This is a genomic window from Paeniglutamicibacter sulfureus, assembly GCF_039535115.1.
Classification (GTDB): Bacteria; Actinomycetota; Actinomycetes; order Actinomycetales; family Micrococcaceae; genus Paeniglutamicibacter; species Paeniglutamicibacter sulfureus.
Genome location: NZ_BAAAWO010000001.1, coordinates 4,286,175 through 4,343,845, shown reverse-complemented (window position 1 = coordinate 4,343,845; position 57,671 = coordinate 4,286,175). Strand labels below are relative to the sequence as shown.

The following is a 57,671-nucleotide window of genomic DNA, read 5'->3' as shown; positions in this document are numbered from 1 at the left end:
CTCAAATGCGACAGCGTCAAGACCTGGGCGACATCGGCATCGGCGATGATGTAAGCGATCCGGTCGGCGGGATAACCGGCATCCAGGGGCACATACGCAGCGTGGATCTTCAACACCGCGAGCATCCCCACCAGGGAACGAACCGGATCGTCGAAAAGCAACGCTATCCTGTCCCCGGGATTGCACCCGTGGGCGATCAAGTACCGGGCCAGTTGGTTGGCCTTGGCGTCCAACTGATCATAGGTGAGCCTGACCGCACCCGTGTCCACAGCCAGATGCAATCCTTTCCCGGTCTTGCGCAACAGATCGCACTGTCCCTCAAAGAGGTGATCCAGGCGTTCCCCCGGGACCCATCCGGCTGTCTGGTCCACCTCCACGGAGTGCAATACAGGCCCGTGCATGAGGCTAAGTGCCCTGTGTCTTCCCGGATAGGCAAGGTTTTCCCGCGTATCAACTTGCTTGCTCAAAGCGACCTCTCTGGTCATGTGTGTTCCAACCAATCGAGCCGGGTGATTACGGCGCGGGCACATCGAGCATCGATGCCAACCGATCGATGCAATCGACCAGGATGTGACAAGCGGTCTCCATGACTTCCGCGGTGATATTGAGCGGAGGCAGCAGGCGCACGACGCTGCTGTCGCGGCCGCCGAGTTCCAGGATCAGCCCCCGGTTCAAGGCCTCGCTCTGCACTTCGGCGGCTAAATCTCCCGCCGGCATTTCGGTTCGTGGATCCATGAGCTCGACGCCCACAAGCAATCCCTTCCCGCGGATTTCCCGAACCCACGGATGCTGCTGCAGCGGCGCCAGAAGGCCAAAACATTGTTCGCTGCGGCGCCGGACGTTGCCCAGGATGTCGTCGCGTTGGAATATTTTCACTGCTTCGACACCGGTGGCGAAGGCGAGCTGGTTGCCACGGAAGGTACCGATGTGTGCGCCGGGCTCCCAGACATCCATCGCCTTGTCGTACATGATCAGCGCGATGGGCAGACCCATGCCGCTGAGTGCCTTCGAGGCAACGATGACATCTGGTTCGATTCCGTACTGCTCAAACGAGAACCAGGTACCGGTACGTCCGCAGCCCGTTTGCACTTCGTCGACGATCAGCGGGATCCCCAGTTCTCGGGTCACTGCACGCACTCGCTGGGCGAACTCGATTGTGGCGGGAATTGATCCGCCCTCGCCTTGAACGAGCTCAAGAATTACGGCGGCGGGCAGCGGAATTCCGCTGAGATCGTCCTTCAGCGAATGCTCCAGGAAAGTCGCGCAGTTCGTGGAACAGGTGGCGGGGCTCATGCCGAGAGGGCATTGCGAACAGTATGAATAGGGAAAGAAGTGGACCCCTGGCATGCCATTTTGCACGTGACTTTTTGGTGCCACCAGTCCGGTGAGGGCCATTGCCGCGGCAGTGCTCCCATGGAATCCTCCCTGAAAGCTGATGATCTCTCCGCGACGGGTAGCCGTCTTGCACAGCTTTATCGCAGCCTCTACGGCATTGGCGCCGGTGGGTCCGCAGAAGTGGATCTTCATCCGGTCCTGCATATCCACGGGAAGCATTGAGAGCTGGGTATCGATGAAGGCGTCCTTTACCGGCGTCGGGAAATCCAGGCCGTGGGTTTCAACCAGCATTTGGTCGGCGGCAACACGTACCAATTCCGGATGGTTGTGCCCGAACGGGAGCACCCCTGCCCCGTTGAGGAAGTCTATGAACACATTTCCGTCAACATCCCGAACGAAACTCCCTGCGGCTTCGGCGATCGCAATCGGCAAATGGCGTGGGTAAGTCCGGGCGTTGGATTCCCGGGCTTCTTGACGCGCCAAAAAGGCGGCGGACTGTGGCCCCGGTATCGGGCCTGACACGAGCGGACCCGTCCAGTCCGCGAGTTCCGTTTTATTTGTCATTGAAATCTCCATTCATCAAAGAAATAGAGGCAGGCAATCTGGAATCGGGGAAATTGTTTAGAGGAGATTCGGAACCGAAAAATATCGTCGATATTGGCCAAAATCCGGCGCTTTCCCAAGCAATCGACGGCATTAGCACGGATGCCCCTGCAGGCCGACGTCTCCGGTGGGCTCGTAAATTGCACAGATGTACCCTCGGCCGATCAAAATGCCCCAAGCCCCAAGTCCCCTGATTCCATCGCTACTTCACATAAACTGTCTGCCCAAGCTGGAATTAATCGGCTATTTCTTGATCGTAATCAAGATTCCTAGCCTTTGTGATTGACGGATTGATTCATATGTTTTGCCCTATACCCTTTCCCCAAGTCATCGGATAAGTTGAACGCTTCGCGCATTGCCCGGACCCCAAGCCCCAGCATCTCTAGGTCCGTTACGGCGCATAGGCAAACCGAAGAGTCGGAAAATAGCCGAATCTTGATGCCGGCATCGGAAAGCACACCCAAGAACCGGCAGAGCACATCAGGCTCCAGACGCATGCCGAAACCCGACAGCGAAAGTTTGCCCACTTCTTCGCATTTCAACCACTGGAAGCCAATGGTCTCCTGAGCCTTCGAGACAGCAGCCACCACAGGGGGGATTTGGTCGGCGGGCAAGATGAATGAAATGTCCGTAGACCCGTCCACCACGTCATTTTTATGAGTGATCATGTCCGGGCAAACACCTAAAGCCGCGGTGACACCGAACAGCTGCGCCGGGCCTGGCCCCATGGGGACACCGGCCACGGTGACTTGGATCTGGGTCCGGTCTTGGATGACGCCCATGATCAGCGGTTCTTCCAAGGTCGCCGAATGCTCGGCGCCGGGCTCGTCCTCGAGCCCGGAAACGACCCTCGTCCCCTCATCCGGATTAAACGGTGAACGCACATGGATCGTTACTCCAAGGCGGCGCGCATATTCAATGCACCGCCGCGGCAGAACCTTGGCTCCTGCAGCGGCCAGTTCCATCATTTGCACGCTTGTAATCGTTTGGACCTTGCGAGCTGCCGGAACGATGCGTGGATCTGCCGTGTACAGGCCGTCAAAGTCGGAATAGATTTCACAAACCAATGCATTCAAGGAGGCGGCGAGAGCAACCGCCATCAGGTCCGATCCATCTCGTCCCATGGTCGTGACCATATTGGCCTCGCGGTTTGTTCCCTGGAAGCCGGCCACGATGGGGATCTCCCTGCGAGCAAGGGAAGCCGCCACGGCCAGTGGATCCACGCCAACTATGTGTGCTTTGCCGTGGATGCCATCCGTGATCAGCCCTGCTTCTCCGCCCGTAAACACATGGGAGGCTGCACCAAGCTTGGAAATGGCCATTTCCAGCGAAGGCTCGAAGATCTGCTTACGCCGACCCACCGCAAGGTCCAACCCACCTGATTCACCCGACGGGGCGAGTCCAGCTGGATGGGTCGCTAATTCATTCGTGGCACTTTCCATCTCGGGTAGCACCACCACCACCGAAAATCCCGCGCGTTGCGTATCCACGATCCTTCGCGCAACCCGCTGAATTCCTCTGTGGTCTGCTACAGAGGAACTACTGTATTTTTGGATGATCAGGCTTTCACGAAGCCTCCAAGCAGGCCAAGTGTCCGATTGCATGGGAATTTCCTGTCACTAGAATTACTAGTTTTTCCCGGCCCCAAGATTCTTGCAAATGACAAGTCATGGCCGTGATTCGGCTCCCCAGCCGAATGAGACGATTCATTCAATTCAAGCGAATACGGTATCACTGGCCGGTAGTCCCCCCGGAACCGGCCGCGACTTCTCCATATGGAGTCGCATCATTGGGTCAGTCTTACACCGCGTACGGGGAGATGCAAGGCAATGGCAAGTCGCGCGAAAGAAATCTCCGCAAGAAAGGGAACATCGCAGCAGACGAATCTTCCGCGCGTAAATATTGGCGATGTGCGTATCGTTGCTCCCGGTTGGGAGCGGAATCGGAAAACCCGTCAGGCAAGGGCGCCGTCGATGACCAGGCGCGATCGGAGGCCCATCGCCATGGGCAGGCTCTGCCTCTATGGGCGCCGCACCCGTTGGAAATCCAGGACATTACCGACACAGGTCTCCCTCCGAGGGCTGATTGATCAGCTGATTTTCGAGGGCTACTCACGGAAATGGACGGCGCACGGGGTCAGCAAAACTGGCCTTTAGCGCTCTGACCCGAGGGCAACCTGAAGAGAGGGATTGACCCACCGCGGCGGCCCGGAGCATGGCGCACATGTGGAGCTCGCCGATGCCTGGTCTGAGCCCCGGAAAGACGTGGTGTCTGTAAGGCGCACAGCGCATTACAGACACCATCGCCCGCGAAAGTGGCTGTCCGGGGCAAAACGGGGACCCTTCTAAACGGCTGGAAACAACACGTCGTAGCCCAGCTTGAGGATCAGCGCGCCCACCACGGCAAGGAAGACAATGCGGATGAACTTGCTGCCCTTGGACACAGCCATGCGCGCGCCGAGGTAGCCGCCAACCATGTTCGCCGCCCCCAGCACCAGGCCGATCCCCCACAACAGGTGCCCGGAAGGCAGGAAGAACGCCAGTGCGCCCAGGTTGGTCGCCATGTTCACGATCTTGGCCTTGGCGCTGGCGGCCAGGAAGTTGTAGCCCATGAAGGCGACCATCGCGATGATCAGGAACGATCCGGTGCCCGGGCCGATCAGCCCGTCGTAGCCGCCGATGACCAGCCCGATCACGCCTGCCACCGCATAGTGGCGGGAGCCCGTGTGGCGCAGGTTCGTCAGCTCCCCTGCCGTGGGCTTGAAGAGCGTGAACAGGCCCACCGCGATGAGTGCGGCAATGATGACGGGTTTGATGACTTCTTCGGGCAGCAGCGTGGCCAGGATCGCCCCGCCGAAGGAGCCCGCCAGCGCCACCGTGGCCATCGGGATCGCGGTCTTCAGATCCGGATGGGCACGGCGGTAGTAGGTCACCGCACTGGTGGTGGTGCCGAAGACGGATCCCAGCTTGTTGGTGGCAAGCGCCTGCACCGGGGAGATCCCCGGGACCAACAGCAGGGCGGGGAGCTGGAGCAGTCCCCCGCCGCCGACCACCGCATCGACCCAGCCCGCGGCGAATCCTGCGAGCACGATCAAGGCGATGGTTCCGGGCTCCATTCCCTGCAGCCCGGAACCATCAAGCAGGGTCGCCGCCTCGATCATCCCTAGCCCTTGGCGAGGGCGATCAGCTGCGCGACAACCTCGTCGACGGAGACGTCGGTGCGTTCCCCGGTGGCGCGGTCCTTGACCTCGACCACTCCGTCGGCCAGGCCGCGGCCGATGACCACGATCGTGGGCACGCCGATGAGCTCCGCGTCGGAGAACTTCACGCCTGCCGAGACCTTGGGACGGTCATCGTAGATGACCTCGACACCGGCTTCGTGCAGCTCGTCGGCGATCTTCTGTGCCGCCTCGAAGAGTTCTGCCTGCTTGCCGGTGACCACCAGGTGCACGTCGGCCGGGGCCACGTTGCGGGGCCAGACCAAGCCGTTCTCATCGTGGTTGGACTCGGCCAGGGCGGCGACGGCACGGGTGACACCCACGCCGTAGGAGCCCATGGTGACGACCTTGAGCTTGCCGTTCTGGTCCAGCACCTTCAGGTCCAGGGCCTCGGCGTACTTGCGGCCGAGCTGGAAGATGTGTCCCATTTCGATGCCGCGGGCGGTTTCCAGCGGGCCGGATCCGTCCGGGGCCGGGTCCCCGGCGAGCACCTCGACGCACTCGATGGTGCCGTCCCAGGTGAAGTCGCGTCCGGCGACCAGGCCGAAGACGTGCTTGCCGGCCTCGTTGGCGCCGGTGACCCAGCTGGTGCCGGCAACCACGCGCGGGTCAACCAGGTACAGGATCTTGGAAGCGCCTTCCAGGCCCAGGACCGCCGCATCAGTGCCCAGCGCCGGGCCGATGTAGCCCTTGATGAGCGTCGGGTGCTTCTTCAGGTCATCCTCGGTCGCGGCCTCGAGGCCGACCTCGCCGCCGGTTTCCAGGTGCGCGGAGATGTTTGCCTCGACGCGCTTAAGGTCCACGTTGCGGTCCCCGGGCAGGCCGATGGCCACCAGTTGGCGTTCGCCGGTGGGCAGCGTGGCGGCCAGCACGACGTTCTTCAGGGTGTCAATGGCGCTCCAGGCGCCGTTGGCGCGCGGGGCGATCTCGTTGGCGCAGGCCACCAGGGTATCGATGGTCGGGGTGTTCGGGGTGTCCAGGACCTCGAAGGCCGGGGCATCGGTGAAGTCGATGTCCTCGGGCACCACGGTGGTCACCGCCTCGACGTTGGCGTAGTAGCCTCCGGGAGAGCGGACGAAGGTGTCCTCGCCGACAGGAGTCGGGTGCAGGAATTCCTCGGACTTCGATCCGCCCATGGCTCCGGCCGTGGCGAAGACCGGAAGGATCTCCAGGCCCAGGCGGCCGAAGATCTTCAGGTACGCGGCGCGGTGGGCCTGGTAGGCCTCTTCCAGGCCCTCGTCGTCGATGTTGAAGGAATAGGAGTCCTTCATGATGAATTCGCGTCCGCGCAGCAGGCCCGCGCGGGGACGTGCCTCGTCGCGGTACTTGTTCTGGATCTGGTAGAGGTAGGCCGGCAGGTCCTTGTAGGAGTTGTACAGGTCCTTGACCAGGAGGGTGAACATCTCCTCATGGGTGGGGGCCAGCAGGTAGTCGGCGCCCTTGCGGTCCTTGAGGCGGAAGAGTCCGTCGCCGTACTCGGTCCAGCGGCCAGTCGTCTCATAGGGTTCGCGCGGCAGCAGCGCCGGGAAATGGACTTCCTGGGCGCCAATGGCGTTCATCTCCTCGCGGATGATGGCTTCCACCTTGCCCAGGACGCGCAGGCCCAGCGGCAGCCAGGTGTAGATCCCCGGTGCCGCGCGGCGGATGTACCCGGCGCGAACCAGCAGCTTGTGGCTGGCGACCTCGGCATCGACCGGATCTTCGCGCAGCGTGCGCAGGAACAGGGTGGAGAGCTTTAGGACCACGCTAACTTTCCATTTCCGCGGCCATATTCCAGGCCACAACATAGTGGTGGGGTGCAAATCTTTGGTGCCGCGGCTTTCGCCCCGGGCGGGCAGCCGGTTCCGTGCACGGGGTTCCGCGTCGGGGCATGGCGCCGCAAGGCACTTGTCCCATCCTACTTTGCCGACCCGGTGCCCCTTGGCATCGAGGGCAATGTGGCTTTGGCCGAGCGGCAATGACCAAGGCGTGTCCGAGGCCCCTTGCGAACTGATCGTATGACGCGGGATAAATTGCTGCTGTTGGACCCGGCCCGGCGTTTCTGGCCCCACTTCATGAATACTGCCTGCACGGAGCGGTGGCGACACTTCCGTCGGCCAGTTACTTGCAGCGCGCTCGGCCCCGGCGGCCATGGGCAACATGGCCTACCCATTGGAGTCAGCCGCGGGAGGAAGAATCCGCACGGAACCCGGCGGCCCCGAAACGCGGCACGGCCGGGCCGCCCGTGACGGGAGGCCCGGCCGTGCCGGTGGAGCATGCGGGGTGTTACTGCTTGGGCAGCTGCGGGTCCACGCCGTAGTGGTTCGCCAGTTCGGTGATCACCGCGTGGGCGCCCTGGATGCTGACCGAGGCCAGGAAGATGGAGTCGTCGACCGGAAGCTTGTCGCCCTCGAGGCGGTTCCAGAGCGGGTTGGACTCGTATTCGGCCTTCTGGGCGCGCGAGGCGTCGCCTTCGGCGCCCGGCGGGGTCCAGGCGCTGACCATGATCAGGCCGGCGTCGCCCTCGAGGATCTGCTCCGCACCCAGCGGGGCAAAGATCGAGTCGGTGGAGTCAAGTCCGCCTGCGGGGCGCGGGATCGCCATGTCGGCCATGATTTCGCCGATGAACGAGTCGGTCGCGTAGAGCCGGGCGGTGTCGCCGCCGGAGAAGCGGATCAGCGAGTAGGTCAGCTTCGGGTCCTTGGCCAGGATGGACTTGCCGACGGAGGCGGCGCGGTCCTCGTATTCCTTCACCAGGGTCTCGGCCTTGGTCTTCTCCCCCAGGGCCTCGCCGAGGAAGACGACGTTTTCCTTCCAGGTCGGGCCGGTGCTGTCGGAGAAGATGGTCGGCGCGATCTTGGAGAGCTGCGGGTAGAGCGCCTCGTGGCGCACCTTGGCCGAGACGATGAGGTCCGGCTGCAGTTCGAGGATCTTCTCGAGGTTCGGCTCGGCGAGCGTGCCCACGTTGACGGACTCGGCGGTCGCCTCCTTCACGTCGCCCAGGTAGGGGGCGAAGGGGTCCTTGGGGTCCTGGCGGTACTGGACGTAGCCGACCAACTCGGCGTCGAGCAGCAGGGCCGCGTCGATGTAGCTCGGGTCCAGGGCGACGACGCGCTTGGGCTGCGTCTCCAGGGTGGTCGAGCCCATGATGTGGTCCATGGTCAGGGGGTAGCCGGCGGCGTTGGCGGCCGGGGACGCCGCGGGGGCTTCGGTCGCGGGGGCGGCGCAAGCGGAGGTGGCGAGCAGGGCCATGCCGGCAAGGGCGGCGGCCACGCGGCGAACGGTCGACTTTTTCATGGGCGGGTACTTTCAGCGAGTGGGAAGTTACGCGGCAGGGGCACAAAAAGTTAGGGTTGCCTTGCCAAGGCAGTACACTAGCACAGTGCCGATACATAGGGCACGAAATTGTTTCGTAATCAAAAAGGGAGTCCTCGTGCCCGTCCTCGCCACCGCCGCGCAGGCGCCCGCTGCGGATCCGCGCACCGGCGGCCGTCCCGTCGGGCGGGCCCGCCGCCTGCGCCGCCTCGGGCTGGCCGCGGCGGCGCTGCTGCTGGCTGTGCTCGCCAGCATCTGCATCGGCGGCCAGCCCTCCTCGCTGGCCGAGGCCTGGCACGCCGTGGCCACCCCGTCCGGCACCGTCATGGACGTAACGATTCGCGAGCTGCGCTGGCCGCGCACGCTGACCGGGATCGTGGTGGGCGCCTGCCTTGGGCTGGCCGGCACGCTGGTCCAGGGACACACGCGCAACCCGATCGCCGATCCGGGGCTGCTGGGCATCAACCAGGGCGCGGCGCTGGCGATCGTTGCTGCCACCACGTTCTGGGGCCAGCAGACCGCCGGCGTCGAGGCCACCCTCGCCTTCACCGGCGCCCTGGCGGCCAGCATCCTGGTCTTCCTGCTCGGGTCCGCCAGTCGGCACGGGGCCACCCCCATCACCCTGGTGCTGGCCGGGGCGGCGGTGACGGCCCTGTGCCACGGCCTGGTTTCCGGGCTGGTGCTGCTCAACGAGGAGGCGCTGGACACGCTGCGCTTCTGGCAGATCGGCTCGCTGGCCGGGCGGGACGGCGGCCTGGACCTGGTGGCCCCCTTCATCCTCGCCGGCCTGCTGCTGGCGCTGGCAAACCTCGGCGCGCTGAACACCCTGGCCCTGGGCGAGGACACGGCCACCGCGCTGGGCACCGGCGTGTTGCGCTCGCGCATCGTCGGGATTGCCGCCATCGCGCTGCTCTCCGGCTCGGCGGTGACCCTGGCCGGCCCGATCGCCTTTGCCGGCCTGGTCATCCCGCACCTGGCGCGCGCCGCCATGGGCGGGGACCACCGCTGGCTGATGCCCTTCTCGCTGCTGGCCGGCGCCACCCTGGTGCTGCTGGCCGACACCGCCGGCCGAGTCGTGGCCCGGCCCGGCGAGCTCTCCGTCGGCGTCGTGCTGGCCGTGATCGGCGCGCCGCTCTTCGTGCACCTGGCCCGGCGCAAGCGGCTGGTGGCCCTGTGAGCGCCGGGACGACGGGGACCGGCACGCGCTTTGCCTCGGTGCGGGCGCTGCGCCTGGGGCCGGTGTCGCTGCGCACCGACCCGCGCACGCTGGCCGTGACGGCACTGCTGCTGCCGCTGGTGCTGGCCGGCGCGGCCCTGCACATCGCCTGCGGCGGCACCCCGCTGGCCTTCGGCGAGGTGGTGCGCGCCCTGCTGGGCGATGACTCCAATCCCCTGGTGCACCTGGCCGCCACCGAGTTCCGCGCCCCGCGCATGGCAGCCGCCGTGCTGGTGGGCGCCGCCCTGGCCGCGGCCGGGGCGCTGACCCAGACCGTGGCCCGCAACCCGCTGGCCAGCCCCGACGTGCTCGGGGTGACCTCCGGCGCCGCGGTGGGAGCGGTGGGCGTGCTGGTGCTGGCCGGCGGCGGGCATGCCGGGCTCAGCGGCGCCGCCGCGATGCTGGGCATGCCCGCGGCGGCCTTCGCGGCCGGGCTGCTGGCCGGAGGCGCGGTGTACCTGCTGGCCTACCGCCGCGGCCTCGACAGCCAGCGCCTGATCCTGGTCGGGCTGGGCGTCTCCGGCCTGGCCGCCAGCCTGACCACCTGGATGCTGACCCTGGGCGACGTCACCAGCGCGGGGCTGGCCCTGACCTGGATGATGGGCTCGCTCAACGGCAAGGAATGGACGCTGGTGGCACCGCTGGCCGTGGCCGCGGCGGTGCTGCTGCTCGCGGCGCTGGGCATGGGCCGCTGGCTGGCACTGTCCAGCCTGGGCGACGACGTCGCGGTCGCCCTGGGCTCGCGGATCGGGACGGTACGCACCGTGGCACTGCTGCTAGCGGTGCTGCTGGCCGCGGTCGCCACCGTGGTGGGCGGACCGATCGCCTTCGTGGCCCTCGCCGCCCCGCAAATCGCGCGGCTGCTCTGCGGCTCGGCGCTGCCCCCGGTGGGCGCCAGCGCCCTGGTCGGGGCGCTCTTCGTGCTGCTCTCCGACGTGGCGGCGGCGAACCTGCTGGCCATCCCGCTGCCGGTGGGCGTGGCCACCGCGGTGCTCGGCGCGCCGTTCCTGATGTACCTGATCCTCAAACACCAACGGAGAACCTCATGATCCCGGCCGCATCCCGCCTCTGTGTGGAAGAGGTCACCCTGGGCTACGACGGGGACGACATCGTGCACCAGCTCAGCCTGGCCGTGCCCGACGGCGCGGTGACCTCGATCATCGGCCCCAACGGCTGCGGCAAGTCCACCCTGTTGCGCGCCATGGCCCGGCTGATGGTGCCGCGCTCCGGACGCGTGCTGCTGGACGGGGAGCCGCTGCACCGCCAGCCGACCCGTTCGGTGGCTACCCGGCTGGGCATGCTGCCGCAGAACCCCACGGCCCCGGCCGGACTGACCGTGGCGGACCTGGTCTCGCGCGGACGCAACCCGCGCCAACGCTGGTACCAGCAGTTCTCCGTCGGCGACGAGCGCGTGGTCGCCGAGGCGCTGGAGGCCACCGGCATCGCCGCGCTGGCCGACGTGCCGATGGACGAGCTCTCCGGCGGGCAGCGCCAGCGCGCCTGGATCTCGATGGTGCTGGCCCAGGAGACAGACATCGTGCTGCTCGACGAGCCCACCAGCTTCCTGGACCTGGCCCACCAGGTCGAGCTCCTGGAACTGGTGCAGCGGCTGAATGCCGAGCACGGGCGCACCATCGTCATGGTGCTGCACGACATCTCGCTGGCCGCCCGCTACTCGGACCACATGGTCGCGATGCGCCAGGGCCGGATCCACTCGGCGGGCTCCCCCGCCGAGGTCGTCACCGAGCGCGGGCTGGCCGAGATCTTCGGGCTGAGCGCCCGCATCGTCACCGACCCGGTCGCCGGACGCCCCCATGTCATCCCGCTGGGCAACGGGCCGCTGCCCGAAGCGCTGGCCTCCTCCGCGGAACGGACCGCGGAGGCCGCGGCGAAAGCCTAGCGAAACCCCACGGGCATTTCCGCTGCGACCCGGGGTTCCCTGCGTGGCGTGGGGCCGCCCGGCCGGGTTACGGGGCGGGAGTGGCCGCGGGCGGTGCCGCGCGCAGGATCGCCAGCAGGCCCTCGGCATCCTTCAGCGCCTGCGCGGTGGCTGCTTCGGGGGTACTCTTCACGGCGCGGGTAGCCGTCAGCATCAGGCTGCCGTCAATGAGTCGGACCGACACCTGTTTGTTCTTCGCATCCCCGTTCACGCTTTCCAACATGGTGGCCGTGGTGAAGGGAGCGGAACTCGTGACCTCAAGCGGGGTCAGCTTGGAGGTGATCGTTTGGCCGCCCGCGGTGACAGCGTAGGTGCTGCAGGACTGGTCCAGGTGCTGCTGCGCCGCCACGTTGGCCACCAGGCCGGCACGGTCGCGGTAGGAGGCAATTGTCAGGTCGCCGCCGGCGTTTTGCGGCAGGACGGCTGCCGCCATGGCTGCCTGGTCCAGCTGGTCGGTCAGGCTGCCCACCCCGTAGAGTCCGCACTCGGCAGGAACCACTGTGACACCCTCAAGCCACTTTTGCGCCTCCGGCAGTTGCTTGCGCAGCGCTTCCTGGTCATTGACGACTGTTCCGGGGGTCGCTGCCGCCCATTGCTGCACAGCGCTTTTCAGTGCAACGGCATCCAGGTAACCCAGTTCGGCCCTGTCCGACGGACCAGCGGTCGGGCTGGCGGAGCCCGACTCGGTGACGGGCACCTCGACGGCGGTCGGCGATGATGCGCTCGGGCCCGGCACCGGGGCATCGGTGCAACCGGCAAGGGCCAGCAACAGGCCTGCTGCCGCCAGTGCGGTGGAGGTCCTGCGAATGGTTTCGTTGGTCCTTGGCATATGGGACGTCACGTCTAGCTTTCAGGTCGGCGGTCCTCAAGGGGCACGCTGTGGCCGTGGTGGATGGTTCCGGCACCCGCCGGAAGGTCAGAAGAGGATGGTGGCGAACTCGCCGACCTCTTCGAAACCGACCTTGCGATAGGTCGCAAGGGCCGGTGCGTTGTAGTCGTTGACATAGAGGCTGGTGGTGGGGGCAATTCGCAGGGCGTAGTCGGCGACTGCGGCCATGTAGCCGGCAGCCTTCCCGCCGCCGCGGTGCTCGGGGTTCATCCAGACCCCCTGGATCTGTGTGGCCCGGGTGGTGACGGTTCCCAGTTCGGCCTTGAACCGGATCGCGCCTTCAGTGTCCAGGGCGATCAGCGAATGTCCCGAATGGATCAGCGAGCGGACCCTCGAACGGTAGAACGACCCCCCATTGACCAGCGGGGAGTAACCCAGCTCTTCCTCGAACATCAGCGCGCAGGCCGGCAGCACCAGGTCGTACTCCCCCGCGTGGCTGGCCCGCAGGGAGGGCTCCGGCTCGATGGCGGGGGCCTTGGAGAGCGTCATAAAGGGCTGGTTGGGCCGCACGCTGAAGGCCTGCTGCGGCCCCTCGGCGAGGACCTTCCACATCCCCATGACGGCATCGGCCGGGCCGAAGCAGGAAGCAAAACTCCGGTTCAACGATTTCACCACGTGCCCGAATTCCTCGGCGTCCTCGGCGGTGACATTGATCGGAACGATATTTGCACCGATCCAGCAGGCCGAGACCAGCAGGGCCCCGTCGAACCGGCCCACGATGAGCGATCCGCCCAGACCCGGCCTGGCGGATCCGGTGACGGCCAGCTGCGCATCCATGAAGATGTTGGCGACCGGATCGGTGGAAACGAGGGCGCGGAGAGCCGCGGTATCGGCGTCATCGAGGACACGGATACTTGCGGAGAGCGACTCTCCGGCGCCCGGGTTGCGTCTAGCTGACGGTAACCACGGGGCCACCTTGGACAGGATTTTCTCCATCCACGTTCCCCATTTCCTCGGCGATGCGCATCGCCTCTTCAATCAGTGTCTCAACAATTTGGTCTTCGGGCACCGTCTTGATGACTTCGCCCTTCACAAAGATCTGCCCCTTGCCGTTGCCCGAGGCAACACCGAGGTCGGCTTCGCGTGCCTCGCCCGGGCCGTTGACGACACAGCCCATGACTGCCACGCGCAGCGGGACCTCAAGTCCCTCCAGCCCGGCGGTGACCTGGTCGGCCAGCGTGTAGACGTCGACCTGGGCGCGTCCACAGGACGGGCAGGAGACGATTTCCAGCTTGCGCGGGCGCAGGTTCAGGGATTGCAGGATCTGCGCTCCAACCTTGACCTCCTCGACCGGCGGGGCCGAGAGCGAGACGCGGATGGTGTCGCCGATGCCCTTGGAGAGCAGCGCGCCGAAGGCGGTGGCTGACTTGATGGTGCCCTGGAAGGCGGGTCCCGCCTCGGTGACGCCCAGGTGCAACGGCCAGTCGCCGCGTTCGGCCAACAGCTCGTAGGCACGGACCATGACGACGGGGTCGTTGTGCTTGACCGAGATCTTGAAGTCGTGGAAGTCGTGTTCCTCGAAGAGCGAGGCTTCCCAGACGGCGGATTCGACCAGCGCCTCGGGGGTCGCCTTGCCGTACTTCTCCATCAGGCGCGGGTCCAGCGAACCGGCGTTGACTCCGATGCGGATGGAGGTGCCGGCGGCCTTGGCGGCCTCGGCAATCTGCTTGACCTGGTCGTCGAACTTGCGGATGTTGCCCGGGTTGACGCGGACGGCGGCGCAGCCGGCGTCGATGGCGGCAAAGACGTACTTCGGCTGGAAGTGGATGTCGGCGATCACGGGGATCTGCGACTTCTTTGCGATGATCGGCAGCGCCAGCGCGTCGTCGGCCGACGGGCACGCAACACGCACGATGTCGCAGCCTGTGGCCGTGAGTTCGGCAATCTGCTGCAGCGTCGCGTTGATGTCGGTGGTCGGCGTCGTGGTCATCGACTGGATGCTGATGGGGCTGTCGGAACCCACACCGACGGAACCGACCTTGATCTGTCGGGTCTTGCGCCGCGGGGTGAGGACCGGGGGTGGCGTCGATGGCATGCCGAGACTGACCGGGATCGAGGTCAAGATTTCCTCCGAGGTGTAGAGAATGGAAGCTTTTTCCATTATCCCCCCGCAACCCGGCCCGCGGGGCCGTAATCTCGCAGGGCGAAGCCGGACGCGCGTCCGCGACATCAAAGTGCCGTGATCACGCGGGTTTGCTACCTAGGCGTGGTGACTGAGCTCACCCGTGACCGGGCTCCATTCGGTGATCCGCAGAGCTGCAATGGAGCCGCTGACCGCGAACGGGTCGTTCTTCAGGGTTTCGGCCAGTGCCGCCTGGCTCGGCGCCGACAACAGCAACAGGGCGCCGGATCCGTCCACGTAGGGGCCGGAGGCGACCAGCGAGATTTCGCCGGCCAATCCGGATAGGAACTCGCGGTGCCCGGGGCGGTGCTCATCACGGATGGCATCGGAACCGGCTGCGTATACATATTCGACTGCAAAAACACTCATGAGCTACAGCCTAATGCTTGCGAAAGCCAAACGGGTCACACCTCCATCGGAGGGCGCTGTCGGATCGCGCCACACGCCGAACCCTAACCTGCAGATGCCACACTCGCGCCCAGCGGGGCAGCCCGGGGCAGGAGCCGGAGTACGCGGATGTCCCCTATCGTGCCAACGGCGGCAAACTGCATCGCAGCATTGTCGAGGTATTGCGTGCATTATTCGTGCGACCGAAGATCAGCTAGATCAAACCAGACACCCCATATGTCTGGGCCACCTCGTGAGCGCTCACCGCAAGCGTCAGAGCCTAGAAGTCATCTCCTGGATCCACACCCTCCGGCAGTGTAAAGCAGGCAGACCCTGATGCAATGTGGATCGTTCCGGGCTCATATATGCCGAAGAGCTAGCTTTCCGCGCTGTCTCGTGAGCGTAATTGCACCCGATAGTCTCCGACGATGTCGAGATCGGTCTTGATGGCGAAGGGACCATCCCGGTAATGCGCCTCAATCGCCTTTAAGATTGCTTCTTCCTCGGTCCCCTTGGTTAAGGTGACATTGATTGACCCGCTCCAATTGTGTCGATTCCCGGAGCAACTAAACAGCAGGCCAGTCTCCCGCTGCTCGATCTTGGCCACCCTACCTTCGGGAATTAGGCCGGCGATTTCCAGCTCCATTGCCTGGGCTTTGGCCTTGGCGTCCTGCCAGGTCAACTCGGACTCCACGGGGGAATTCTTTTCGGCTTCGGTCGTGCCGGTCGCTGCCCCGGACGTGCACCCGGTAAGCGCCACCAACAGTATTAACAGGGCCGTAGCACAGCGTGCTCGGACCATTTTATTACCCACTTAAACATGTCGTAGCGATTCGCGATGACCGGGCCTGCCCTCGCGAATTCACCGCGGTCTTCAATCGGACCACCTTCACTGACAGGCCTGCATTTCAGGAGCACAACGCACGCAAGGGCACATAGCAAACAGAGCAATCCCGCCCACCCCTGCAGGTTATCACAAAAGACTTTACAAATACCTTTCACGGATCCTCAGCGTGCACGCCACATTCAACCCGAGTTGGAGGCCAGCGGTGTCTTCCGTGGTTGAGCCGAGTTCCCCGGCACGAAACAAACTCGGCCATCACTACTACGATCAAACGATGCTGAGATCCGCGAAAACATCGCCGAGGATCGCTTGCCAAACGATGGCGAGTACGGTGGGAGGCTGCTGCGGTGGGCAGCGGGCGTCACCGGCCACGTCGCCGATCGACTCCTCCAGTAGACGTACCTGATTCGACATCTGCTGGAGTCGTTGCTCGAACGCCTGACTCGGACCGATACACGATAATTTCTTACTTAAGGGCGAAATTCTCGTCGCCGCCTACGGCGTGCGTCCGCCCGCCCGCCAGGGATGCCAAAGCCGTCAGCGCCAATGTCACCGTCGAGCATCGTTCGTGCGACAAACGAGCTTAGGATTAATCGCGAGGATCTTTTGCGCCCTCACGCCGACGAAGTACCCGCCCAGTGAGTCCACTTGAGACCTTGTCCGTTGCGGATCGGGCCTTGCCTAATCCTTGATCCACCGATCCGCCCCCCGGTCGTCGTCTGCTGGCGACGGACGGGGGCGGTTTCGTTTTTGGGCACGGGAAGGGTGCCGGCCTCGCTGTCGGCGGGTGTTCCACGATGGTTTCCTGGTTGCGCCGCAGAGGGCTCGGTGAACGGTTCTAGGCGATTTGGGGTGGGGCGTGCGCGGAAGTGAAGAGCCGTTCCCACTCGGGTTGCCAGGGCCAATCCAGCGGAAGCCGGAGCCTGGTTTTCCTGGCGCTGCGCGCGATGCGCGCAGGAACCTGGATGAGCTTGCGCCGGACCGTTGCGCTCCTGGCGTTGGCGAAGGTGCCGCCGGCCAGGATCCCGGCGGCGCGGGTGAGGTTGTAGGCGATGGCCGCGGCCACCAGCCATGCACTATTGGCGCCGAAGTGCCCTGAGGGCATATGGGCCAGTGCGCTGTCCTTCAAATCCGCGTTGACTTGTTCGATGACCGCGTGTTGGCGGTGGGTCTTGTCCGCAGCGACAGTGTCCAGGACACCGGAATCCACGGTGGTGAAGAACGCGTGGAAACGGTGGGTGTCAAAGAGGGTGCCTTGCCCGGCGGCCTTCTTCGGGTTCAGTTCCGGGATCCGGCGCACCACCAGGCGCCCGGGAACCCGTTCGGCTTTCTTGCGGGAGGTGAACGCGGTGAAGCCGGTTTCGGCGACCTCGGCGCTGGAGACCAAGACCCCGGTGGATTCGTCAAGGATCGCATCGGTGTAGTGGATGGTCTCCCAGGCAGTCTCCGGGATCGTGGCGATCGCCCGCTTCACGGCCGGGTCCATGCGCACCGTCACCGAGACCTGCGCGCCCGCCTTCATGGCCGCCGATACCGGCCCGTGGCCGTAGTAGGCCGAGTCGAAACGGCACAACACCTTCGATCCGGGCTGGCAACGTGTGAGCGTGCCCAGTGCCTCGGTGACGAACTTCTTGGCTCCGCGGGCGGAGTTGGCTGCGCCCTTGCGCAGGCGTTGGGCGGCAATGAACGGCACCGCGTCCTTCGTGGATGCTGTGGCCAGCAAGGCGTTGAGCCCGCGCACCCCGGAATATCCGTAGCCCGAGCCCTGCTTCTGGTATCCGTGGACCTCGATGATGGTGTCATCGACGTCAAGGAAGATGAACTCGTTCTCCCCGGGGTTTCCCAGCAGCGGGGCCTTGCGGTTCAGGCCCACCAGGAACCGGGAGGCCACGGCATCGAGCTGGCGCACGTGCCCGAAGGTGAAGGATCGCAGGAAGGACCCCAGGGTGGAGGGGGCGTAGCAGGCGGTGAAGACCTTTTTCATGGCCCCGTGCCGCAACAGGGCCATATCTGTATGGACGGAGCTTTCGGTAACGCCTGTGGAACGAACCGGTAGCACTGGTGCGAGGACCCGGTAGTGCCCGAACCCTCGCACCAGCACCCCACCGCTTTAGCTTGCAGGCTCAGCTCCTTGATCGGCGTGGGCGCGCCGGCGCATATTCGGCCCGTCAAGCTGGATCAGTTCACTGCTGGAAACAATGCGGTTAAGGATTGACTCGGCGATCACCGCATCGTGCAGCGACTTGTACCAGTCCTCGGGATCGAACTGCGACGTCACCACCGTGGCGCCCCGGTGTTCACGTCCTGCGAGGATATTGAGCAGTTCGCTCGCAGTCTCCGGGCTGATCGGCGTGGTCAGGAAATCATCCAGGACCAGGACATCGCAGTCGTGCAGGTCTCCGAGGAACTTCAGCCGTTCGGAGTCCGCCCGATGATAGACCGCGAGCTTATTGGCCAGGTCATCAAGCCGGAAGTAGCGTGCCGTGTGGTCGTGCCGGCAAGCCGCGTTGACCAAGGCCTGGGCCAAATACGATTTGCCGACACTTGATTTCCCGAGGATCACCAGATTCGTCGTCTGCTCAATCCACTGGCACGACGCGAGCCGTGCCACGACCTCCCGGTTCAGCGTCCTATCGGGCAGATAGTGGATCTCTTCAATGCAAGCGGCCGGGTTGGGCGTTTTCGACTCCTTGAGCAGTTTCACCACCCGACGCTGGGCCCGGGCCGTGGTCTCCTGGTCCAAGGCGTGACGGACCTTGCGGGAGAACGTCCATTCGTCATAGGCCGGATCGTTGGCCATGTCGATGACAGCCTGGCCGAACGCGGTCATCCGCAACCTGGTAAACAGCCCCATGTCATCTTCCGTCAGGTGGTGGTCAAGCACGGCCTTCCCCCGTCGTCGGCTCGGTCAGGCTTGCGTTGGTCAGCGCCTCGAGACTGAACTGCGAGATCCCGTCCAGGTGGGCACGGCTGGTATCCCGGACGCCCACCGTTCTCCCCGTCGCAGCGGACGGCCCCGGGCCAGGAGCGAGAGTTGCAGGACGCCCGGCATGGTCCGCACGCAGGACGGCGATGCGATGCTTGACCGCGGTATAGCTGATCGGGTTCCTCGCGTCGTGCACGCAGAGGTCGTGGCAGGCCTGTTCCAACAGGCTGCGGTTGTTGCCTTTCCCCAGCTCGAGGATGTTCAAGCACGACCGGTAGCCCTGGGCTTCGATCTTCTTCCGCTCCAGCAACCGGGTCAAAGCCTGGACCGTGTAGGGGCCGACCTTGGTCGCTTGCCGGATGAAATAGGCCCGGGTCCATAGCAGTGAGGTGTCCTCATACCCGTGCGGCGCATGGTCGGCGTCGGTGACGTAGGAATGACGCCGCGCCCCACGCTGGTGCGAAGCGATCACTGCCCCGCCGGCAAGGATCGTGACCTGCTCACCGACCACCCGCACGTCCAGGGTCTGCCCGGCGTGCTGGTGCGGAACCGAGTATTTGATCGTGTCGACCTGCACGTGCCAGTCCCGCGAGACCTTCGCCTTGCGCCACTGAACTTCCCGCCACGGCTCATCCGGGAGGCCGATCAACTCGGGGCGCTCGGCTTCCTCGAACCACTCACGCCGGGAGCGGGGCTCACCGCGGAAGGGCGTCCGTTCGTTGATCATGTCCATCTGTTCGGCCACGGCCTCATTGAGCTCATCCAGGGTCGTGAAGCGCCGGTCGGCAAGATAGTGGATGATCCAGTTCGTCACGATCTTCACCCCGGCCTCGACGTGGCCTTTCTCTTGCGGCTTGTAGGATCCGGTCGGGACTGCCGCGCTCTGGTAATACTCCAGGAAAGCCTCATAGGACTGGTTCACGTCCCGGGCCTTTTCATAGCGGCTGATCTGGTTCGAGGCGGTCGAGGCATTGTCGGGAATGACCAGTTGGGTCACGCCTTGAAAATATTCAAAGGCCCTGCGGTGCATCTGGCACCACGCTGGAAGCTTCTCGTCCAGGGACCCGTACGCGAAGATCATGCCCGAATACGGCAACGACGCCACGAAGACCGAGACCTTCGTGGTTTCCCGGGTGATGGGGTCGGTCAGCTGCATCTTGGTCCCGGCCCAGTCGACCTGCATCGTGCGTCCGGGTTCGTGCGTAAGCGGGCTGGTCAGGTCGTTGGCCTTCACGTGCTCGGCAACGATCTGGCAGAACCGTTCATACCCGTAAAACCGGGCGGAGCCCGTGTGCGGGGTGTCCAGGTAGCGGGCCCACATGACCTTTAACGGTGGCTTTTTCCGGCCGATCCGGGCCTTCACCACGGCATCGATGTTGACGGGAACGAACTCGCTGGACACGTTCTTGCGGCCATCGCTGAAAAGCCGGTCAAGGTCCTCATCGCTAAGCGCACCGACCTGATCAAGGGTGGTCAGTTTCTGGTCGTCAAGGACCTGGCGGGCCTTGGAGATCGTTCGATGCGAGCAACCGGCTCGCGCTTGGACCTGCCGATACGAATTGCCCTGCACCAGCAGGGCCATGATTTGTTTGTAATCAGCCACTACGGTCGGTTTCCTTTCACTGTCCACGACCTGTTGCCGTGGGTGAAAGCAATCCTGACTCTGAATCCCCCGAAGCGCTACCGGATACTTACATTTTTGCTACCGGTTCGTTCCACATGCGCTACCGAAAGCTCCGCCTAAACACCATATCGTCAATGGAGTCGGCGCCGGCCACCATCCCGGCCACGAGAGAAGCAATCTTTAACCCGGCGTTGGCGCCTTTGTCGGTGGGCACGCTGAGCCACTGGCCGGCCAGTTCATGCAGGCCCGAGTCCCGGGCCAGGACCATGGCCGGCAGCAACCCGGCGGTGGACACGAGGTTCGATTCGTCGAAGGAAACTGACACGGCGGAGGGTTTGTGGGAAACTTGCATCTACGAGATGCCCTTCATTTCAGGAATGTTGTTACTGTCGCAAGTTCAATTTTCCCTGATATGACGGGCATTTCGTGGTTAAAACGCCGAGCAGCTCCCAAATCTCATCGGTGGATCAAGGCTAATGCTTCAGCGCCAAAGCGCTTCGTCGCATCGACACCGCCGGCTCCTGATTCGAGCACTTTGTTGGTTGTGCTCTTCGCTAGGTCACGCGCATCGTTGCCGATGCGCTTGGTGGCGTCGAATCCATCTGCGCCGGTTTCGATGACCTTGTGCCGAGCATCGTCGACTGCTTCTACCCAACGTTTGGCTTCAACAGATTGCTGGCCATCCTCAATTCCTAGGCACTTGTGAAAATCACCCACCGAAACTTCAACCCTGTTACTCGAATGCACCACGGTACGTGCAGATGCAGGGTGAAGGAGCACCTTCGTATTGGCCCATCCCGCGGCAGCATTCATCCGTGCAACCAGCTGTTCAGTACTTTGAGTGATCTGGTTCAGTCGGTTTTGCCGAGCAACACGAAGGGCACGACGATGGTCGTCTAGTTCCTCAGGCGAGGCATCCAGTACACGGTCAAGTTCAAGCACCGCTAGCGAATCGTATAGTTGGAAGCAACGAGCCAGGACGGCAATCCACTCTCGAACCTTCGGCTCTGCTTCGAGGACTATCTTGGCCAGATCTCCCATTTTTGACTTGCGCTCGATCTTCTCCGCGAGTGCGTCCAGCTGACGCAGCGCGTACATTTGGGTGCTTGCAACTGTCAGTGGAGCCGCTTGCACCTTCGACCACGTAACTTCCGAAACTCGCCCGACCGTATCGCGCGTAGTAATTGCGTCGTCGACAACTAGTCCAACCCCGATCATGTCGGCCAATACGGTGTCCCTCTGGGCACGAAGGATGTCGTCGACCTTCTCGTCGATTATCGCCAAGTAGTCGGTAATCTCATCCATCGACTGTTGCATAGCAACCTGCGACATGATTCCGGCGACTCCCGTCAGCACCGCGGGGTTTGTCAGAATCTGCGTCGGAGTCTTAACTATTTCGAGGAGTCCAGTGATCTTTCCATTCTTCATGACAACGGTTCGGCGAAACCCTTCCTCTGAACCTTTCATAAGGTCATTGGCCTTGAGCGCTTTTGCTGATTTCTCAGTTAGCTTCACCCAGCGACCAGCATTCGCAGCAATTTCGGAGCCAGCCTGCGCTACTCCGGCCCCTGCGCTGAATGCCGTCCCAAGCCTCTGTATTCCGAGGTCTTTGGAGGGCAAGTTTTCAGAGGCCAGAAAGCGCTCTATCGCTAATGGATCGCCGATGAGCGCCATGCCGTTTTCATCACCGATTAGTTCGATTTGGTCGTCCACTGCAGTCTCCTCAGGCACGGAGCAGGTAGCTCCAAATGTGGAAGGAATTACTTCCAAAACCGGCGCGATCCACAGCACCACAAACAGCTTATGCCAAGAACCGAAAACCCAAGCGAATGGCATATCGATACGATTTCAGCCTCGCCGACAAGATCCGGTCGCCGGTCAAAGCAACAGCGGCCCCGTTCCACTCCCCTCGCATGGGGTGGTGGGACGGGGCCGCTTCGAGGAGCAATAAATCACCCGAAGATCGACACCGGCTTGACGATGTCTGCGTAGATCAGCACCGCACCCATCACCAGCATGCCCACCGCGACCACGTAGGTCAGCGGAAGCATCTTGGCGATGTCCACCGGCCCCGGATCGGGGCGGCGGAAGATCTTGGAGAAGAACCGGCGCACCGATTCGAAGAGTGCGCCGACGATGTGCCCGCCATCCAGCGGCAGCAGCGGGATCAGGTTGAAGACGAACAGGGCGATGTTCAGCCCGCCGATCAGCGAGATCAGGCTGGCTGCCTTGTCGGCCACCCCGATCTGCTCCATGGCGCTGATTTCGCCGGCAATGCGGCCCACGCCCACCACGGAGATCGGTCCGTTGGGATCGCGCGGGGTGTCGGAGAACGCCGCCTTGCCCACCGCGGCAACGCGGGCGGGCAGATCGAGCACCACCGCCGCGACACCCGACACCTGCTGTCCGACAGCAGGAAGGACGGCCGAAACCGGCTGCTGGATGTTTCGCACGTCCGAGCCCATGCCGATGAACCCGACCTCAACGGTCTGCGGGTTCCCTGCGGCGTCGGTGACGAGCTGCCCCTGGTCGTTGATCACCGGACGTTCGGTCTTGTAGGGGGTGATGGTGGTGGAGTGTTCCACGCCCTCGCGCTCGTAGGTCAGCGGGACGGACTCGCCGGCGTGGCCGCGGATGGCCTGGGTCAGCTCCACCCAGTCGGTGGTGCCCACCGGCGCGCCGTCAAAGGAGGTGATGGTGTCCCCGGGGCGCAGCCCCGCGGCGTAGGCGGGGCCGGGGGCGTCGGAGGGCAGGCAGCCGTTGTTGACCGAGGAGTCGCGGGAGGATTCCTCGCCCAGGGGCACTACGCACTGGTAGACCTCCTCGACGGTGCTGGTCTGGGAGGGCATGCCGAACCCGACGGTGACGATGCCGATCATGACCACGCCGATGAGCAGGTTCATCACCGGGCCGCCGAGCATGATGATGATGCGCTTGTAGACCGGCAGCTTGTAGAACAGCCGGTTCTCGTCCCCCGGCTGCAGCTGCTCGGCGGCTGCATGCCTGGCCTCGTCGGCCATCTGCTGGAACATGCCGGTGGAGGACTTGCGCAGGATCGGAGCGTCGGTGGCGCCGACGACCCCCTTGTTCTTGGCCGGCGGGTACATCCCGATCATGGCGATGTAGCCACCCAGCGGGATGGCCTTGAACCCGTATTCGGTGTCCCCGCGCTTGAAGGACCACAGCGTCTTGCCGAAGCCGATCATGTACTGGGGCACGCGCACGCCAAAGCGCTTGGCCGGGACCAGGTGCCCGACCTCGTGCAGGCCGATGGAGAAGGCGATGGCGACGACCATGACCAGGACGCCGAGGATGAAAAGGAGGGTGCTCACAGTGATTCCAAACGCTTGGCGGCTTCTGTTCGTGCCCAGGACTCTGCGGCCAGCACGGAATCCAGGTCCAGGGTGCCGGGCTCGGGGTCGTAGCCCTGCAGGATGGCGTCGACCGTTTCGACGATGTCGGTGAAGCGGATGGCCCCGGCGTGGAATGCCTCGACGGCCTCCTCGTTCACGGCGTTGTACACGGCCATGTGCGTGGGCGAGGCGGCCGCGGCGGCCTTGGCCAGCTCGATGGCCGGGAAGGCAGCGGCATCCAGCGGCTCGAAGGTCCAGGAGGCGGCCGTGGACCAGTCGCACGGGGCGGTGGCCCCCGGCACCCGGGCGGGCCAGCCGATGCCCAGCGCGATGGGCAGGGCCATGTCAGGCGGGGAGGCCTGGGCGATGGTGGAGCCGTCGATGAATTCGACCATGGAGTGCACGATGGACTGCGGGTGCACCACCGCCTCGATGCTCTCCAGCGGCACGTCGAAGAGCAGGTGCGCTTCGATGACCTCCAGGGCCTTGTTGACCATGGTGGCCGAGTTGGTGGTCACCACCTTGCCCATGTCCCAGGTCGGGTGGGCCAAGGCCTGTTCCGGGGTGACCTCGCGCAGCTGCCCGCGGTCCCAGCCCCGGAAGGGTCCGCCGGAAGCTGTGACGATGAGCTTGTGCACTTCATCCGGGGTGCCGGCGCGCAGCGCCTGGGCCAGGGCGGAATGCTCGGAGTCCACCGGAACCAGCTGTCCGGGTGCGGCGGCGTCCTTGACCAGCGCGCCTCCGACGATCAGCGATTCCTTGTTGGCCAGGGCCAGCAGGTGGCCCGCATTCAGCGCAGCGAGCGTGGGGGCCAGGCCGATGGAGCCGGTGATGCCGTTGAGCACCACGTCCGCGTCAGGGAAGGAGGCGATTTGCGTTGCCGCGTCGGGCCCGGCGAAGAGCTGCGGGTCGTAGCCCTGGAGCCCGGCGGCGTCCTTGGCCGCGGCGATCGCGGCGGAGAGCGCGTCGATATCCGGGTGGGCGCAACCCACCGCGGCGGCCCGCGTGGCCACGGCCTGGGCTGCCAGCAGGGGCAGGTTGCTGCCGCCCGAAAGGGCTGCGACGGCAAAGCGCTCGGGCGCCGCGGCGATGACCTCCAGGCCCTGGGTGCCGATGGATCCGGTGGAGCCGATCAGTGTGATGCGGCGGATCGTGCCGGGAAGCGGGGCGGTGAAGGCCGTGGCCGGGCGGGGGGCGGAAAACTGCGCAATGTTCACCTGACCCATTATGTCCGCTCTTCCTGTGCCTACCCAATGGGCGGCGGGCGCAACGTCGCGGTACGCGCTGCCGCCCTTAACCGGGAATGGCCCCCGTTTCCCTCCGTGAAGGGGGAATCGGGGGCCACTTCCGGATGGCACGTGCGCGGCTAGCGGCGCGTCTTGCCGCTGTGGCGCGGGCCGTGGATGTCCATGACCTGAACGTCGGCGGGCTCTTCGTTCTCGCCGTTGGCGGTCCCGGCCTCGGGCACCACCTCCACCGGCTCCACCAGTTCCCCGACCTCGGCCGCGGCCTTCGGGAACAGGCGGCGCAGCGCCTTGGCCAGCAGCGGCCAGAGCAGCACCAGGGCGATGATTACGTAGACGACCACGGCGATCGGCTCGCTGAACAGGCCGGCCGGGTCCCCGCCGCTGAGCTGCAGGGACTTGCGCAATTCTTCCTCGGCCCGGGGGCCTAGGATCACGCCGATGATCAGCGGCAGCACCGGGATGCCGAAGCGGCGCATCGCGAAGCCCAGCGTGCCCAGCACCAGCAGGATGACCAGGTCAAAGGCCTGCAGGTTCACCGCGTACGCGCCCAGCGTGGCGAAGAACAGGATGCCGGCGTAGAGGTACTGGCGCGGCAGCTGCAGCAGCTTGGCCCACAATGGCGCCATGGGCAGGTTCACCAGCAGCAGCAACGCGTTGCCGATGAACAGGCTGGCGATCAACGCCCACACCAGCTTCGGTTCCTCCTCGAAGAGCAGCGGGCCGGGCTGGACCCCCAGCTGCATAAGCGCCAGGAGCATGACCGCGGCGGTCGCGTTGGTCGGCAGGCCCAGGGCCAGCATCGGGGTCAGCGTGCCGGCGGCCGAGGCGTTGTTGGCCGCCTCGGGACCCGCGACGCCTTCGATGGCGCCGTGGCCGAATTCCTCCGGGTGCTTCGAGAGCTTCTTCTCGGTGATGTAGGACAGGAACGTCGGGATCTCCGCGCCGCCGGCGGGCAGGGCGCCGAAGGGGAAGCCGTACGCGGTGCCGCGCAGCCAGGGCTTCCAGGAGCGCTTCCAGTCGGACTTGCCCATCCAGGGGCGTCCCACGGGGATCGTCTGGCTCCGGGTCTTGCGCAGGTGCGCGGCGATCCACAGTGCCTCGCCGATGGCGAAGATCGCCACGGCCACCACCACGATGTCCAGCCCGTCGGCGAGCAGCGGCTGGCCGAAGACCAGCCGGCCCTGTCCGCTGACCGGGTCCAGGCCGACCAGGCCGATGGCCAGGCCCAGCCCCAGGGCGGCAAAGCCGCGCAGCTTGGAGGTACCCAGCACGGCGGTTACGGCGATGAGCGCCAGCAGCATGATGGCCAGGTAGCTCGGGTTGCCCAGGGACACGGCGAACTTCACCACCCAGGGGGCGATGGTGGCCAGCAGCGCGGTGCCGATGGTGCCGGCGACGAACGAGCCGATGGCCGCGGTGGCCAGTGCCTGGGCGGCGCGCCCCGCCTTGGCCATCTTGTGGCCCTCGATGGCGGTGATGACCGTGGCGGACTCGCCGGGGGTGTTCAGCAGGATGGAGGTGGTCGAGCCGCCGAACATGCCGCCATAGTAGATGCCGGCGAACATGATCATGGCGCTGGTGGGTTCCAGCCCGTAGGTCACCGGCAGCAGCAGCGCGATGGCCATGGCCGGGCCGATGCCCGGCAGCACGCCGATGGCGGTGCCCAGCAGCACGCCGATCACGGCGAAGAGCAGGTTGACGGGGGTCACTGCGGTGGCGAACCCCTGCATCAGCAGGTTGAATGTATCCACTTAGAGCACTCCCTCGAGCAGGCCGGCCGGCAGGTGGATGCCCAGCCCCAGATAGAAGCCGTAGAAGGTGCCCACGGCCAGGGCCACGGAAATCAGTCCATCACGGATGTAGTTGCGCCCGCCCAGGGCCAGGACGCTGCCCCAAAAGAGGATGGTTCCGGAGATGGGCCAGCCCACCAGGTCGATGAAGACGATATTGAGGATAAAGACCAGCATCAGGGGAACGACGACCTTCCAGTCGATGGGCGTTCCGAGCTCGATGTCCTCGCCGTCCTCAGGCTCCGCCGCTCCCCCGCGCAGGATGTTCACGGCGAGCAGGATGGCGCAGCCCAAAAGCAGGGTCCCCACGATGTAGGGAACGGTCTTGGGACCCAGCCCGTCGGACTGCTGGAATGGCACATTCAAGCCAATGGCATCGATCACCACCATGGCCCCGACCGCCCCGAGCAGGGCCGCAAAGCCCAGCTCGGAGCGGTCCTTGAGCCAAACGGCTACTGGTTTCATGCCAATCCCAGGGCGGCCAGCACGTCGGAAACCCGCTTGTCCTGATCCGTGAGGAAAGTGGAGAACTCATCGCCGGTGATGAAGGCGTCGGTCCAGCCGTTGGTCTTCAGTGCCGCCTTCCATTCCTCGGAGGCGTGCATCTTCTCCATCGTGGCGATCCAGCGGGCCTTGGCCTCGTCGCTGATGCCCGGAGGGGCCACCAGGCCGCGCCAGTTGCTGAACTCCAGGTCGATGTCCGATTCCTTCAGGGTCGGGGCGTCGACGCCCTCGAGGCGCTCGGCGCCGGAGGTTGCCAGCACGCGGACGTCGCCGGACTGGATCTGCTTGAGGAATTCCCCGGCACCGGAGGCCGCGAATCCCAGCTTGTTGCCCAGGATCGCCGGCAGCAGGTCGCCGCCGCCGTCGTAGGAGACGTAGTTGACCTTTTTGGCGTCGATCCCCACGGCCTGGGCCAGCTGCATCGGCAGCAGGTGGTCGGGGCCGCCCGGCGAGGAGCCGCCGCCCACGGCCAGCTTGGACGGGTCCTTCTTCCAGGCCGCGACGAGGTCCTCGATGGTCTTGTACGGGGAGTCCTTCGAGACCATGATGGCCCCCGGCTCCTGGATCAGCCGGGCGATCGGGGTGGTGTCGGTCAGCCGGGCGTCGGTGTCGTTGGTGTAGCTCGCGCCCACCACGCCCAGGCCCATGAGCATGCCGAGGTCGTTGTTGCCCTTTTCGTTGACGATGCGCGAAAGGCCCACGGTGCCGCCGGCGCCGGCGAGGTTGAAGACCTCCACCGACTTGGCGATCTCCGCTTCCTCCATGACCTTGGCGCCGACGCGGGCCGTGGTGTCGTAGCCGCCGCCGGGGCTGTTGGGGACCATGATCCGCAGGCCCGTCACCGGGCCGGATTCGGCCGCGCTGCCGGAGGCGCCGGCGTCATTGCCGGTGACCCCGCAGCCGGTGGCGGCGAGCATGATGCCGGCCGCAACCGCTGCCAGCTTCAAGATATTGGTTCGTCCCATGGTGATTCCCATCTCAAATGCGAGTGAATGATGTGCACCACACTAGGCCGCCGCCAAGGCCGGGCAATTCTTGTGGTCGCAAAGAAAGTTGTGTACATAGTGTTCACGGTCACATTCGGTGCGGGTGCGCGATGTCGGTAGAGTTCACGCCGAAGGCGCATGCCGGACCGGGCGATTGGCGCCGGGTGCGTCATGGCACGGAAAGGACCGCCGGTGTCCGGCCACTCCCCCGCCCCGCGTTGGGGCCGCACCGCCCGGCTGAGCCTCGCGGGCCAGTTCCTGGGACTGCAATTGTTGATCCTGCTCGCCGTCATGGCCGGGGTCCTGGCCATGTCCCTGGCCCAGGCCACCCAGACCTTTGAACGCGTCGAGTCCCGGCGCTCGCTGGCCGCTGCCGAAAACCTCGCCGCGACCCCGCTGGTGCGCGCCCTGCTGCCCGAGGCCAGGCCCCGCTTCGGCTCGGCCCTGCCCTCGATCACCGAGTCGGTGCGCTCGGTCTCCGGCAGCAGCGAGGCGGTGCTGGTCAACGCCGAGGGGACCGTGGTGACAGCCTCAAATCCCGCCCTGCTCGGTGAGAAGTTCCCGCTGGGCGAATCCGAGGTCATGGAGGGCCGCGCATGGACCGGGTCCACGCAGCGCGGCGGCATCAAGATGCTCGAGGCACACGTCCCGGTGCTCGACGACGGCGGACGGCTCGTGGGATTCGCCGCCATGGGGCGCAGCTATCCCTCGCTGCTGGAGCGCCTGCTGGAGGCCACCCCCAACCTGCTGGTCTACCTGGGGGTCTCGGTGGCGCTGGGCACCCTCGGTTCGCTCCTGCTCTCCCGCCGCGTCAAGCGCCAGACCCTGGGCCTGGAGCCGGCGGAAATCACCGGGCTGGTCGAACACCGCGAGGCCATCCTGCACGGGGTCAAGGAGGGCGTGGTGGCCATCGACCTGCGCGAGCGCATCACCCTGGCCAATGACGCGGCACGCAGGCTGCTGGGCTGGCCCGAGGACTGCGAGGGCCGGACCCTGGCGGACCTTGCCATCGACGCGGCCCTGCGCGAGGTGCTGACCATGAAACAGGCCGAGGCCGACCGGCTGGTGCTGGTCGGCGAGCGCATGGTGGTGTTCAACCGCCGCCCCATGGAGGCCCGCGGCCGGCTGGTCGGCTCGGTGACCACGCTGCGCGACCGCACCGAACTGACGACCCTTGAAAAGGAACTGGGGGCCACGCGCATGACCACCGAGACGCTACGCGCGCAGACCCACGAGTTCGCCAACCAGCTGCACACCATCTCCGGGCTGATCCAGCTGGAGGAATACGACGAGGTGCTCTCCTACGTCGACGGGGTGAGCTTCAGCCGCACCCGGCTGCTGGACGACGTCACCCACCGCGTGGCAGACCCCACGGTGGCCGCGCTGCTCATTGCCAAGTCCGCGCTGGCCTCGGAGCGGGGCGTGGGCATCGACCTGGATCCGGCCTCGCAGCTGGGCCGGGTGGACGAGGCACTGTCGCGGGACCTGACCACGGTGGTCGGCAACCTGGTGGACAACGCCATCGACGCGGTGGCGGGGCGCCCCGACGCGCAGGTCAAGGTCCGGCTGGCCGAGGAAGACGGGACGGTGGTGGTCACGGTGCAGGACTCGGGCGAGGGGGTCGACGAGTCGAACGTTGCTAAGATCTTCGTGCAGGGCTACAGCACCAAGGCCTCCGCCTCCGAGGCGGGGCGCGGCTTCGGCCTGGCGCTGACCCGCCTGGTGTGCCTGCGCCGCGGCGGCGACGTCACGGTCGCCAACGACGAGGGGGCGGTCTTCACCGCCCGCCTGGGAAAAAGGGTTCAGCCATGATCAAGGTGCTCATCGTCGACGACGATTTCATGGTCGCGCGAATCCATTCGGGGTTCGTGGCGCAGATGCCCGGCTTCGAGGTTGCAGGGGTCGCCCGCACCGGGGCCCAGGCCCTGGCCGAGGCCCGCCGCCTGCGGCCCGATTTGGTGCTGCTGGACATCCACCTGCCCGACATTTACGGGCTGGAGCTGCTGGGCCAGTTGCGCGCGGAGGTCCCGGAGCTTGACGTGCTGGTGATCAGCGCCGCCCGCGAGGCCGAGACGGTGCGCCGGGCGCTGCGCGGGGGCATCGTGCACTATCTGATGAAGCCGTTCACCCAGGAGGACCTGCACCAGCGCCTGGAGCACTACCGGCGCACCTATCGTTCGCTGGGTTCGGCAGCCACCCCCGAGCAGTCCGACGTCGATGCTGTCTTCGGCATGGCCGGGGCCGACAAGCCGCTGCCCAAGGGCTGCGCGGCGGAGACCATGGAGCGGGTGCAGGGCATCCTGCGCGAGGCGGAGGCGGATCTCTCCGCGCTGGAGGTCGGCGAGATGCTGGGCCTGTCCCGGGTCAGCGCGCGGCGCTACCTGGAGTACCTCAACGAGGTCGGCCAGGCGCAGGTGCACCTGCGCTATGGCGGCGGGCGTCCCGAGCGCAGGTACAGCCGGCGCGGGGCCTGAGCCGCGGCCCCGCTACAGCCAGTCGTCCTCGCCGAAGGACCCGTTCTGCAGCTTCTGGTGCGCCTCGCGCGTGAACATCAGGCACACGCGCGTGGCCTCGGCCACCGTGATTCCGTCCTGGTTCTTGCCCACGTGGGAGAAGGTTGCCACCCCGAGCCCCGGCCGGGAGTTGGAGGGACGCAGGTCAACGATGTGCGTCTGGGTGTAGAGCGTGTCCCCCGGGAAGAGCGGGTGCGGGAACCGCACGTCTGTCAGTCCCAGCTGGCCCATCAGCGTCCCCTGGGTCAGTTGCGACACCGACTGGCCGACCATGGTGGCCAGGGTGAACATCGAATTCATGACCCGCCGCCCGAAGGGCTGGGTCGCGGCGAAGGCGGCATCCAGGTGCAGCGCCTGGGTGTTCATGCTCAAGGTGGTGAACAGGACGTTGTCCGCCTCCGTCATGGTGCGTCCGGGCGAGTGCACGTAGACGGCCCCGGCATCCAGTTCCTCGAAGTAGAGGCCCCGCTCATGGATTTCGCGCACTTCGTCCTGCTCCGACATGTACCTCACGCACCCCTCGTGCTTGTGTGCGGTTGACCGGCCCCGCGGGCGCCGGTCAATCCCCTTTGTCTTGCCATCCTACAAACTTCCCGGCCCGCCGGCCGTGATCCCTACAATCCCAGCGAGCGGGCGATGAGCAGCAACTGGACCTCGGTGGTTCCCTCGCCGATTTCCAGGATCTTCGAATCCCGGTAGTGCCTGGCCACCAGTGACTCGTTCATGAACCCGTAGCCGCCGAAGATCTGCGTGGCATCGCGCGCGTTGTCCATGGCGGCCTCCCCGGCAACCAGCTTGGCTATCGCCGCCTCGGTTTTGAAATCCTGGCCCGCCAGCATCTTGGCCGCCGCCGCATAATAGGCCAGGCGCGAGGTGTGCACCCGGGCGGCCATCCGCGCGATCTTGAAGGAGATCCCCTGGTTGGAACCGATGGAGCGCCCGAAGGTCGTCCGGGTCTTGGCGTAGGCGGTGGCCTCGTCCAGGCAGCCCTGGGCCGCCCCGGTGCCCAGCGCCGCGATGGCGATGCGTCCCTCGTCGAGGATGGACAGGAAGTTTGCGTAGCCGCGCCCGCGCTCCCCCAGCAGGTTTTCCTCGGGCACCGTGGCGTTCTCAAACCTCAGCGGGTGGGTGTCGGAGGCGCGCCACCCGACCTTGTCATAGGCGGGGTCCACGGTGTACCCCGCGGTGTCGCGCGGCACCAGGATCGTGGAGATCTCCTTGGCGATGGAGCCGTCGGCTTTTTTCATGGTGCCGGTGACGGCGGTGACCGTCACCAGGGTGGAGATGTCGGTGCCGGAGTTGGTGATGAATTCCTTGGATCCGTTGATGACCCATGACCCGTCCGCCAGGGCGGCGGTGGTGGCCGTGCCCCCTGCATCGGAGCCCGCACCGGCTTCGGTCAGCCCGAACCCGGCCAGTTCCTGGCCCGAGCACAGCGCCGGAAGCCAGCGTTCCTTCTGCTCCTGGGTGCCGAAGCGGTGGATGGGCATGGCGCCCAGGCTGACTCCCGCCTCCAGGGTGATGGCGACCGACTGGTCGACCCGCGCCAGTTCCTCGATGGCCAGCGAGAGCGCGAAGTAGTCCCCGCCCATGCCGCCCACGTCCTCGCCGAAGGGCAGCCCGAACAGGCCCATCTGCGCCATCTGGGCGATCACCCCATAGGGGAAGGAATGCGCAGCATCGTGCTTGGCCGATACCGGCGCCACGACCTCGTTGGCGAACTCGCGCACCGTCTTGGCGAGTTCCGCGTAGTCCTCGTTGAGTTCCAGGTTGATCATGTTCCCCGGTGCCCCTTTCGCTGGTAGGCGTGGATGCCCGGTGGCCGGCGGCCGGGTGGGCCGCACCGCCGAACGGTGCGCGGTTGCGCGCCGCTTGGGCTTTGTCCATTGACCACGTATTGTTAGTGATCATTAACTGAGTCCGAGGCTAGTGGCGTACGGCACACTTGTCCAGCCTCCCGGACAAGTAGTATCAGCGGCCTTTGGCGGGCCTGGCAGAAGCATGAAGGAGCGGTGGAGCGTGAGTTCACATCCCAAGGACGTCACGGCGACCGACCGCGAACGCGCCAAGGCGCAGCGACGCGAAGACCTACTGTCCGAGGCAACCCGGCTCTTTGCCATCCACGGCTACGCTGGGGTCTCGCTCGAGGACCTCGGGGCCGCCTGCGGCATCAGCGGCCCCGCCGTATACCGCCACTTTTCGGGAAAGCCGGCGGTCCTCATTGCCTTGTTGGTGGGGGTCAGCCAGGACCTTCTGGACGGCGGCCGGGAGGTTGCCGCCACCGGCGACACCGCCGCCGAGACGTTGAAGCGGCTGATTGCCTTCCACACGGATTTCGCGTTGGCCCGTCCGGACATCATCCAGGTCCAGGACCGGAACCTGGAAACCCTGCCGGCCCCCGAACTGCAATTGGTGCGCAAACTGCAGCGCGAATACATCGCCCTGTGGACCGAGCAACTGCACCGGATCCACCCGCAGGAGACCAACGCCGTCATCCGCTTCCGGGCCCACGCCGCCTTCGGATTGCTCAACTCAACAGCGCATTCCGCGCACTCCCCGCGCACCTCCAAGGCGGGATTGCGCAGGCTGCTGAACCAGATGGCGGCATCCGCCCTGTTCACACCGGTAGGCTAGGACCTAGACGATCACCACAACTAGAGAGGCAGTGACCGTGCAGCTACGGCCTTTGCAGCCCGAAGACCTGGACCAGTTCTTCGAACACCAGCAGGACCCCGAAGCCAATCTCATGGCTGCCTTCACGGCCCGCAACCCGGCGGACCGCGGGGTCTTCGACCACCACTGGGGTTCGATCATCAACGATCCCAAGGTCATTGTGCGCACCATCGAACACAACGGAGAAGTCGCCGGTTCGATCCTGGTCTTCGAAAACGACACCATCCCGGAGATCAGCTTCTGGACCGCCAGCCGTTACTGGGGCCAGGGCATCACCACCTCGGCCGTGGACGCGTTCCTGGCCGAATACACGGCACGTCCGCTGCGCGCCCGCGTGCCGCAGGACAACATCGGCTCCATCAAGGTCCTGGAACGGCGTGGTTTCAAGGTCATCGAGGAGTCTGCCGATTTCTCCAACGCCCGCGCCGCGGTCGTGAAGGAATTCATCATGGAGCTCAGCTAGCTCCTCCCCGCAGTCTTCGCCCCCGCCGGGGGCACGGCAACGGCCGGGATTCTCCCCTTCTTCGGGGGGGACCCGGCCGTTGGCATGTGCGGATGACCCCCTACTTCCCCGGGGTCTCCACTTCGAGCAGCAGGCGGCGCGCCTCCCGGCGGATAGCTTGTTCGCCGGGCTCCGGAACCGGGGCCGCGGCCAGCAGCCGGCGGGTGTAGTCGTGCTGCGGTGCATGCAACACGTCTGCCACCCTGCCCTGTTCCACCGATTTGCCGTCCTTCATGACCACCACGCGGTGCGCCAGCAGGTCCACCACGGCCAGGTCGTGGCTGACGAAGAGGCAGGCGAACTCGTAGCGGGCCTGCAGTTCCTGGATCATCTCCAGCACCGCCGCCTGCACCGAGACATCCAGTGCACTGGTCGGCTCGTCGGCGATCAGCAGCTCCGGGTCAAGGGTCAGCGCCCGGGCGATGCACACGCGCTGGCGCTGGCCGCCGGAGAGCTCGTGCGGGTAGCGGTTGATCACCGTGCGCGGCAGGTGCACGGCCTCGAGCAGCTCGGAGGCGCGCCGGATGCGCTCGGCGCGGTTGCCGACCTTGTGCACCACCATGGGTTCGGTGATGCAGTCGCCGATCGGGAAACGCGGGTTCAGCGATGCCGCGGGGTCCTGGAAGATGACCCCGATCTTCGCGCGGATGGCCCGCGCTGCCTTGGGCGGCAGCGTCGCGAGGTTGGTTCCCTGGACGGCCAGCACCCCCGAGGCCACGGGCAGCAACCCCAGCACGGCCTTGGCCACCGTCGACTTTCCGGAGCCCGACTCCCCCACGATGCCCAGGATCTGTCCGCGCCCCAACTCGAAGGACAGGTCGTCCACGGCCCGGAACTTGGTGCCGCGCATGTCGTATTCGAGCACCAGGTTCCTGGCCTCGAGAACCAGCTCGCGGTCCGCGTCCAGGGGTGCCTCCGGCTCGGGCACCCACTCCGCCGTCACGTCCACCGCCTCCAGCCTGGGCACCGAGGCCAGCAGCTTCTGCGTGTAGGGGTGTTCCGGGTGGTTGAGCACCTGGTCCACGGTGCCGGTTTCCACCAGCGACCCGTGGAACATCACCGCCACCCGGTCGGCCAGGTCCGCGACCACGCCCATGTTGTGGGTGATCAGCAGGATGCCGGTGTTCAGCTTGTCCTTGAGCTCGCGCAGCAAGTCAAGGATCTCCGCCTGCACCGTCACGTCCAGGGCGGTGGTCGGTTCGTCGGCGATGATGACCTTCGGGTCGCAAGAGATCGCCATGGCGATCACGATGCGTTGGCGCTGGCCGCCGGAGAACTGGTGCGGGTACTGCCTGATGCGCTTGGCCGGATCGGGGATGCCGACCATTTCCAGCAGTTCGATGGCGCGACGGGTGGCATCCTTGCCATAGGCCAGTCCGTGCAGCTCCAGGGATTCGGTGAGCTGGCGCTCGATGGTGAGCACCGGGTTCAGCGCGGTCATCGGTTCCTGGAAGACCATGGCAATGTCCGTGGCGCGCATCTTGCGCATCTTGTTCTCCGCCAGGCCCACCACGTTGACCCCGCCCACCAGGGCCCTGCCGGTGATGTAGGCGTTGGAGGGCAGCAGGCCGATGGCGGCGGTGGAGGTGACCGACTTGCCGGAGCCGGATTCACCCACCAGGGCCACGACCTCGCCGGGGTATACCTCCAGGGAAAGTCCCTTGACGGCGTGCACGTCGGAGAACTCCGTCTCGAAGGAGACGGACAGGTTCTCAAAGCTCAGCGCCGTGGACCGATCGCCTGCCGATGGTGCGGAGATGCTCATTCGGAAACCTCGTCTTTCTGCTTGCGGCGCCTGGCCTTGCGGGTCTGGCGCGGGTCAAAGGCATCGCGCAGCCCGTCGCCCAGGAAGTTCACGCTCAGCGCGATCGCCAGGATGATCATGCCCGGCCACCAGAACAGCCACGGGCGGTTGGTGAAGGCGTTCTGGTACTGGCTGATGAGCAGGCCCAGGGAGGAGTCCGGGGCCTTCACCCCGAAGCCGAGGTAGGACAGCGAGGTCTCCAGCAGGATGGCCCCGGCGATGGCGAACGTCGCGTTCACCACGATGACGCCGATGGTATTGGGCAGCAGGTGCTTGAAGATCACCCGGCTGGTCTTGGCCCCCATGGACTGGGCGGCCGCGACGTATTCGCGTTCACGCAGCGAGAGCACCTCGCCGCGCACCAGTCTGGCCAGGCCGGTCCAGGTCACCAGCCCCAGCACCAGGGCCAGGGCCACGGTGGTGTTGCCCGAGCGCGAGGCGATCTGGCCCAGCACGGCGGCGAGGACCAGCAGCGGAATCACGATGAACAGGTCGGTCATGCGCATCAGCACCGCATCGACCCAGCCGCGGTAGTATCCGGCCACGGCGCCGACGACGGCACCGATCACGGTGGCCACGAACCCGACAATGACGGCGATGATGATCGACTGCTGGGTTCCGCGCATCACCAGCGCGAAGTAGTCCTTGCCCGTGGAGTCCTGGCCGAACGGGTTCTCGCCCCAGCGCAGCCCCTCCCCGCCGAGCCAGCCCGGGATCAGCGAAAGCGTGGGACGTCCCCCGTCGACGACGGATCCGGCCAGCGTGTAGTCCTTGTCCCACCAGCCCGGGATGCCCGCATAGCCGATGGAGGTGAAGGCCATGACGGCAATGAAGGCCAGCACCACCGTCGATATCATGGCGGCCCGGTGGGCGAAGAAGCGGCGGCGGACCAGTTGGCCCTGGCTGAGCGAGACGCTGTCCTTGCGCGCCAACGCCGCGTCCTCGGCCTCGGCCAGCAGGACGGCCGGGGTTTCGGTCGGTTCTTTCTCGATGGTCATCGCCGGCCCTCCCGTGCGTTGTGGTGGTTCGTGTGCTGGTTCATACCCTGATCCTCGGATCCAGAATTGCGTAGAAGATGTCGGCCAGCATGTTGAACACGACCGCGGCGGTTCCCGTCACCAGGAAGAAGGCCATGACCGGGGCCGGGTCCACTTGCAGCAGGCCGGTCCGGAACAATTCGCCCATGCCCTTCCAGCCGAAGACCGATTCGGTGATCACCGCCCCGCCGATCAACCCGGCGAAGTCGAAGGCGGCGATGGTGGCGATGGGGATCATGGCGTTGCGGAAGGCGTGGCGGAAAATCACCGTGCGTTCGCTCAATCCCTTGGACCGGGCGGTGCGGATGTAGTCCTGCTGTCCGACTTCCAGCATCGAGGAGCGGGTGTAGCGGCTGTAGCTCGCCAGCGAGATGATGGCCAGCAGGATGGTGGGCAGCAGCAACTGGGTCCCCTTGTCCAGGAAGTCCTCCCAGAAGGTCCCGGCGAAGTTCGGGGTCTGCGAACCGATGGTGGCGATCGGCCGAGGCTTGAGGAGCAGGAAGCCGGGCCAGGCACGGAAAATGTGGTCAAGGGTGGTCAGCCCGGCCATGACCAGTCCGGTGGCCACCGAGACGCCCATGGCGGGACCGCGAAGGTGCGCCCCCATGTACTTGCCCAGGAGGGCAGGGATGAGCACTGCCAGGATGCCGCCGCCGACGAGGACGAACCAGTTCGGGTTCTCCAGCACGCCGAAGGCCAGGTAGTAGACGACCGCGCCCAGCGCCACCGTCGCCAGCGCCGGGTAGAGCACCTTGGTGTTCCGCAGGCCCACCGTCATGGCGGTCCCGCTCAGTGCCACGCCGAGCCCCAGCACCAGCACTCCGCCGAATCCCAGTTGCGGGAAGCGGAAGAAGTTCAGCCAGGTGAGGTAAGGGATGACGACGGCAACGAATCCGGCTGCCACGGCGAAGGTGATGATGCGCCGCTTGAGCGGGCCGGCCAGGAAGATCTGCATCAGGAAGCCGACCAGCAGCGCGATCGCCGCTATCTGCAGCGGCGAGAAGGCCGGGTCGCGCATCCAGTCGTTGTAGCCAATGGCCAGGTATTCCTTCAGCAGCACGGCTGCCCAGAAGACCGGAAGAGAGAAGAAGAGGAAGGTCATGAAGGTGACGCCGTAGTCCAGTCCCGAGTATTGGCGGACCGCCGTCAGCACGCCGATGGCGATGCCGAGGATCGCTGCCAGTACCGTGGCCAGCAGCACCAGGCGCAGCGTGGAGCTGGCGGCCAGGCTCAGCAGCGCCCCGACATCCACGCCCTGGCGGCTGGTGCCCAGGTCGCATTGGAGGGCGAAGCACTTGCCCACACCCACCAGCCAGGTCCAGTAGCGCTGGTACCAGGGCATGTCCAGGTTCATGAAGGTGATGCGTTGCTGCATCAGGGTTTCGCGGTTTTCCGCGTTGCTTTCCCGGAGCTCCGCCAGCGGGTCGCCGGAGTTGATCACGAGGACGTAGAGCAGGAGCGAGGCCGCAAACAGGATCCCTATCGACGCGCCCAGCCTGCGGAGAATAAATCTCAACACTGCAAGTAGCTACCTTTCTAGCCGATGTGTCCGCGGCCCGTGGGCCGACGGACACGTGGGGCCCGACGCTGGTTGCGCCAGGCCCCACGTTGTTGCCGTTTTCCGTCAGTCGGCTATTCGGCGCGGACCCACTGTTCCGCGTTCCAGACCAGACCGTTCTGGGTGGCCGTCTTGCGGACGTTCAGCACGTCCTCGGCGGATGCCCCCAGTCCCGGGTGGGCGAAGAGCGGGATGCCGAAGAGGTCATCCCAGAGCAGCTTCTCGATCTTCTTGGTTTCCTCCGCGTGGACGTTGGTGTCCAGGGTGGTGGTTAGGCGTTCCCAGGCCGCGTCGACCTCGGTGTTGGAGTACTTGCCGTAGTTCTGCGGCTTGCCCGTGGCGTAGATGTTCTCGCCGGAGGTGATCTGGCCGGATCCGGCCCAGGCGAACAGTGCCACCTCGTAGTCGCCGCGCTCCTGGGTGCCGCCCGGGGCGAAGAACTTCGGGTCGCCTGCATCGACGATGTTGAAGCCAGCCTGGTCGCAGGAGGACTTGATCATGGCCACTTCTTCGGTGCGGCGCGGGTTCGGGGCCGAGTATCCGATCCGGACCTCCGGCTTGTCGACCCCTTCGGTCTCGAGGATCTTCTTGGCGCCTTCGATGTCGACGTTGTCGTACTGTCCGGCGTAGGCCGCGGACACGACGTCGCCGTAGCTTTCCTGGAACGGGAAGACCTCGCGGGTGTTCATGACCTGGGCCTCCGGGTTCAGCGGTTTGATCAGGTTATCGACGATCTGCTGGCGCGGGACGCACATGGCGAAGGCCTTGCGAAGCTCCAGGTTGTCGGCGAAGAGCGCATCCTTGGTGAAGTTGAAGTCGAGGTGCTCCCAGGTGAGCGTGTCGCCCTGGTGGACCTGCACCGTGTCACCGAGGGCGGTGAGCTGTGCGAGCGTGTCGACTGTGGGCTGCGGTTCGATGACGTCGATGTCGCCGTTCTGCAGGGCCTGGACCATGGTGTCCGGTGCGGCAAAGCGAATGACCAGTTCCTTGGTTGCCGCCGGGGTGCCGTAGTAGTTCTCGTTGGCCACCAAGGTGATGGACTGTCCGGCTTCCCAGCTGCCCAGCTTGTACGGGCCGGAAACGGGAATGAGGTCGGCGGCCGGAAGCGTGCCCGGGGAGGTGTTCCAACCCGTGTTCCAGAATTTTGCGGCCTCCTTCAGGGCATCGGAGTCGCCCGCGCGAATGGCATCGACCATTTCGGTGGTGCTCATGCCGGCTTCCTTGGCCACGATGTGTGCGGGGCTGTAGATCATCGTCTGGATGGCGAAGTCCGGATCGGGGTTCGCGTAGGTGACGGTGAATTCCTTGCCGGCCGGATCCCCCTCGGGACCCTTGGGGATGGTCTGGCCCAGGTCCTGCGAGACCGAGTCGAAGAGCGGCTTGTCGCCATCGGCGAGATTCGTGTTCTGTACGGCCCAGGCAAGCACCGAGTCGGCGACGGTGATGTCGGTGCCGTCGGACCACTTGGCCTCGGGATTGATGGTGTACTTGACGGTCATCGGGTCTTCGCTGATGACCTCGTATGAGCCGAGGTCCTCGTTCGGGTAGACCTTTCCGTCGGTGCCGAAGTACGTGAAGCTGGCGAAGAGCCTGTCGGTGACGGCGGAGTTGTAGGTGCTGTAGGACTGCGGAGTCAGGCCGTTGTAGCTGATGAAGTCTTCGGCGCCGACCGAGTAGCTGACCGAGTCGTCCTTGGTCGTGATATCGCCGAGGTCGGCAAGGCCGGTGTCTGCCGGTTCAACGCTGAACTTGCCGCTGGCTCCTGCCGCCGGTGCGGACGAGGCTGTTTCACTGGGGCCGCCAGGGGCACATGCACTTAGCGCGAGTGCGAGCGCAGCACCCACCGCGACAGCCTTGGAAATACGTTGGAAACGCATTTCTCCTCCTAATTAGCTTGATCTAGATGAAGCCGGGGGTTTAATCCGGATGCGGTCCATGCAGTGTGCGATGCCCCACAATTTAGAACCATAGCCCCGATTTCAACGTATGGATATAAAAACACCCCTTCATATTTACCTGCCATCCGTGCCGCCACTTGGCCGCTCGTGCCGCGCTTAGCGCCGAACTCCGATGTGACGGGCGCTACAACCGCGAAAAATCAAGGATTCACTTCACATTGAGGTTTGCCAATTACTACCCGCAAGTAGGTGGCGGTGGTCCGCCCGGATTTATAACAGTTTGGAAACACGGCCGCGAATGGCGCTCCGCGCCATCCGGAGCGGCTTGTTTCAGGGGCAGACAGGGTTAAGTCAATGGAGGGGCGAACCTTCCGGTTCACCCCTCCACGTCGCATCTCCTACTGCCGAATTGTCAGCAATTCCTCACTCAACTACAGGCTCAAGGTGGACCCCGGGATCGAGCGGAGCAGGTTGCTGGTGTACTCGCTCCGGGGGTTGTTGAACACCTCGTCCGTGGTGGAGTGCTCCACGATCTTGCCGTACTGCATCACGCAAACATCGTCGGCGATCTGCCGCACCACGGCCAGGTCGTGGGTAATGAACAAGTAGGTGAGGTTCAGCTCCTCCTGCAGCTTGTTCAACAGGTTCAGGATCTGCGCCTGCACCAACACGTCCAGTGCCGAGACGGCCTCGTCGCAGATAATCACTTCCGGGTTCAACGCCAGGGCGCGCGCGATGGCAATGCGCTGTCGCTGCCCGCCGGAAAGCTCGTTGGGGAACCGGTGCATCGTGGACGAGGGCATCGATACGTGTTCCAGCAGTTCCTTGACCCGTTGCTGCCGGGACTTGGCGTCACCGATTCCGTGGATCCTCAGCGGCTCCTCAATGGTTCGATAGATGCTGTACATCGGATCCAGGGAACCATAGGGGTCCTGGAAGATCGGCTGCACCCGTCGACGGAACTTGAAGAGGTCGCGTTCGGACCGGTCAGTCATGTCCTGGCCGTCAAAGCTGATGGATCCGGAGGTGGGCTTCAACAGGCTCAGCACCATCTGGGCCACCGTGGACTTGCCCGAGCCGGACTCCCCCACGATCGCCGTGGTGGTGCCGCGCTTGACGGAGAAGGACACATTGTCCACAGCGGTGAAGTCCTCGCTGCGGCCCAGTCCCTTGCGGATCTTGAAGACCTTGGTCAGGTCCTTGATCTGCAGGACGTCGTCGTCTGTCATCTCATGCTCGGCCTTGACCACCGCATTGACTTCCTCGGCCACCTCCGCCGGCTGTGATTGCAGCCGCTTGGAGGCCAGCGACGGAGCCGCGGCAACGAGGCGCTGGGTGTAGGGGTGGACCGGGTTGCGCAGGATTTCCAGGGCCGGCCCTGATTCAACGACCTGCCCCTTGTACATCACCACGATCTTTTCGGCGCGCTCCGCCGCCAGACCCAGGTCGTGGGTGATCAGCAGCACGGCCGTGCCCAGCTCGCTGGTCATGGTGTCCAAATGGTCCAGGATCTGCTGCTGCACCGTCACGTCGAGGGCGCTGGTTGGTTCGTCGGCAATCAGCAGCCGCGGGCGGCAGGCCAGGCCGATGGCAATCAGTGCGCGCTGGCGCATGCCGCCGGAGAACTCGTGCGGGTACTGCCCGGCGCGCTTTGCCGCATCGGGCAGCCCTGCGTCCGAGAGTACCTGGGCGACGCGTTCCTTGGAGTTGTTTCCGGCCAGGCCGTTGGCCTTCAGGGTTTCCTGGACTTGGAAGCCGATCTTCCACACCGGGTTCAGGTTGGACATGGGGTCCTGGGGAACCATGCCGATCGAACTGCCGCGCAGCTCAATGATGCGCTTCTCGTTGGCGTGGGTGATGTCCTCGCCGTCAAAAATGATCTGGCCGCCGGTGACCTTGCCGTTGCCGGGCAGCAGGCCGATGGCCGACAGCGCGGTGGTGGACTTTCCGGAACCGGACTCCCCCACGATGGCCACGGTCTCGCCCGGCATCACCGTCAGGTGGGCCTTGCGCACGGCGTTGACCGGCCCCTCGGGGGTGGTGAATGTGATGGCCAGGTCCCTGATTTCAAGCAGCGGAAGGTCGTCCCGGACCGAGTCGAACATAGTGGGTTTCTTCAATAATTCGCTCATGGTGCTAGCCCTTACGTGACTTTGGATCGAGTGCGTCGCGCACGGCGTCACCGAGCATGATGAAGCTCAACACCGTGATGGACAGGGCCAGTGCCGGCCACATGAGGATCTCCGGGTTGTTGCGCACGGAGATCTGCGCGGAGGCGATGTCATTGCCCCAGCTCATGATGCTCGGCGGCAGCCCCAAGCCCAGGAACGACAGCGTCGCCTCGGCGACGATGTAGATGCCCAGCGAGATGGTCGAAACCACGATGACCGGTGCCAGGGAGTTAGGCACCACGTGCTTGACCAGGGTCTTGAACTTGGACAGGCCCAACGAGCGCGAGGCCATGACGTAGTCCGAGCTCTTGGCCTCAATGACAGCGCCGCGGGTGATGCGGGCCATTTGCGGCCAGCCGAAGATCGCCAAGGTGATGATGACGGTCCAGATGCTGCGGTTCTCCCTGAATGCCGGCAGCTGCATGATGATGATGGCGCCAAGGATCAGCGGCAAGGCAAAGAAGATGTCGGCCAGTCGGGCCAGTACCGCGTCGAGCCAGCCGCCATAGTAGCCGGCCAGGGCGCCGAGGATGCCGCCAAAGACGACCACCGCGATGGTGGTGAACAACCCGACCAGCACCGAGGCTTGGGCGCCGTACATGATGCGCGCATAGATGTCGCAGCCTTGGAACGTGAAGCCCAGCGGGTGCCCGGCCGAGGGCCCTTGGCGGGCAAAGGAGAGGCTGCAGGCTGTTGGACTGGTGCTGGTGAACAGCCCGGGAAAGGCAGCCACGGCAATCACCAGGAGGATGAGCAGAGCGGAAATGATGAACAGCGGCTGCGTGCGCAACGAGCGCCAGGCCTGGGCCCACATGCTCAACGGCTGCGCGGTTTCGTCCACCTTGTCCACGGACTGCAGCGGGGTTTCCTCCAGCGGTGCCACATAGTGCTCGATGTGGCGACTGGAGATCTTTCCGGCGCGGACGCGGGGAGCCTGCGTGGTCGGTTCGATGATTTCGGGAGTTGGATTCTCAGACAAGGCGGATCCTTGGGTCAAGCCACGCGTAGAGCAAATCAACGACGAGGTTAGCGATAACAAAAACAACTACGAGGACGCTGACGACTGCCACGACGGTTGGGGTTTCACCCTTGAGTACGGCCTGGTACACCAGATTGCCGATCCCCGGGACGTTGAAGATGCCTTCGGTGACGATGGCGCCGCCCATGAGGGTTCCGAGGTCGGCACCGAGGAAGGTGACCACCGGAATCAGCGAGTTGCGCAGAATGTGGACCATGATCACGCGGCGGCGGCTCAGGCCCTTCGCGGTTGCAGTGCGCACATAGTCTGCCTGCTTGTTCTCGATGATCGACGTGCGGGTCAGTCGCAGCACGTAGGCCAGCGAAACCAGCCCGAGGACGGTAGCTGGCAGTATCAGGTCACCCCATGGAGCCGTGGAACCGACGGTCGGTTTGGCCCAGTCGAGCTTCACTCCGACGATAAACTGCAGCACGAAACCCAGGACGAAGGTGGGTACGGCGATGACGATCAGCGAGGCAACCAGCACCGTGGAGTCGAAGAGCTTGCCCTTTTTCAGGCCGGCGATGACGCCGAAGATGATGCCGAAGAAGGCCTCGATGGCCAGGGCCATCACGGCCAGGCGCGCGGTCACGGGCATGGCCCGGGCAATGACGTCCGCCACTGGCTGGCCGGAGAAGGTCTGGCCCAGGTCGAAGGTCACCAGGTTCTTGAGGTACAGGAAATACTGGACCCAGAACGGCTGGTCTAGGTTGTACTGGGCACGCAGCGCGGATTCAACCGCGGGGCTCATCGGCTTGCCGCCGGACAGTGCGGCGATGGGATCGCCGGGGGTGGCAAAGACCAAGAAATACACCAGCAGGGTGGCCCCGAAGAATACCGGGATCAACTGCAGGAATCTCTTGAATGTAAACATGATCATGGAACTGCCACCGTGGGTGTTGTGGGGGTGATCGAATCGATCAAGGGACTACTCCTTGTAAGGAAGTTCAGGTTGGCTGGCGGGGATGCTTTGCCGGTTGACGCAAGAAGGGGGACCCTAGGGCGGGTCCCCCTTTCTCACGTGGTGGATCAGCAGCGGGACGGGCTACTTGCCGACGATGGCGTTGTAGACCGGGACACCGTTCCATCCGAACTTCACATCGGAGACGCTTTCGCTCCATCCGCCTTGGACCGCCTGGTACCACAGCGGGATGACAGGCAGATCCTTGAGCAGGATCTCCTGGGACTCGTTGAAGATCTTGTTGCCTTCCTCCACGGAGGTGGCGGCAAGGCCCTCGGCCAGCTTCTGGTCGAATTCCTTGCTTGAGTAGTCGCCGTCGTTGGAACCGGCACCGGTGCCGTACAGCGGGCCAAGGAAGTTGTAGAGCGACGGGTAGTCAGCCTGCCAGCCGGCGCGCGAGGCGCCCTTGAGATCCTTGGAGACCACCAGTTCACGCATTTCCTTGAACGTCGGGATCGGGTTCAGCTCGGCCTTGATTCCCAGGGTGTTGGAAATCTGGTTGGCCATGGCCTCGATGTATTCCTTGTTGCCCGCTCCATCGATGTTCGAGGTGATGGTGAAGGTTTTGTCGGCCGGCCACGGATCGATCTTCTCGGCCTCGGCCCACAGTTCCTTGGCCTTCTCGGCGTTGAACGTCAGCACTTCGTTGCCAGGGAGGGCATCGGAGTAGCCGTCGAGCACCGGGGAGGTGAAGTCCTTCGCGACCTGCTTGCCACCGAAGAAGATGTTGTCGATGATCTCCTGGCGGTTGATGGACATGGAGATGGCCTGGCGGCGAAGCTGGCCAGCCTCGCCCTTGAACTCTGGCAGGTAGCTGGCGATCGTCATGGTCGCGTTGCCCGCGTAGGCCTGGTTGACCCAGCGGTCGCCGAGGTCGTCCTGGTAGTTCTGCAGGGCGCTCGGTGGGATCTGGTCCAGCACGTCCAGGTTGTTGGCCAACAGGTCCTGGTAAGCAGCATCAAAGGTGCTGTAGATCTTGAACGACACGCCGCCGTTGGCTGCGGTGCGTGGACCGGAGTAGTCGGCATTGGGAACCAGGTCGATCTGGACGTTGTGCTTCCAGCCGTCCTCGGCCAGCTTGTACGGGCCGTTGCCTGCGGGCTTTTCGCCGAAAGCCTTGGGATCCTCGAATGCGGCGGCCGGCAGCGGGTAGAAGGCGGTGTAGCCCAGGCGCAGCGGGAAGTCGGACTCGGCGCGCTTGAGTTCGACGGTGAAGGTGGTGTCGTCGACGACCTTCAGGCCCTCCATGGTCTCCGCGGTGGCACCCTCGGCACTGACCTCGTCATAGCCCTTGATGGACTCGAAGAAGTACGAGTTCAGCTGGGCATTCTTGGCGGCTGCACCGAAGTTCCAGGCATCCACGAAGGACTTGGCCGTAACGGCCTCGCCGTTGGTGAACTTCTGCCCGGACTTGATCTTGATGGTGTAGTTCATGGCGTCGGTGGTCTCGATGGACTCCGCCAACTCATTGACCGGCTTGCCGTCGATGTCGTAGCTGACCAACCCGGTGAAGAGCAGATCCATCACGCGTCCGCCGCCGACTTCATTGGTGTTGGCCGGCAAAAGACCGTTTTGCGGTTCGGTCGAGTTTGCCGTGATGACCTTCGCCGGGTCTCCGCCGGTGGTTTCGTCGGCTTCGTTTCCTCCGCCGCCGCCACCACAGGCGGTCAGGGTCAGGGCCAGGGCTGCGGAAAGCACAAGGGCCTTCGAGGTGCGGTTGTAACGCATTCTTTCTCCTCAACGAGTTTGTTGGTTGGCGTGGGTGCCTGTTTAAGCACCGCCAAACCAGGGTGAGTCTCATCACTCACATGTGAGACTACTCATAAATCTCTGAAACAACTAATGAACGACTGCCCTGAAACAGAATCTTAATGATTCTGCAACTTATGACTGGATGACATTTCACCTCATTCATTGTGGGGACCCTGACATCGACCAGTCCCCCCTACAACAAACCCATCAGCATCGACGGGTCTTCAAGGACCCGTCCGATTTCCGCTAGGAACCTGGCGCCTTGCTCCCCGTCGACCACGCGATGGTCAAAGGACAGTGAGAGCACCATGATGTGTCGCAGGGCAATCTCGTCCCGGTGTTCCCACGGCATCTTGCGTACCTGGCCCATGGCGAGGATTCCTGCCTGGCCCGGCGGCAGGATCGGGGTGCCTCCATCCACGCCGAAGACACCCACATTGCTGATGCTGAAGGTCCCTCCACCGAGCTGGGCCGGGGTGATCCGTCCGTCCCGCGCCGCGGAAGTCAGTTCCCCGATTTCGCGTGCCAGCTCCGCAAGGTCCATGCCCTGGGCGCCGTGGACGACAGGAACCATCAGCCCGCGATCGGTCGCCGCGGCGATCCCGAGATTCACGTGGCCGAACTCGACAATTTCGTTGTTTTCCCCGTCCCAGTGCGAGTTCAGCGTGCGGTGCCGGGCCAGCGCGAGGACGACCACCTTGGCCACCAGGGTGGTCACCGTGATCTTCACGCCGGAAAGCCGCGGCGAGGTGCGCAACCGCTCCAGCAGCGCCAAGGTCTCAGTGACATCCACGCTCAGGAATTCGGTCACGTGGGGAGCGGTGAAGGCGCTGGCCACCATGGCGGCGGCGGTGGCCTTGCGCACGCCCTTGATGGGGGTGCGTGTTTCGCCCCGGGTGCCGGCGGTTTCGCGCTGCGGTTCCGCCTCAACGCCGACGCCCTCGGAGGCACGCACGACATCCTCGCGCGTGATCAGCCCGTTGGTGCCGGTGCCCTTGAGCGAGCCCAGGTCGATGTTGTGGTCCCGGGCGTATTTGCGCACCGGCGGGGTGGCCCGCAGGTGGCCGATCCCCCGCGGCACCTCGTCACCGGCATCAACCATCCGGAGCCCGGGATTCGGCGAAGCGGGTTTCGCCTCGGATGAACCGCCGGCACCCCGGCCGGCGGAAGCCGGAGCTGTGTGCGCCGGTTCCTGCCGCGGTGCCTGGGCCTTGCGGGCCCGGCGCGTCGGATGCCCGCTGTTTTCGACGGCAGCTCCGTATCCCACCAGGGTCGGCTGCCGTTTGGCCGGCTCATCTCCCCCGTCCCGGGCTTCCCGCCCGGAAGTGCCGGAATGGTCGGGCACGTCGAAGGAAATGAGCGGGTTGCCGACCTCCACGACGGCGCCGACCTGCTCATAGACCTTTTTCACGACCCCGCTGAACGGAGAGGGAAGTTCCACGATCGCCTTGGCGGTCTCGACCTCGGCGATGACCTGGTTCAGTTCCACGGTGTCGCCCTCGGCAACGCGCCAGGAGAGGATCTCGGATTCGGTCAGGCCCTCACCGAGATCGGGCAGCTTGAAGAGTTTCTCCATGGTGGTGTTCATCCTTCCTCTCCCAGCAGGTCGCCGGTGCGTCGCATGGCCCTGTCGACCCCATCAAGGATCCGGTCAAGATCCGGAAGATGGTGGTGTTCCAGCTTCGAGGGCGGGTAGGGGATGTCGAATCCGGTGACCCGCACCGGGGCGTGGTCCAGGTGGTCGAAGCAGCGCTCGGTGAGGCTTGCGGCAAGCTCCGCGCCGATGCCGCCGAACTTGGAGGCCTCATGGGCGATGACCACCCGGCCGGTCTTGCGGACGGATGCGGAAAGCGTGACGAAGTCCACCGGTTCGATGCTGCGCAGGTCGATGACCTCGATGTCGATTCCCTCGTCTTGTGCCGCTGCAGCGGCATCCATGGCGGTTTTCACCAGCGGACCATAGGCAATCAGCGTCAGGTCCGCGCCCTCGCGCACCACCTGCGCGTTGTAGAGCGAGCCGGGATCCGGCACCAGGTCCGTGTCAACCTCCCCGCGCACGTGGTAACGCCGCTTGGGCTCGAGGAAGATCACCGGGTCGTCGTCGGCGATCGCCTGCTGGAGCATGGTGTAGGCGTCCTGCGGGTTCGACGGCGAGACCACCCGCAGACCGGCGGTGTGGGCGAAGTAGGCCTCGGGCGATTCGGAGTGGTGCTCCGGGGAGCCGATGCCGCCGCCGAAGGGGATGCGGATGGTCACCGGCAGCTTGACGTTGCCGCGGGAACGGAAATGCATCTTGGCCAGCTGGGAGACGATCTGGTCGAAGGCCGGGTAGACGAAGCCGTCGAATTGGATTTCCACCACCGGGCGGTAGCCGCGGAATGCCAGGCCGATGGCGGTGCCGACGATGCCGGATTCGGCCAGCGGTGTGTCGATGACACGGTGCTGGCCGAAGTCTTTTTGCAGTCCGTCGGTGATGCGGAAGACGCCGCCGAGCTTGCCGATGTCCTCGCCCATGAGCACGACCTTGGAATCGTGTTCCATGGCCGAACGCAAGGAGGTGTTCAGGGCCTGTGAGAAGGTGAGGGTTTTCATTTGGTTCCCTGCCCTTGGACGGCAAAGCCGGCGAGATAGTTGGAGTAGTTTTCGCGTTGTTCCTCCAGCCCCTGATGGGGATGGCTGTAGACGTGGGCGAAGAGGTCGTCCACGGTGGGGTCCGGCATGGTGGTGATGGCCTCACGCAGGCCGGCGGCCAGCTCGTCGGCCGCGGACTCGGAGCGTTTCTTCAGCTCCCCCAGGTCCGCGCCCAGGCTGTCCAGGTGCGCGGCGACCCTATCCAGGGGGTCCTTCGCAGCCCATTCCTCCAGCTCCAGCGCATCGCGGTAGCGCGTGGGATCGTCCGCCGTGGTGTGGGCGCCCATCCGGTAGGTGACCGCCTCGATGAATGCCGGGCCGCTGCCGGTGCGCACGTGGGCCAGGGCCGCGCGGGTGGCCGCCATGACCGCGAGAACGTCGTTGCCGTCGACCCGCCAGGTGGCCAGGCCGAAGCCTGCTGCCCGGTCGGCGATGTGCCCGGTGGTCTGCCTGGCGACGGGTTCGGAGATGGCCCAGTGGTTGTTCTGGCAGAAGAACACCAGCGGCGCCTGGTAGCTGGCGGCGAAGACCATGGCCTCGCTGACATCGCCCTGGCTGGTGGCCCCGTCCCCGAAGTACGTGATGGCCGCGGCGGCCGAGCCGTCGAACTTCAGCCCCATGGCGTAGCCGGCGGCGTGCAGGGTCTGCGCCCCGATGACGATCTGTTGGTTGGCCATGTTGACCTCGTAGGGGTTCCACCCGCTGGGAGCCGCCCCGCGCCACATGCGCAGCAGGTCGTGCGGGTTCACTCCGCGGCAATAGGCGACCCCGTGTTCGCGGTAGGAGGGGAAGATGAAATCGTCGTTTTCCAGCGCGCGGCCGGATCCGATCTGCGCGGCTTCCTGGCCCAGCAGCGGGGCCCAGAGCCCCAGCTCGCCCTGACGCTGCAAGGCGGTGCCTTCGGCATCCAGGCGGCGGATGCAGGCCATGTCGATGTACAGCTTTTCCAGCGCGGGAACATCGATGTCACCGACCCATTCATCGAGCTCGGGGCATGGGTGGCGGGTGCCGTCGGGGGAAATCACCTGGAGGTAGGTATCGGGGCCCTCGGGGGCCTTCGGGTCAAACGTGGGGGACACGGTCAGCATCCTTTGCGTCGATGGCGAATCAGGATTGGCATTCCGGTGGGACGTGCCGTTCCTGCGGGTGCGGCCTCATCGCCGCCACCTATCTGTGATGCTACTCACGTTATGCAGGGCGCACAATCCTTGGACGACCCATTGCGCAGCTTGCACTATTCGCAGAGGTCACGCGGTGCTAATCTTGCGCATTATGCAGCAACTTGATGCCACCGACCTGCGGATCCTTTCGGCCCTGTGCCACCGCCCCAAGGCCAGCGCCGTGGCGCTGGCCAGCGAACTGGGACTCAGCCGCAACACCGTCCAGGCCCGCTTGGTGCGACTGGAATCCAACGGCGCGCTGCTGCCCTTCGAACAGCGCGTGAACCCGGCTGCCCTTGGTTTCCCGCTGGTCAGTTTCGTGCACATCCACGTGCGCCAGCGCTTGCTGGGCAACATCGTGGAACGGCTGCGCGCGATCCCGGAAATTATCGAGGCGCACGGGGTGACCGGATCCGCCGACATCCTGGCGCGCGTGGTGGCGGATAGCGCGGAGGAGCTCTTCCGCGTCAACGGCCAGATCCTGGCCATCGAGGGAGTGGAACGTGCCGACACCTCGCTGTCGATGGCCGAGTTGATTCCGCACCGCACCACCGCCCTGATTCAGATGCGCCTGGCCTCCGGCCCTGGGACCAAGTCCGCGGGGAACGGCCCGGACGCCGACGACTGATCGGCGACTTCCCAAACCAGTACATACGTCCACCCCGGTGGCGCGTGATAGTTGCCAGCGATCTTCGGAGCACGACAAAGGCGGCGCCGTCTCCCTATGGGGGAAGGAAACGACGCCGCCCATGTGCCTCGGTGGAGCCGGGCCGCAGCCCGCCCGCACCGCGGATCTTGCCCGGCTGCTAGTGGTCGACGGCCTTTTCGGCACCGACACCGGTCAGCGAGCGTACTTCCATTTCCGCAGACTTGACGACGTCCTCGGAATTCTTATCCAGCACCGAGCCCAACCAACCTAGGAAGAAGGCCAGCGGGATCGAGACGATGCCGGGGTTGGCCAGCGGGAAGATCGCGAAGTCGGCGCCCGGGATCATGGACGTCGGCAGACCCGACATCACCGGGGAGAAGACGATCAGCAGGATCGCGGAGCCGAGGCCGCCAACCATGGACCAGACTGCGCCCTGGGTGGTGAACTTCTTCCAGAACAGCGAGTACAGGATGGTGGGCAGGTTGGCCGAGGCCGCCACCGCGAAGGCCAGGGCCACCAGGAAGGCGACGTTCTGCCCCTGGGCGCCGATGCCGCCGAGGATCGCGAAGACACCGATGACGATGACGGTGCGGCGTGCCACCTTCATTTCCTTCTCCGGGGTGCTCTTGCCCTTGGCGATGACCGAGGCGTAGACGTCGTGGGCGAAGGATGCCGCCGCGGTGATGGTCAGGCCCGCCACCACCGCAAGGATGGTGGCGAAGGCGACCGCGGAGATCAGGCCCAGCAGCAGCGGGCCGCCGAGTTCGAAGGCCAGCAGCGGGGCCGCGGAGTTCACGCCGCCCGGGGCGGCCTTGATCTTGTCGGCACCGATCATGGCGCCGGCACCGTAGCCCAGCACCAGGGTGAAGAGGTAGAAGCCGCCGATGAGCCAGATGGCCCAGACCACCGACTTGCGGGCCTCCTTGGCGGTGGGAACCGTGTAGAAGCGCATGAGTACGTGCGGCAGGCCGGCGGTGCCGAGCACCAGGGCCAGGGCCAGGGAGATGAAGTCCAGCTTGGAGGTCTCCGACTTGCCGTATTGCAGGCCCGGGTTCAGGATCTCCGGGGTTCCGGCGCTTTCCACCGCCGCCCCCAGCAGGGCTGAGAAGTTGAAGCCATAGTTGGCCAGGACCATGATGGTCATGATAAACGCGCCGGCAATCAGCAGGCAGGCCTTGATGATCTGCACCCAGGTGGTGCCCTTCATGCCGCCGATCAGCACGTACACGATCATCAGCGCGCCGACGACGACGATGACCAGTGACTGGCCCATCTTGTCATCGATGCCCAGCAGCAGGGAGACCAGCGCGCCGGCACCGGCCATCTGGGCCAGCAGGTAGAACACGCAGACCGCGAGGGTGGAGATGGCCGCGGCGATGCGCACCGGGCGCTGCTTGAGGCGGAAGGAGAGCACGTCCGCCATGGTGAACTTGCCGGTGTTGCGCAGCAGCTCTGCGACCAGCAGCAGGGCCACCAGCCAGGCGACCAGGAATCCGATGGAGTAGAGGAAGCCGTCATAGCCGTTGATGGCAATGGCCCCCACGATGCCCAGGAACGATGCGGCCGAGAGGTAGTCCCCGGCGATCGCGGTGCCGTTCTGCGTCCCGGTGAAGGAACGCCCGCCGGCGTAGTAGTCGGCGGCGGTCTTGTTGTTGCTCGAGGCCTTGAGCACCACGATCAGGGTGATGCCCACGAAGATGCCGAAGATCCCGATGTTGACCCACGGGTTGCCGACCTTGGTCGATTCGGCGGCCGCGGCGAGGACCGATGAAGTAAGGACGTTCATGGCCTACTCCCCTTCCTGTGCTTCGAGGCGCTTGCGGATCGCGGTTGCCTTCGGATCAAGCTTCTTGTTGCTGTAGGAGACGTAGGCGGCGGTGATGCCGAAGGTGGAAACAAATTGCAGCAGGCCCAGCAGCAGGCCCACGTTGAAGTTGCCCCATACCTTGATGGACATGAATTCGTGCGCATAGTCGGCCAATAGGACGTAGGCGAAGTACCACAGCAGGAAAATGACTGCCATGGGGAAAACAAAGCTGCGGTGCGTCTTGCGCAGCTCGCGGAACTCTTCCGAGTCCTGCTCTTTCTCAAAATCAATGCCGGTTCCAAGGTCCGACTCTTCGGTGGTGCTCATGACTCCTCCTTCACAAGGGGCTCAAGGCGCCAGGAGCGGTACCTTGCCCGAGCCGTCCGATCAGGCCGGCCTTGTGGGGTACGCCACCTGGCAGGGTGACTAAGATCACCCTGCGCCATGGACCCTCCACGCGGGAAGGGGGCCGGGTGCGGCATCCGGCAAACGGTCCCCCGGATGCGCCAAGCGGCACCTGACGACGACGAACGGCATGCCCGTCCGGGCGCCGCGTAGGCTTGGGAACATGCTCTCCACCGCGCTGCAGATGACCCTGATTGTCGCCACCGTCGTGGTCGGCGGCACCCTGGTGGGCTATCTGGCGTTCAAGATCGCGCGCTCCAGCCGGGACCTGGGGACCGACGCCGAGAAGGCGACCTTTGAGACCCTTCACCGGGTCTCGGTGGCGGCCCCGCACCTGGCCCAGGGCCTCACCCCGGAAGGTGCCGCCACGGCAGGGAAGCACCTGCGCGCGCTGCTGGCTGCCCAGGGATTGGTCATCACCGACACCTCGGCGGTGCTCGCGGTGGACGGCACGATCCCGGACACCGGGGACCGGGGCACCGCCGCGGCGCTGGAACTTGCGGCCGCTGCGCTCTCCGCCACCCGCACCCAGGTCAAGCGCTCGGATACCGGGGACATGGTCTGCGCCCCGATCATGGTCGGGGACGTCCCGGTGGGCACCGTCTGCGCGTACATCCCGCGCGCCGGTGCCGGGTTCGTGCGCGCGGTGGCCGAGGTCGCCGCCTGGGTCGCGGCGCAGGTGGGGCTGGCCGAGCTCGATGCCTCCCGTGCATTGCTCATGGAGGCGGAGGTCCGCGCGCTGCGCGCCCAGATCAGCCCGCACTTCATCTACAACTCGCTGAACGCGATCGCCTCGTTCATCATCACCGACCCGGCCCGGGCACGCGAACTGGTGGTGGAGTTCGCCGACTTCACCCGCTATTCCTTCCGCCGCCACGGGGACTTCACCACGCTCGCCGAGGAACTCACCGCCATCGACAGGTACCTGCTGCTGGAAAAGGCGCGCTTCGGCGACCGCATCAAGGTCTCCCTGGCCATAGCCCCCGAGGTGCTGGCCACCGCCATCCCGTTCCTGAGCCTGCAGCCGCTGGTGGAAAACGCCGTGCGCCACGGCCTGGAATCCAAGCCCGGCGGCGGACTGATCACCATCAGCGCCTCGGATTCGGGCGAATACGCGTTGATCACCGTGGAGGACGACGGGGTGGGCATCGACCCGGTGGCCCTGGCGGCGGTGCTGGCGGGGACCACCGAGTCCATCCATGTGGGCCTGCGCAATGTCGATGTGCGACTGCGTCAGGTCTACGGGGACGCCCACGGGCTGGTCATCGACACCGCCCCGGGTGCCGGCACGCTGATCACCATGCGCATCCCCAAGTTCCGCCCCGGGGTCGAGCCCACCGCGCCGGGCATCGCCGCCCGATAGCGCGCCGGGTCCGCCTTCCCCCGCGGGGTGCGGGTAAAATGACGTGCATGATTAACGTGGTCGTTGCCGACGATGAACTGCCTGCCGTTGCGGAACTGGCGTATTTGTTGTCGCTCGATTCACGGGTGGGCACCATCCACCGGGCCAATTCCGGGGCCGAGGCCTTGAAGGCCCTGGAGGAGTTCGAGGTCGACGCCCTCTTCCTGGACATCCACATGCCGGCGCTCTCCGGGCTGGACATCGCCCGGGTCATCTCCCGCTTCACCCGTCCCCCGGCCGTGGTCTTCGTGACCGCCGACGAGGACCAGGCGCTGGAGGCCTTCGAGCTGGCCGCGGTGGACTACGTGCTCAAGCCGGTGCGCCCCGAGCGCCTGGCCGAGTCGGTCCGCCGCATCTGCGAGCTGGCCGAGGAGGACACCGTGAAGCCGGACATGGTCACGGTGGAAAAGGGCGGCATCACCAAGATGATCCGCCGCGACGAGATCCTCTACGTGCAGGCGCAGGGCGACTACGCGCGGCTGCACATCAAGGATGCCAGCTACCTGATCCGGGTCCCGCTCAACGACCTGGAGCAGCAGTGGGGGGCGGCAGGCTACGTCCGCATCCACCGCTCCTACCTGGTGTCCATGGACAAGATCGACACCGTCAAGCTGGCCACCGGCAAGGCCGTGGTTCTCATCGGCGGCACCGAGCTCCCCGTCTCGCGCCGCGCCCTGCCCTACCTGCGCGAGAAGCTGGCCGCGAATCGAGTCCGGCCGCTGTGAGCGAATCCGGCGCCGCCGCCGAGCCGCCGCGCGAATCCCCCGGTCCGCACCCGGTCCAGGCTCCCGATGACGGGCTCCCGGCACCCACCGGAGCCCGCGTGCGGGTCAGCGCACCCGCCGGCACCATGCTGAACATCGTCCGCCGTTCCGCCCCGGATGCCGCCGACACCTTCTACGTCCACTCGCTGATCCGCTCGCAGCTGCGCCTGGCCGCCTCGGTGGCCCTGGGCTTCCTGTTGGTGCTGGTGGGCCTCGCCGTCATGGTGTTCACCTGGCCGCAGATCAACGACATCCGCCTGGCGACCATCCCCTTGCCGTGGTGGTTGCTGGGCGTGGGCGTCTACCCGCTGATCATGCTCTGTGCCTTCCTCTTCAACCGGGCGGCGGCGCGCAACGAGGCCAAGTACCGGAGCATCGCCAAATGATCAATCCGGCCGTTGCCCTGCTCTCGGTGTTGCTGGTTTCCCTGGCGACGGTGCTCATTGCCGTCAACGGGCTGCGGCTCTCGCGCACCACCGGGGACTTCTACGTGGCATCGCGCACCGTCAAGCCCTGGTGGAACGCCAGCGCCATCGGCGGGGAATACCTTTCGGCCGCATCGTTCCTGGGCATTGCCGGGCTCATCGTGGTCTCCGGGCAGGACGGGTTGTGGTTCCCCATCGGGTACACCGCCGGCTACTTGATGCTGCTGCTCTTTGTGGCGGCGCCGCTGCGCCGCTCCCGCGCGTACACCATCCCCGACTTTGCGCAGATCCGGCTGGGCTCGATGAGGCTGCGCAGGCTCACCAGCTTCCTGGTGGTGGTCATCTGTTGGCTGTACATCGTCCCGCAACTGCATGGAGCCTCGCTGACGCTGGGCATCAGCACCGGGCTTCCCGGTTGGATGGGTTCGGTACTGGTCATGGGGATCGTGTGCCTCACCGTGCTGGCCGGCGGCATGCGCTCGATCACCTTCGTCCAGGCGTTTCAGTACTGGCTCAAGCTCGCGGCCCTGGCGATCCCCGCCGTCTTCCTGCTGCTGCATCTGGGCCTGGCCGGGGAATCGGCGACCCTGGGCGGTGCCGTCTTCGATCACGCCAGCGACCCGGCGGCGAACCAGGGCCTGTACTACAACATCTCGCTGCTGGTGGCGCTGCTCTTTGGCACGCTGGGACTGCCCCACGTGCTGGTGCGCTTCTACACCAACCCGGATGGTCCCTCGGCCCGAAAGACCACCGCGATCGTGCTGGGATTGCTGGCGTTGTTCTACCTCTTCCCCACGGTGCTGGGCATCCTGGGCAGGGCCTTCACCCCGGAACTTGCCACCAGCGGGAACGCCGATGCCACGGTGTTGCTGCTGCCGGGGCGCATCGTGGGCGGAACCGCCGGGGATGCGCTGACGGCGATCATCATCGGCGGTGCCTTCGCCGCGTTCCTCTCCACCTCCTCGGGCCTGGTGGTCTCCCTGGCCGGGACCATCTCGCAGGACCTGTTCCGCGGCACGGTGCGCGGATTCCGGATCTCCACGCTCATCGCCACCGCCGTCCCGCTGCTGCTGGCCATGGGCACCTCCAGCCTGGCGCTGGCCGGTGCCATCGGCTCGGTCTTTGCCTTCACCGCGGCAACCATCTGCCCGCTGCTGTTGCTGGGGATCTGGTGGCGCGGGCTCACCGTTGCCGGGGCGATTTCCGGCATGGTGACCGGCGCCGTGTGCTGCGGCGCGTCCCTGGTACTGGCGGCAGCGGTGCCCAACGAGCCGCAGTCCTTCCATGCCCTGCTGGCGCAGCCGGCCGCCTGGTGCGTGCCGCTGGCATTCCTCGTGATGATCTTCGTGTCCCTGGCAACCAGGCGCCGCCCGCCCGGACGCATCGACGAGGTCATGGCCCGACTGCATGTTCCCGAGGCGCAGGCCGGAACGCTGCCCTGACGCCTGGGACCGTCACGGCCCCTGATGCGGGCATAAAGAATGCGGTTGGCCTGGTGACAGACACCAGGCCAACCGCATTGAAGACTTCGACGGAGCCGAAAGGCTAGTCGATCGAGGCCATGAGCTCCACGACGCGATCCAGGAACGCGTCGACCTGCGACTCCTCGTAGCCGTGCTCGCCCTCGGCGCGGCGGAACTCCGCCCGTCGCACGGCGTCGACGCTCATCGGGACGTCCTTCTCGAAGTAGTCAATGAGCTGGGAGCAGAGCTTGTCCACGTCCTGGACGTTGTAGCTCGACGCGCTGGAGCGCGAAGGCCTGCGGAAGCGCTCGCCTGGGGACCGGTGCAGGCGTCCACGCAGGATCGCCGAGAGCCGGCCGACCTGCTGCAGCCAGGCGTCCTCGCCATCGGCGTGGATCAGTGCATCGCGTTCCCGCTGGGCAAAGACGTCCTCGAGCCTGTCCAGCGCACCGTCCACCTCGCGGGCGCTGTAGCCGCCGCGCTGGGCAGGGAAAACCGTGCGGCGGACCATGTGGCTGGTGACAATCGAATCATCGTCGCCGTCGCCATTGAACGTGGCTCGGGCGCGGGCGAGGAACACATCCACCTGTTTGGTGTTGTAGCCGAATTCCTTTTCCCCCACGCGCTCAAAGGGGCTGGGTGCCGGCTGTGCCTTGTCCTGACTCACAATTCTTTCCTTGGTGTTGGTATTGCGTACCGGAAGACCGGCACCTTGTTGCTGCGGGTGGTGCGATTGCCCGGGTTCAACCGGGGCGCGGCGGCACCAACCCGCATGTCCATCTTAGGGATGCTTTGGCACCCG

At 65.3% G+C, this 57,671-nt stretch carries 47 protein-coding genes and 2 pseudogenes (1 of these 49 only partly in view); 12 read left to right on the top strand and 37 right to left on the bottom strand.

All coding sequences use genetic code 11. The features are described from left to right. The 6 genes from ABD687_RS19650 to ABD687_RS19625 all read right to left on the bottom strand — a co-directional run. Positions 1–485: the 5' end (the start) of a Pls/PosA family non-ribosomal peptide synthetase gene (locus ABD687_RS19650; RefSeq protein ID WP_310288707.1), read on the bottom strand. Its footprint begins 3,637 nt before the window's first position; only the first 485 of its 4,122 coding nucleotides appear in the window; the start codon lies at positions 483–485; its stop codon lies beyond the left edge, outside the window. Between the two features lie 28 nt (positions 486–513). Continuing rightward, complete coding sequence (locus ABD687_RS19645; RefSeq protein WP_310288711.1) at positions 514–1,899, bottom strand: diaminobutyrate--2-oxoglutarate transaminase family protein; 1,386 nt, start codon at positions 1,897–1,899, stop codon at positions 514–516. Positions 1,900–2,207: 308 nt separating this feature from the next. Beyond that, on the bottom strand, positions 2,208–3,542 hold the full coding sequence (locus ABD687_RS19640) for an aspartate kinase (RefSeq protein ID WP_310288713.1): 1,335 nt from the start codon (positions 3,540–3,542) through the stop codon (positions 2,208–2,210). 740 nt (positions 3,543–4,282) lie between these two features. Beyond that, entirely contained in the window at positions 4,283–5,098 is an 816-nt protein-coding gene (locus ABD687_RS19635; RefSeq protein WP_310288715.1) for a sulfite exporter TauE/SafE family protein, read from the bottom strand. A 2-nt stretch (positions 5,099–5,100) separates the two neighbouring features. After that, positions 5,101–6,900 (bottom strand): proline--tRNA ligase, encoded by a 1,800-nt coding sequence (locus ABD687_RS19630; RefSeq protein WP_310288718.1) that lies wholly within the window; start codon positions 6,898–6,900, stop codon positions 5,101–5,103. A 520-nt stretch (positions 6,901–7,420) separates the two neighbouring features. Beyond that, on the bottom strand, positions 7,421–8,431 hold the full coding sequence (locus ABD687_RS19625; RefSeq protein WP_310288720.1) for an iron-siderophore ABC transporter substrate-binding protein: 1,011 nt from the start codon (positions 8,429–8,431) through the stop codon (positions 7,421–7,423). A gap of 136 nt (positions 8,432–8,567) precedes the next feature. Between ABD687_RS19625 and ABD687_RS19620 the strand changes: the two genes are divergently transcribed. From ABD687_RS19620 to ABD687_RS19610, 3 genes are read left to right on the top strand one after another with little or no spacing between them, the layout of a single operon-like run. Next, a complete protein-coding gene (locus tag ABD687_RS19620) occupies positions 8,568–9,626 on the top strand; it encodes a FecCD family ABC transporter permease (RefSeq protein ID WP_310288724.1) in 1,059 nt (352 codons plus the stop codon). Beyond that, positions 9,623–10,714 carry a FecCD family ABC transporter permease gene (locus ABD687_RS19615; protein WP_310288728.1) on the top strand — a complete coding sequence of 364 codons (1,092 nt, stop codon included), beginning with the start codon at positions 9,623–9,625 and terminating at the stop codon, positions 10,712–10,714. The genes ABD687_RS19620 and ABD687_RS19615 overlap by 4 nt, the downstream gene beginning before the upstream one ends. Continuing rightward, positions 10,711–11,565 (top strand): ABC transporter ATP-binding protein, encoded by an 855-nt coding sequence (locus ABD687_RS19610; protein WP_310288730.1) that lies wholly within the window; start codon positions 10,711–10,713, stop codon positions 11,563–11,565. Before ABD687_RS19615 ends, ABD687_RS19610 begins: the two co-directional genes overlap by 4 nt. A 67-nt stretch (positions 11,566–11,632) precedes the next feature. Here ABD687_RS19610 and ABD687_RS19605 read toward each other — a convergent pair whose 3' ends face one another. From ABD687_RS19605 to ABD687_RS19535, 15 genes and pseudogenes are all read right to left on the bottom strand, one after another. After that, the gene (locus ABD687_RS19605; protein ID WP_310288732.1) at positions 11,633–12,433 is read right to left on the bottom strand and encodes a hypothetical protein; all 801 of its coding nucleotides are present in this window, start codon (positions 12,431–12,433) and stop codon (positions 11,633–11,635) included. A gap of 87 nt (positions 12,434–12,520) precedes the next feature. Then, positions 12,521–13,429 (bottom strand): GNAT family N-acetyltransferase, encoded by a 909-nt coding sequence (locus ABD687_RS19600; RefSeq protein WP_310288735.1) that lies wholly within the window; start codon positions 13,427–13,429, stop codon positions 12,521–12,523. Next, entirely contained in the window at positions 13,383–14,528 is a 1,146-nt protein-coding gene (ispG, locus tag ABD687_RS19595) for a flavodoxin-dependent (E)-4-hydroxy-3-methylbut-2-enyl-diphosphate synthase (RefSeq protein ID WP_377700276.1), read from the bottom strand. The genes ABD687_RS19600 and ispG overlap by 47 nt, the downstream gene beginning before the upstream one ends. Before the next feature lie 165 nt (positions 14,529–14,693). Then, positions 14,694–14,984 carry a YciI family protein gene (locus tag ABD687_RS19590; RefSeq protein ID WP_310288738.1) on the bottom strand — a complete coding sequence of 97 codons (291 nt, stop codon included), beginning with the start codon at positions 14,982–14,984 and terminating at the stop codon, positions 14,694–14,696. 394 nt (positions 14,985–15,378) lie between these two features. Beyond that, positions 15,379–15,696, bottom strand: coding sequence for a hypothetical protein (locus ABD687_RS19585; RefSeq protein ID WP_310288740.1), 318 nt, complete (start codon positions 15,694–15,696; stop codon positions 15,379–15,381). A gap of 988 nt (positions 15,697–16,684) precedes the next feature. Beyond that, a pseudogene (locus ABD687_RS19580) lies at positions 16,685–17,857 on the bottom strand (IS1380 family transposase); the annotation flags it as partial. A 99-nt stretch (positions 17,858–17,956) separates the two neighbouring features. After that, entirely contained in the window at positions 17,957–18,700 is a 744-nt protein-coding gene (locus ABD687_RS19575; RefSeq protein WP_302262616.1) for an ATP-binding protein, read from the bottom strand. Between the two features lie 22 nt (positions 18,701–18,722). Next, positions 18,723–20,375: an IS21 family transposase gene (gene istA / locus ABD687_RS19570; protein ID WP_302262615.1), complete on the bottom strand. Its 1,653-nt coding sequence runs from the start codon at positions 20,373–20,375 to the stop codon at positions 18,723–18,725. A 145-nt stretch (positions 20,376–20,520) separates the two neighbouring features. Beyond that, positions 20,521–20,748 (bottom strand): annotated as a pseudogene (locus tag ABD687_RS19565) (IS1380 family transposase); the annotation flags it as partial. A 104-nt stretch (positions 20,749–20,852) separates the two neighbouring features. After that, the gene (locus ABD687_RS19560; protein WP_310288743.1) at positions 20,853–22,109 is read right to left on the bottom strand and encodes a hypothetical protein; all 1,257 of its coding nucleotides are present in this window, start codon (positions 22,107–22,109) and stop codon (positions 20,853–20,855) included. Between the two features lie 239 nt (positions 22,110–22,348). Next, the gene (locus ABD687_RS19555; protein ID WP_310288745.1) at positions 22,349–23,728 is read right to left on the bottom strand and encodes a M50 family metallopeptidase; all 1,380 of its coding nucleotides are present in this window, start codon (positions 23,726–23,728) and stop codon (positions 22,349–22,351) included. Further along, positions 23,725–24,975, bottom strand: a complete 1,251-nt coding sequence (gene dxr, locus ABD687_RS19550) for a 1-deoxy-D-xylulose-5-phosphate reductoisomerase (RefSeq protein ID WP_310288748.1) — start codon at positions 24,973–24,975, stop codon at positions 23,725–23,727. The genes ABD687_RS19555 and dxr overlap by 4 nt, the downstream gene beginning before the upstream one ends. Positions 24,976–25,115: 140 nt before the next feature. Continuing rightward, positions 25,116–26,726: a tripartite tricarboxylate transporter permease gene (locus ABD687_RS19545; RefSeq protein ID WP_372342857.1), complete on the bottom strand. Its 1,611-nt coding sequence runs from the start codon at positions 26,724–26,726 to the stop codon at positions 25,116–25,118. Between the two features lie 21 nt (positions 26,727–26,747). Then, entirely contained in the window at positions 26,748–27,251 is a 504-nt protein-coding gene (locus ABD687_RS19540; protein WP_310288751.1) for a tripartite tricarboxylate transporter TctB family protein, read from the bottom strand. Further along, positions 27,248–28,255 (bottom strand): Bug family tripartite tricarboxylate transporter substrate binding protein, encoded by a 1,008-nt coding sequence (locus ABD687_RS19535; RefSeq protein WP_264268086.1) that lies wholly within the window; start codon positions 28,253–28,255, stop codon positions 27,248–27,250. Before ABD687_RS19535 ends, ABD687_RS19540 begins: the two co-directional genes overlap by 4 nt. Before the next feature lie 258 nt (positions 28,256–28,513). On the opposite strand from ABD687_RS19535, the gene ABD687_RS19530 reads away from it, so the two are divergent. Together ABD687_RS19530 and ABD687_RS19525 are read left to right on the top strand one after the other, a co-directional pair. Further along, the gene (locus tag ABD687_RS19530; protein WP_310293368.1) at positions 28,514–30,088 is read left to right on the top strand and encodes a sensor histidine kinase; all 1,575 of its coding nucleotides are present in this window, start codon (positions 28,514–28,516) and stop codon (positions 30,086–30,088) included. After that, a complete protein-coding gene (locus tag ABD687_RS19525) occupies positions 30,085–30,750 on the top strand; it encodes a response regulator (RefSeq protein ID WP_310288755.1) in 666 nt (221 codons plus the stop codon). Before ABD687_RS19530 ends, ABD687_RS19525 begins: the two co-directional genes overlap by 4 nt. Positions 30,751–30,762: 12 nt before the next feature. Here ABD687_RS19525 and ABD687_RS19520 read toward each other — a convergent pair whose 3' ends face one another. Next, a complete protein-coding gene (locus ABD687_RS19520) occupies positions 30,763–31,293 on the bottom strand; it encodes a MaoC family dehydratase (protein WP_264268088.1) in 531 nt (176 codons plus the stop codon). 110 nt (positions 31,294–31,403) lie between these two features. Beyond that, positions 31,404–32,567, bottom strand: a complete 1,164-nt coding sequence (locus ABD687_RS19515; RefSeq protein ID WP_302262678.1) for an acyl-CoA dehydrogenase family protein — start codon at positions 32,565–32,567, stop codon at positions 31,404–31,406. Between the two features lie 241 nt (positions 32,568–32,808). Here ABD687_RS19515 and ABD687_RS19510 point away from each other — a divergent pair, with 241 nt between their 5' ends. After that, positions 32,809–33,423 carry a TetR/AcrR family transcriptional regulator gene (locus tag ABD687_RS19510; RefSeq protein WP_264268090.1) on the top strand — a complete coding sequence of 205 codons (615 nt, stop codon included), beginning with the start codon at positions 32,809–32,811 and terminating at the stop codon, positions 33,421–33,423. A gap of 37 nt (positions 33,424–33,460) precedes the next feature. Further along, entirely contained in the window at positions 33,461–33,925 is a 465-nt protein-coding gene (locus ABD687_RS19505; RefSeq protein WP_264268091.1) for a GNAT family N-acetyltransferase, read from the top strand. A gap of 100 nt (positions 33,926–34,025) precedes the next feature. Here the strand turns inward: ABD687_RS19505 and ABD687_RS19500 are convergent, their stop codons facing one another. The 11 genes from ABD687_RS19500 to pdhA all read right to left on the bottom strand — a co-directional run bounded on the left by ABD687_RS19500 (position 34,026) and on the right by pdhA (position 49,882). Continuing rightward, complete coding sequence (locus tag ABD687_RS19500; protein WP_310288760.1) at positions 34,026–35,729, bottom strand: ABC transporter ATP-binding protein; 1,704 nt, start codon at positions 35,727–35,729, stop codon at positions 34,026–34,028. Then, on the bottom strand, positions 35,726–36,766 hold the full coding sequence (locus tag ABD687_RS19495) for an ABC transporter permease (protein ID WP_310288763.1): 1,041 nt from the start codon (positions 36,764–36,766) through the stop codon (positions 35,726–35,728). Before ABD687_RS19495 ends, ABD687_RS19500 begins: the two co-directional genes overlap by 4 nt. Positions 36,767–36,806: 40 nt before the next feature. Continuing rightward, on the bottom strand, positions 36,807–38,324 hold the full coding sequence (locus ABD687_RS19490; RefSeq protein ID WP_310288765.1) for an ABC transporter permease: 1,518 nt from the start codon (positions 38,322–38,324) through the stop codon (positions 36,807–36,809). A gap of 113 nt (positions 38,325–38,437) precedes the next feature. Continuing rightward, positions 38,438–40,240, bottom strand: coding sequence for an ABC transporter family substrate-binding protein (locus ABD687_RS19485; protein ID WP_302262681.1), 1,803 nt, complete (start codon positions 40,238–40,240; stop codon positions 38,438–38,440). Between the two features lie 452 nt (positions 40,241–40,692). Continuing rightward, the gene (locus tag ABD687_RS19480; RefSeq protein WP_302262682.1) at positions 40,693–42,393 is read right to left on the bottom strand and encodes a dipeptide ABC transporter ATP-binding protein; all 1,701 of its coding nucleotides are present in this window, start codon (positions 42,391–42,393) and stop codon (positions 40,693–40,695) included. Between the two features lie 4 nt (positions 42,394–42,397). Beyond that, positions 42,398–43,384 (bottom strand): ABC transporter permease, encoded by a 987-nt coding sequence (locus tag ABD687_RS19475; protein WP_264268593.1) that lies wholly within the window; start codon positions 43,382–43,384, stop codon positions 42,398–42,400. Positions 43,385–43,403: 19 nt separating this feature from the next. Further along, positions 43,404–44,330 (bottom strand): ABC transporter permease, encoded by a 927-nt coding sequence (locus ABD687_RS19470; RefSeq protein WP_264268097.1) that lies wholly within the window; start codon positions 44,328–44,330, stop codon positions 43,404–43,406. A 165-nt stretch (positions 44,331–44,495) separates the two neighbouring features. Continuing rightward, entirely contained in the window at positions 44,496–46,139 is a 1,644-nt protein-coding gene (locus tag ABD687_RS19465; protein WP_264268098.1) for a peptide ABC transporter substrate-binding protein, read from the bottom strand. A 217-nt stretch (positions 46,140–46,356) separates the two neighbouring features. After that, positions 46,357–47,751 (bottom strand): dihydrolipoamide acetyltransferase family protein, encoded by a 1,395-nt coding sequence (locus ABD687_RS19460; RefSeq protein WP_310288769.1) that lies wholly within the window; start codon positions 47,749–47,751, stop codon positions 46,357–46,359. After that, positions 47,748–48,755: an alpha-ketoacid dehydrogenase subunit beta gene (locus ABD687_RS19455; RefSeq protein ID WP_310288772.1), complete on the bottom strand. Its 1,008-nt coding sequence runs from the start codon at positions 48,753–48,755 to the stop codon at positions 47,748–47,750. Before ABD687_RS19455 ends, ABD687_RS19460 begins: the two co-directional genes overlap by 4 nt. Continuing rightward, a complete protein-coding gene (pdhA, locus tag ABD687_RS19450) occupies positions 48,752–49,882 on the bottom strand; it encodes a pyruvate dehydrogenase (acetyl-transferring) E1 component subunit alpha (RefSeq protein WP_377700368.1) in 1,131 nt (376 codons plus the stop codon). Before pdhA ends, ABD687_RS19455 begins: the two co-directional genes overlap by 4 nt. Before the next feature lie 184 nt (positions 49,883–50,066). On the opposite strand from pdhA, the gene ABD687_RS19445 reads away from it, so the two are divergent. After that, positions 50,067–50,582: an Lrp/AsnC family transcriptional regulator gene (locus tag ABD687_RS19445; RefSeq protein ID WP_264268102.1), complete on the top strand. Its 516-nt coding sequence runs from the start codon at positions 50,067–50,069 to the stop codon at positions 50,580–50,582. A gap of 178 nt (positions 50,583–50,760) precedes the next feature. Here ABD687_RS19445 and ABD687_RS19440 read toward each other — a convergent pair whose 3' ends face one another. Together ABD687_RS19440 and ABD687_RS19435 are read right to left on the bottom strand one after the other, a co-directional pair. Then, entirely contained in the window at positions 50,761–52,389 is a 1,629-nt protein-coding gene (locus ABD687_RS19440; protein ID WP_264268103.1) for a solute symporter family protein, read from the bottom strand. 3 nt (positions 52,390–52,392) lie between these two features. Next, on the bottom strand, positions 52,393–52,737 hold the full coding sequence (locus ABD687_RS19435) for a DUF485 domain-containing protein (RefSeq protein WP_264268104.1): 345 nt from the start codon (positions 52,735–52,737) through the stop codon (positions 52,393–52,395). A 241-nt stretch (positions 52,738–52,978) separates the two neighbouring features. Between ABD687_RS19435 and ABD687_RS19430 the strand changes: the two genes are divergently transcribed. Genes ABD687_RS19430 through ABD687_RS19415 form a run of 4 tightly spaced genes read left to right on the top strand, consistent with a single transcriptional unit; the run spans position 52,979 to position 56,848 of the window. Continuing rightward, complete coding sequence (locus ABD687_RS19430; RefSeq protein WP_264268105.1) at positions 52,979–54,178, top strand: sensor histidine kinase; 1,200 nt, start codon at positions 52,979–52,981, stop codon at positions 54,176–54,178. A 47-nt stretch (positions 54,179–54,225) separates the two neighbouring features. Further along, positions 54,226–54,942 (top strand): LytR/AlgR family response regulator transcription factor, encoded by a 717-nt coding sequence (locus ABD687_RS19425; protein ID WP_310288784.1) that lies wholly within the window; start codon positions 54,226–54,228, stop codon positions 54,940–54,942. After that, on the top strand, positions 54,939–55,367 hold the full coding sequence (locus tag ABD687_RS19420; protein WP_264268107.1) for a hypothetical protein: 429 nt from the start codon (positions 54,939–54,941) through the stop codon (positions 55,365–55,367). Before ABD687_RS19425 ends, ABD687_RS19420 begins: the two co-directional genes overlap by 4 nt. Beyond that, on the top strand, positions 55,367–56,848 hold the full coding sequence (locus ABD687_RS19415) for a sodium/solute symporter (RefSeq protein WP_310293370.1): 1,482 nt from the start codon (positions 55,367–55,369) through the stop codon (positions 56,846–56,848). The genes ABD687_RS19420 and ABD687_RS19415 overlap by 1 nt, the downstream gene beginning before the upstream one ends. Before the next feature lie 103 nt (positions 56,849–56,951). Here the strand turns inward: ABD687_RS19415 and ABD687_RS19410 are convergent, their stop codons facing one another. Further along, entirely contained in the window at positions 56,952–57,536 is a 585-nt protein-coding gene (locus tag ABD687_RS19410; RefSeq protein ID WP_264268108.1) for a DivIVA domain-containing protein, read from the bottom strand. Between the last annotated feature and the right edge of the window lie 135 nt (positions 57,537–57,671).

Bases quoted from the DNA above. Each gene is read 5' to 3' on its own strand.
- ABD687_RS19465 (WP_264268098.1), bottom strand. From the start codon at position 46,139: ATGCGTTACAACCGCACCTCGAAGGCCCTTGTGCTTTCCGCAGCCCTG.
- ispG (WP_377700276.1), bottom strand. From the start codon at position 14,528: ATGCCATCGACGCCACCCCCGGTCCTCACCCCGCGGCGCAAGACCCGA.
- ABD687_RS19605 (WP_310288732.1), bottom strand. From the start codon at position 12,433: ATGCCAAGGACCAACGAAACCATTCGCAGGACCTCCACCGCACTGGCG.
- ABD687_RS19460 (WP_310288769.1), bottom strand. From the start codon at position 47,751: ATGAACACCACCATGGAGAAACTCTTCAAGCTGCCCGATCTCGGTGAG.
- ABD687_RS19500 (WP_310288760.1), bottom strand. From the start codon at position 35,729: ATGAGCATCTCCGCACCATCGGCAGGCGATCGGTCCACGGCGCTGAGC.
- ABD687_RS19520 (WP_264268088.1), bottom strand. From the start codon at position 31,293: ATGTCGGAGCAGGACGAAGTGCGCGAAATCCATGAGCGGGGCCTCTAC.
- ABD687_RS19435 (WP_264268104.1), bottom strand. From the start codon at position 52,737: ATGAGCACCACCGAAGAGTCGGACCTTGGAACCGGCATTGATTTTGAG.
- ABD687_RS19635 (WP_310288715.1), bottom strand. From the start codon at position 5,098: ATGATCGAGGCGGCGACCCTGCTTGATGGTTCCGGGCTGCAGGGAATG.
- ABD687_RS19480 (WP_302262682.1), bottom strand. From the start codon at position 42,393: ATGAGCGAATTATTGAAGAAACCCACTATGTTCGACTCGGTCCGGGAC.
- ABD687_RS19470 (WP_264268097.1), bottom strand. From the start codon at position 44,330: ATGATCATGTTTACATTCAAGAGATTCCTGCAGTTGATCCCGGTATTC.
- ABD687_RS19485 (WP_302262681.1), bottom strand. From the start codon at position 40,240: ATGCGTTTCCAACGTATTTCCAAGGCTGTCGCGGTGGGTGCTGCGCTC.
- ABD687_RS19600 (WP_310288735.1), bottom strand. From the start codon at position 13,429: ATGGAGAAAATCCTGTCCAAGGTGGCCCCGTGGTTACCGTCAGCTAGA.
- ABD687_RS19525 (WP_310288755.1), top strand. From the start codon at position 30,085: ATGATCAAGGTGCTCATCGTCGACGACGATTTCATGGTCGCGCGAATC.
- ABD687_RS19645 (WP_310288711.1), bottom strand. From the start codon at position 1,899: ATGACAAATAAAACGGAACTCGCGGACTGGACGGGTCCGCTCGTGTCA.
- ABD687_RS19455 (WP_310288772.1), bottom strand. From the start codon at position 48,755: ATGAAAACCCTCACCTTCTCACAGGCCCTGAACACCTCCTTGCGTTCG.
- dxr (WP_310288748.1), bottom strand. From the start codon at position 24,975: ATGGGTCAGGTGAACATTGCGCAGTTTTCCGCCCCCCGCCCGGCCACG.
- ABD687_RS19545 (WP_372342857.1), bottom strand. From the start codon at position 26,726: ATGCAGGGGTTCGCCACCGCAGTGACCCCCGTCAACCTGCTCTTCGCC.
- ABD687_RS19515 (WP_302262678.1), bottom strand. From the start codon at position 32,567: ATGATCAACCTGGAACTCAACGAGGACTACGCGGAACTCGCCAAGACG.
- ABD687_RS19625 (WP_310288720.1), bottom strand. From the start codon at position 8,431: ATGAAAAAGTCGACCGTTCGCCGCGTGGCCGCCGCCCTTGCCGGCATG.
- ABD687_RS19575 (WP_302262616.1), bottom strand. From the start codon at position 18,700: ATGGGGCTGTTTACCAGGTTGCGGATGACCGCGTTCGGCCAGGCTGTC.
- ABD687_RS19640 (WP_310288713.1), bottom strand. From the start codon at position 3,542: ATGCAATCGGACACTTGGCCTGCTTGGAGGCTTCGTGAAAGCCTGATC.
- ABD687_RS19495 (WP_310288763.1), bottom strand. From the start codon at position 36,766: ATGACCATCGAGAAAGAACCGACCGAAACCCCGGCCGTCCTGCTGGCC.
- pdhA (WP_377700368.1), bottom strand. From the start codon at position 49,882: ATGCTGACCGTGTCCCCCACGTTTGACCCGAAGGCCCCCGAGGGCCCC.
- ABD687_RS19440 (WP_264268103.1), bottom strand. From the start codon at position 52,389: ATGAACGTCCTTACTTCATCGGTCCTCGCCGCGGCCGCCGAATCGACC.
- ABD687_RS19540 (WP_310288751.1), bottom strand. From the start codon at position 27,251: ATGAAACCAGTAGCCGTTTGGCTCAAGGACCGCTCCGAGCTGGGCTTT.
- ABD687_RS19430 (WP_264268105.1), top strand. From the start codon at position 52,979: ATGCTCTCCACCGCGCTGCAGATGACCCTGATTGTCGCCACCGTCGTG.
- ABD687_RS19445 (WP_264268102.1), top strand. From the start codon at position 50,067: ATGCAGCAACTTGATGCCACCGACCTGCGGATCCTTTCGGCCCTGTGC.
- ABD687_RS19535 (WP_264268086.1), bottom strand. From the start codon at position 28,255: ATGGGACGAACCAATATCTTGAAGCTGGCAGCGGTTGCGGCCGGCATC.
- ABD687_RS19590 (WP_310288738.1), bottom strand. From the start codon at position 14,984: ATGAGTGTTTTTGCAGTCGAATATGTATACGCAGCCGGTTCCGATGCC.
- ABD687_RS19425 (WP_310288784.1), top strand. From the start codon at position 54,226: ATGATTAACGTGGTCGTTGCCGACGATGAACTGCCTGCCGTTGCGGAA.
- ABD687_RS19610 (WP_310288730.1), top strand. From the start codon at position 10,711: ATGATCCCGGCCGCATCCCGCCTCTGTGTGGAAGAGGTCACCCTGGGC.